The sequence below is a fragment of the Candidatus Burkholderia verschuerenii genome (assembly GCF_001189365.1).
GTDB classification, from domain to species: Bacteria; Pseudomonadota; Gammaproteobacteria; order Burkholderiales; family Burkholderiaceae; genus Caballeronia; species Caballeronia verschuerenii.
The window spans coordinates 1-53,934 of record NZ_LFJJ01000010.1; the positions used below are offsets into that span (position 1 = coordinate 1).

At 63.1% G+C, this 53,934-nt stretch carries 57 protein-coding genes, 2 tRNA genes and 10 pseudogenes; 33 read left to right on the plus strand and 36 right to left on the minus strand.

What is annotated here, in order from left to right; all coding sequences use genetic code 11:
* Positions 1-131: 131 nt before the first annotated feature.
* The 4 genes and pseudogenes from BVER_RS03865 to BVER_RS03880 all read right to left on the minus strand — a co-directional run.
* Positions 132-395 (minus strand): annotated as a pseudogene (locus tag BVER_RS03865) (FAD-dependent oxidoreductase); the annotation flags it as partial.
* A gap of 52 nt (positions 396-447) precedes the next feature.
* A complete protein-coding gene (locus tag BVER_RS03870) occupies positions 448-1,179 on the minus strand; it encodes an amino acid ABC transporter ATP-binding protein (protein ID WP_050452165.1) in 732 nt (243 codons plus the stop codon).
* Positions 1,176-1,835 (minus strand): amino acid ABC transporter permease, encoded by a 660-nt coding sequence (locus BVER_RS03875; protein WP_050452166.1) that lies wholly within the window; start codon positions 1,833-1,835, stop codon positions 1,176-1,178. Before BVER_RS03875 ends, BVER_RS03870 begins: the two co-directional genes overlap by 4 nt.
* Positions 1,836-1,929: 94 nt before the next feature.
* On the minus strand, positions 1,930-2,682 hold the full coding sequence (locus BVER_RS03880) for an ABC transporter substrate-binding protein (protein WP_050452167.1): 753 nt from the start codon (positions 2,680-2,682) through the stop codon (positions 1,930-1,932).
* Positions 2,683-2,895: 213 nt separating this feature from the next.
* Here BVER_RS03880 and BVER_RS03885 point away from each other — a divergent pair, with 213 nt between their 5' ends.
* The 3 genes from BVER_RS03885 (at position 2,896) to BVER_RS03895 (ending at position 4,989) form a co-directional block, all read left to right on the plus strand.
* Entirely contained in the window at positions 2,896-3,573 is a 678-nt protein-coding gene (locus BVER_RS03885) for a GntR family transcriptional regulator (protein WP_050452168.1), read from the plus strand.
* A gap of 63 nt (positions 3,574-3,636) precedes the next feature.
* Positions 3,637-4,548, plus strand: coding sequence for an NHL repeat-containing protein (locus BVER_RS03890; RefSeq protein ID WP_050452169.1), 912 nt, complete (start codon positions 3,637-3,639; stop codon positions 4,546-4,548).
* Positions 4,549-4,614: 66 nt separating this feature from the next.
* On the plus strand, positions 4,615-4,989 hold the full coding sequence (locus BVER_RS03895; protein ID WP_050452170.1) for a nuclear transport factor 2 family protein: 375 nt from the start codon (positions 4,615-4,617) through the stop codon (positions 4,987-4,989).
* 19 nt (positions 4,990-5,008) lie between these two features.
* Here BVER_RS03895 and BVER_RS03900 read toward each other — a convergent pair whose 3' ends face one another.
* The 5 genes and pseudogenes from BVER_RS03900 to BVER_RS03915 form a co-directional block, all read right to left on the minus strand.
* Positions 5,009-5,902: an ABC transporter substrate-binding protein gene (locus tag BVER_RS03900; RefSeq protein WP_370444181.1), complete on the minus strand. Its 894-nt coding sequence runs from the start codon at positions 5,900-5,902 to the stop codon at positions 5,009-5,011.
* 153 nt (positions 5,903-6,055) lie between these two features.
* Positions 6,056-6,160, minus strand: a pseudogene (locus BVER_RS36430) (ribose ABC transporter permease); the annotation flags it as partial.
* A gap of 22 nt (positions 6,161-6,182) precedes the next feature.
* Entirely contained in the window at positions 6,183-7,214 is a 1,032-nt protein-coding gene (locus tag BVER_RS03905; RefSeq protein WP_050452172.1) for an ABC transporter permease subunit, read from the minus strand.
* 23 nt (positions 7,215-7,237) lie between these two features.
* Positions 7,238-8,776, minus strand: coding sequence for a sugar ABC transporter ATP-binding protein (locus tag BVER_RS03910; RefSeq protein WP_050452173.1), 1,539 nt, complete (start codon positions 8,774-8,776; stop codon positions 7,238-7,240).
* Complete coding sequence (locus BVER_RS03915) at positions 8,766-10,007, minus strand: ROK family transcriptional regulator (RefSeq protein ID WP_370444179.1); 1,242 nt, start codon at positions 10,005-10,007, stop codon at positions 8,766-8,768. The genes BVER_RS03910 and BVER_RS03915 overlap by 11 nt, the downstream gene beginning before the upstream one ends.
* A gap of 284 nt (positions 10,008-10,291) precedes the next feature.
* Here BVER_RS03915 and msrC point away from each other — a divergent pair, with 284 nt between their 5' ends.
* The 3 genes and pseudogenes from msrC (at position 10,292) to BVER_RS03930 (ending at position 12,261) form a co-directional block, all read left to right on the plus strand.
* Positions 10,292-10,795: a free L-methionine (R)-S-oxide reductase MsrC gene (msrC, locus tag BVER_RS03920; RefSeq protein ID WP_050452175.1), complete on the plus strand. Its 504-nt coding sequence runs from the start codon at positions 10,292-10,294 to the stop codon at positions 10,793-10,795.
* A 31-nt stretch (positions 10,796-10,826) separates the two neighbouring features.
* A pseudogene (locus BVER_RS03925) lies at positions 10,827-11,819 on the plus strand (substrate-binding domain-containing protein).
* 118 nt (positions 11,820-11,937) lie between these two features.
* Positions 11,938-12,261 carry a helix-turn-helix domain-containing protein gene (locus BVER_RS03930; RefSeq protein ID WP_050452211.1) on the plus strand — a complete coding sequence of 108 codons (324 nt, stop codon included), beginning with the start codon at positions 11,938-11,940 and terminating at the stop codon, positions 12,259-12,261.
* Positions 12,262-12,274: 13 nt separating this feature from the next.
* Here BVER_RS03930 and BVER_RS03935 read toward each other — a convergent pair whose 3' ends face one another.
* Positions 12,275-13,447 carry a fumarylacetoacetate hydrolase family protein gene (locus BVER_RS03935; protein WP_050452176.1) on the minus strand — a complete coding sequence of 391 codons (1,173 nt, stop codon included), beginning with the start codon at positions 13,445-13,447 and terminating at the stop codon, positions 12,275-12,277.
* Between the two features lie 133 nt (positions 13,448-13,580).
* Between BVER_RS03935 and BVER_RS03940 the strand changes: the two genes are divergently transcribed.
* From BVER_RS03940 to BVER_RS33340, 5 genes and pseudogenes are all read left to right on the plus strand, one after another.
* Positions 13,581-14,327, plus strand: a complete 747-nt coding sequence (locus BVER_RS03940) for an IclR family transcriptional regulator (RefSeq protein ID WP_050452177.1) — start codon at positions 13,581-13,583, stop codon at positions 14,325-14,327.
* A gap of 457 nt (positions 14,328-14,784) precedes the next feature.
* Positions 14,785-15,825: pseudogene (locus tag BVER_RS03945) on the plus strand (HlyD family secretion protein); the annotation flags it as partial.
* Between the two features lie 4 nt (positions 15,826-15,829).
* Positions 15,830-17,409 (plus strand): annotated as a pseudogene (locus BVER_RS03950) (DHA2 family efflux MFS transporter permease subunit).
* Between the two features lie 145 nt (positions 17,410-17,554).
* Positions 17,555-17,848, plus strand: a pseudogene (locus BVER_RS33335) (efflux transporter outer membrane subunit); the annotation flags it as partial.
* An 83-nt stretch (positions 17,849-17,931) separates the two neighbouring features.
* Entirely contained in the window at positions 17,932-18,840 is a 909-nt protein-coding gene (locus BVER_RS33340; RefSeq protein WP_232316372.1) for a TolC family protein, read from the plus strand.
* Here BVER_RS33340 and BVER_RS03960 read toward each other — a convergent pair.
* Positions 18,837-19,076 carry a hypothetical protein gene (locus tag BVER_RS03960; protein WP_050452178.1) on the minus strand — a complete coding sequence of 80 codons (240 nt, stop codon included), beginning with the start codon at positions 19,074-19,076 and terminating at the stop codon, positions 18,837-18,839. The two genes, BVER_RS33340 and BVER_RS03960, sit on opposite strands and share 4 nt — an antisense overlap.
* A 239-nt stretch (positions 19,077-19,315) precedes the next feature.
* Here BVER_RS03960 and BVER_RS03965 point away from each other — a divergent pair, with 239 nt between their 5' ends.
* The gene (locus BVER_RS03965) at positions 19,316-19,732 is read left to right on the plus strand and encodes a response regulator (RefSeq protein WP_232316370.1); all 417 of its coding nucleotides are present in this window, start codon (positions 19,316-19,318) and stop codon (positions 19,730-19,732) included.
* Between the two features lie 57 nt (positions 19,733-19,789).
* Here BVER_RS03965 and BVER_RS03970 read toward each other — a convergent pair whose 3' ends face one another.
* Together BVER_RS03970 and BVER_RS03975 are read right to left on the minus strand one after the other, a co-directional pair.
* On the minus strand, positions 19,790-20,284 hold the full coding sequence (locus tag BVER_RS03970) for a hypothetical protein (protein ID WP_050452179.1): 495 nt from the start codon (positions 20,282-20,284) through the stop codon (positions 19,790-19,792).
* A gap of 96 nt (positions 20,285-20,380) precedes the next feature.
* The gene (locus BVER_RS03975) at positions 20,381-20,791 is read right to left on the minus strand and encodes a hypothetical protein (protein ID WP_232316371.1); all 411 of its coding nucleotides are present in this window, start codon (positions 20,789-20,791) and stop codon (positions 20,381-20,383) included.
* A gap of 76 nt (positions 20,792-20,867) precedes the next feature.
* Between BVER_RS03975 and gcl the strand changes: the two are divergent.
* The 3 genes and pseudogenes from gcl (at position 20,868) to BVER_RS03990 (ending at position 24,419) form a co-directional block, all read left to right on the plus strand.
* Positions 20,868-22,643, plus strand: a pseudogene (gcl, locus tag BVER_RS03980) (glyoxylate carboligase).
* Between the two features lie 39 nt (positions 22,644-22,682).
* Positions 22,683-23,483 (plus strand): hydroxypyruvate isomerase, encoded by an 801-nt coding sequence (hyi, locus tag BVER_RS03985; protein ID WP_050452180.1) that lies wholly within the window; start codon positions 22,683-22,685, stop codon positions 23,481-23,483.
* Between the two features lie 27 nt (positions 23,484-23,510).
* Positions 23,511-24,419, plus strand: a complete 909-nt coding sequence (locus BVER_RS03990) for a 2-hydroxy-3-oxopropionate reductase (RefSeq protein WP_050452181.1) — start codon at positions 23,511-23,513, stop codon at positions 24,417-24,419.
* A 207-nt stretch (positions 24,420-24,626) separates the two neighbouring features.
* On the opposite strand, the gene BVER_RS03995 is transcribed toward BVER_RS03990, so the two are convergent.
* The 6 genes and pseudogenes from BVER_RS03995 to BVER_RS04020 all read right to left on the minus strand — a co-directional run bounded on the left by BVER_RS03995 (position 24,627) and on the right by BVER_RS04020 (position 30,616).
* Positions 24,627-25,622 (minus strand): asparaginase, encoded by a 996-nt coding sequence (locus BVER_RS03995; protein ID WP_083452033.1) that lies wholly within the window; start codon positions 25,620-25,622, stop codon positions 24,627-24,629.
* A 30-nt stretch (positions 25,623-25,652) separates the two neighbouring features.
* Positions 25,653-26,579, minus strand: a complete 927-nt coding sequence (locus BVER_RS04000; RefSeq protein WP_050452183.1) for a CysB family HTH-type transcriptional regulator — start codon at positions 26,577-26,579, stop codon at positions 25,653-25,655.
* Between the two features lie 30 nt (positions 26,580-26,609).
* Positions 26,610-27,718: pseudogene (locus BVER_RS35115) on the minus strand (sulfate/molybdate ABC transporter ATP-binding protein).
* Positions 27,719-27,731: 13 nt separating this feature from the next.
* Positions 27,732-28,634: a sulfate ABC transporter permease subunit CysW gene (gene cysW / locus BVER_RS04010; protein ID WP_050452184.1), complete on the minus strand. Its 903-nt coding sequence runs from the start codon at positions 28,632-28,634 to the stop codon at positions 27,732-27,734.
* Positions 28,631-29,496 (minus strand): annotated as a pseudogene (gene cysT / locus BVER_RS04015) (sulfate ABC transporter permease subunit CysT). The gene cysW and the pseudogene cysT overlap by 4 nt, the downstream one beginning before the upstream one ends.
* A 97-nt stretch (positions 29,497-29,593) precedes the next feature.
* A complete protein-coding gene (locus BVER_RS04020; protein ID WP_050452185.1) occupies positions 29,594-30,616 on the minus strand; it encodes a sulfate ABC transporter substrate-binding protein in 1,023 nt (340 codons plus the stop codon).
* Between the two features lie 268 nt (positions 30,617-30,884).
* On the opposite strand from BVER_RS04020, the gene lexA reads away from it, so the two are divergent.
* The 3 genes from lexA to BVER_RS04035 all read left to right on the plus strand — a co-directional run bounded on the left by lexA (position 30,885) and on the right by BVER_RS04035 (position 32,855).
* Positions 30,885-31,562 (plus strand): transcriptional repressor LexA, encoded by a 678-nt coding sequence (gene lexA / locus BVER_RS04025; RefSeq protein WP_050452186.1) that lies wholly within the window; start codon positions 30,885-30,887, stop codon positions 31,560-31,562.
* Positions 31,563-31,776: 214 nt separating this feature from the next.
* The gene (locus BVER_RS04030; protein ID WP_050452187.1) at positions 31,777-32,103 is read left to right on the plus strand and encodes a hypothetical protein; all 327 of its coding nucleotides are present in this window, start codon (positions 31,777-31,779) and stop codon (positions 32,101-32,103) included.
* Between the two features lie 134 nt (positions 32,104-32,237).
* Entirely contained in the window at positions 32,238-32,855 is a 618-nt protein-coding gene (locus BVER_RS04035; RefSeq protein WP_050452188.1) for a DUF2939 domain-containing protein, read from the plus strand.
* Here BVER_RS04035 and BVER_RS04040 read toward each other — a convergent pair whose 3' ends face one another.
* Positions 32,856-33,365: a universal stress protein gene (locus tag BVER_RS04040; protein ID WP_050452189.1), complete on the minus strand. Its 510-nt coding sequence runs from the start codon at positions 33,363-33,365 to the stop codon at positions 32,856-32,858.
* Between the two features lie 347 nt (positions 33,366-33,712).
* Here BVER_RS04040 and nodI point away from each other — a divergent pair, with 347 nt between their 5' ends.
* Both nodI and BVER_RS04050 read left to right on the plus strand, forming a co-directional pair.
* Entirely contained in the window at positions 33,713-34,675 is a 963-nt protein-coding gene (gene nodI / locus BVER_RS04045) for a nodulation factor ABC transporter ATP-binding protein NodI (protein ID WP_050452190.1), read from the plus strand.
* Positions 34,676-34,765: 90 nt separating this feature from the next.
* A complete protein-coding gene (locus tag BVER_RS04050; protein ID WP_050452214.1) occupies positions 34,766-35,545 on the plus strand; it encodes an ABC transporter permease in 780 nt (259 codons plus the stop codon).
* A 52-nt stretch (positions 35,546-35,597) separates the two neighbouring features.
* On the opposite strand, the gene gnd is transcribed toward BVER_RS04050, so the two are convergent.
* The 3 genes and pseudogenes from gnd to BVER_RS04065 form a co-directional block, all read right to left on the minus strand.
* Positions 35,598-36,578: a phosphogluconate dehydrogenase (NAD(+)-dependent, decarboxylating) gene (gnd, locus tag BVER_RS04055; protein ID WP_050452191.1), complete on the minus strand. Its 981-nt coding sequence runs from the start codon at positions 36,576-36,578 to the stop codon at positions 35,598-35,600.
* Between the two features lie 7 nt (positions 36,579-36,585).
* Positions 36,586-38,676: a transketolase gene (gene tkt, locus BVER_RS04060; protein ID WP_050452192.1), complete on the minus strand. Its 2,091-nt coding sequence runs from the start codon at positions 38,674-38,676 to the stop codon at positions 36,586-36,588.
* 334 nt (positions 38,677-39,010) lie between these two features.
* Positions 39,011-40,064 (minus strand): annotated as a pseudogene (locus BVER_RS04065) (NADP(H)-dependent aldo-keto reductase).
* Positions 40,065-40,228: 164 nt separating this feature from the next.
* On the opposite strand from BVER_RS04065, the gene BVER_RS04070 reads away from it, so the two are divergent.
* Positions 40,229-41,668 carry an MFS transporter gene (locus BVER_RS04070; protein WP_050452193.1) on the plus strand — a complete coding sequence of 480 codons (1,440 nt, stop codon included), beginning with the start codon at positions 40,229-40,231 and terminating at the stop codon, positions 41,666-41,668.
* Between the two features lie 52 nt (positions 41,669-41,720).
* Positions 41,721-41,918, plus strand: coding sequence for a hypothetical protein (locus tag BVER_RS04075; RefSeq protein WP_050452194.1), 198 nt, complete (start codon positions 41,721-41,723; stop codon positions 41,916-41,918).
* Positions 41,919-41,955: 37 nt separating this feature from the next.
* On the opposite strand, the gene BVER_RS31160 is transcribed toward BVER_RS04075, so the two are convergent.
* Positions 41,956-42,195: a hypothetical protein gene (locus BVER_RS31160; RefSeq protein WP_157055921.1), complete on the minus strand. Its 240-nt coding sequence runs from the start codon at positions 42,193-42,195 to the stop codon at positions 41,956-41,958.
* Here BVER_RS31160 and BVER_RS04080 point away from each other — a divergent pair.
* Genes BVER_RS04080 through BVER_RS04090 form a run of 3 tightly spaced genes read left to right on the plus strand, consistent with a single transcriptional unit; the run spans position 42,176 to position 43,377 of the window.
* Positions 42,176-42,547, plus strand: coding sequence for a hypothetical protein (locus tag BVER_RS04080; RefSeq protein ID WP_050452195.1), 372 nt, complete (start codon positions 42,176-42,178; stop codon positions 42,545-42,547). The two genes, BVER_RS31160 and BVER_RS04080, sit on opposite strands and share 20 nt — an antisense overlap.
* A gap of 4 nt (positions 42,548-42,551) precedes the next feature.
* Positions 42,552-42,893 carry an early set domain-containing protein gene (locus BVER_RS04085; RefSeq protein ID WP_050452196.1) on the plus strand — a complete coding sequence of 114 codons (342 nt, stop codon included), beginning with the start codon at positions 42,552-42,554 and terminating at the stop codon, positions 42,891-42,893.
* Positions 42,894-42,918: 25 nt separating this feature from the next.
* Complete coding sequence (locus BVER_RS04090) at positions 42,919-43,377, plus strand: lytic transglycosylase domain-containing protein (protein ID WP_050452197.1); 459 nt, start codon at positions 42,919-42,921, stop codon at positions 43,375-43,377.
* A 19-nt stretch (positions 43,378-43,396) separates the two neighbouring features.
* On the opposite strand, the gene BVER_RS04095 is transcribed toward BVER_RS04090, so the two are convergent.
* The 4 genes from BVER_RS04095 to BVER_RS04110 all read right to left on the minus strand — a co-directional run bounded on the left by BVER_RS04095 (position 43,397) and on the right by BVER_RS04110 (position 45,227).
* The gene (locus tag BVER_RS04095) at positions 43,397-44,134 is read right to left on the minus strand and encodes an SDR family oxidoreductase (RefSeq protein WP_050452198.1); all 738 of its coding nucleotides are present in this window, start codon (positions 44,132-44,134) and stop codon (positions 43,397-43,399) included.
* Between the two features lie 110 nt (positions 44,135-44,244).
* Positions 44,245-44,448, minus strand: coding sequence for a hypothetical protein (locus BVER_RS04100; protein WP_050452199.1), 204 nt, complete (start codon positions 44,446-44,448; stop codon positions 44,245-44,247).
* A gap of 47 nt (positions 44,449-44,495) precedes the next feature.
* Positions 44,496-44,885 (minus strand): DUF5594 family protein, encoded by a 390-nt coding sequence (locus tag BVER_RS04105; RefSeq protein ID WP_157055922.1) that lies wholly within the window; start codon positions 44,883-44,885, stop codon positions 44,496-44,498.
* Between the two features lie 39 nt (positions 44,886-44,924).
* Positions 44,925-45,227 carry a hypothetical protein gene (locus BVER_RS04110; protein WP_050452200.1) on the minus strand — a complete coding sequence of 101 codons (303 nt, stop codon included), beginning with the start codon at positions 45,225-45,227 and terminating at the stop codon, positions 44,925-44,927.
* A gap of 201 nt (positions 45,228-45,428) precedes the next feature.
* Here BVER_RS04110 and dusA point away from each other — a divergent pair, with 201 nt between their 5' ends.
* The 4 genes from dusA to BVER_RS04130 all read left to right on the plus strand — a co-directional run bounded on the left by dusA (position 45,429) and on the right by BVER_RS04130 (position 47,603).
* The gene (gene dusA, locus BVER_RS04115) at positions 45,429-46,445 is read left to right on the plus strand and encodes a tRNA dihydrouridine(20/20a) synthase DusA (RefSeq protein ID WP_050452201.1); all 1,017 of its coding nucleotides are present in this window, start codon (positions 45,429-45,431) and stop codon (positions 46,443-46,445) included.
* 132 nt (positions 46,446-46,577) lie between these two features.
* Positions 46,578-46,653 (plus strand) — tRNA-His (locus BVER_RS04120).
* 154 nt (positions 46,654-46,807) lie between these two features.
* Positions 46,808-47,050, plus strand: a complete 243-nt coding sequence (locus tag BVER_RS04125; protein ID WP_050452202.1) for a hypothetical protein — start codon at positions 46,808-46,810, stop codon at positions 47,048-47,050.
* A gap of 127 nt (positions 47,051-47,177) precedes the next feature.
* Positions 47,178-47,603 (plus strand): hypothetical protein, encoded by a 426-nt coding sequence (locus BVER_RS04130; protein WP_050452216.1) that lies wholly within the window; start codon positions 47,178-47,180, stop codon positions 47,601-47,603.
* Positions 47,604-47,640: 37 nt separating this feature from the next.
* Here the strand turns inward: BVER_RS04130 and BVER_RS04135 are convergent, their stop codons facing one another.
* From BVER_RS04135 to BVER_RS04155, 5 genes are all read right to left on the minus strand, one after another.
* Complete coding sequence (locus BVER_RS04135; RefSeq protein WP_050452203.1) at positions 47,641-48,741, minus strand: enoyl-CoA hydratase/isomerase family protein; 1,101 nt, start codon at positions 48,739-48,741, stop codon at positions 47,641-47,643.
* Between the two features lie 213 nt (positions 48,742-48,954).
* A complete protein-coding gene (locus BVER_RS04140; RefSeq protein WP_050452204.1) occupies positions 48,955-49,137 on the minus strand; it encodes a hypothetical protein in 183 nt (60 codons plus the stop codon).
* 259 nt (positions 49,138-49,396) lie between these two features.
* Positions 49,397-49,681: a DUF1488 family protein gene (locus BVER_RS04145; RefSeq protein WP_050452205.1), complete on the minus strand. Its 285-nt coding sequence runs from the start codon at positions 49,679-49,681 to the stop codon at positions 49,397-49,399.
* 150 nt (positions 49,682-49,831) lie between these two features.
* The gene (locus BVER_RS04150; protein ID WP_050452206.1) at positions 49,832-50,188 is read right to left on the minus strand and encodes a hypothetical protein; all 357 of its coding nucleotides are present in this window, start codon (positions 50,186-50,188) and stop codon (positions 49,832-49,834) included.
* A gap of 2 nt (positions 50,189-50,190) precedes the next feature.
* A complete protein-coding gene (locus tag BVER_RS04155) occupies positions 50,191-50,451 on the minus strand; it encodes a hypothetical protein (RefSeq protein ID WP_050452217.1) in 261 nt (86 codons plus the stop codon).
* A 278-nt stretch (positions 50,452-50,729) separates the two neighbouring features.
* Between BVER_RS04155 and BVER_RS04160 the strand changes: the two genes are divergently transcribed.
* Positions 50,730-51,083 (plus strand): hypothetical protein, encoded by a 354-nt coding sequence (locus BVER_RS04160; RefSeq protein WP_050452218.1) that lies wholly within the window; start codon positions 50,730-50,732, stop codon positions 51,081-51,083.
* A 17-nt stretch (positions 51,084-51,100) separates the two neighbouring features.
* On the opposite strand, the gene BVER_RS04165 is transcribed toward BVER_RS04160, so the two are convergent.
* Entirely contained in the window at positions 51,101-51,439 is a 339-nt protein-coding gene (locus tag BVER_RS04165; protein WP_050452207.1) for a DMT family transporter, read from the minus strand.
* Between the two features lie 44 nt (positions 51,440-51,483).
* Positions 51,484-51,981 carry a heme-degrading domain-containing protein gene (locus BVER_RS04170; protein ID WP_050452208.1) on the minus strand — a complete coding sequence of 166 codons (498 nt, stop codon included), beginning with the start codon at positions 51,979-51,981 and terminating at the stop codon, positions 51,484-51,486.
* On the opposite strand from BVER_RS04170, the gene BVER_RS04175 reads away from it, so the two are divergent.
* Positions 51,967-52,212: a hypothetical protein gene (locus BVER_RS04175; RefSeq protein ID WP_157055923.1), complete on the plus strand. Its 246-nt coding sequence runs from the start codon at positions 51,967-51,969 to the stop codon at positions 52,210-52,212. The genes BVER_RS04170 and BVER_RS04175 overlap by 15 nt on opposite strands.
* A gap of 8 nt (positions 52,213-52,220) precedes the next feature.
* Here BVER_RS04175 and BVER_RS04180 read toward each other — a convergent pair.
* Positions 52,221-52,297, minus strand: a tRNA-Met gene (locus tag BVER_RS04180).
* Between the two features lie 190 nt (positions 52,298-52,487).
* On the opposite strand from BVER_RS04180, the gene BVER_RS36180 reads away from it, so the two are divergent.
* Positions 52,488-53,336 carry a copper resistance protein CopC gene (locus tag BVER_RS36180; protein WP_370444180.1) on the plus strand — a complete coding sequence of 283 codons (849 nt, stop codon included), beginning with the start codon at positions 52,488-52,490 and terminating at the stop codon, positions 53,334-53,336.
* A 7-nt stretch (positions 53,337-53,343) separates the two neighbouring features.
* On the plus strand, positions 53,344-53,784 hold the full coding sequence (locus BVER_RS04190) for a copper chaperone PCu(A)C (RefSeq protein WP_050452210.1): 441 nt from the start codon (positions 53,344-53,346) through the stop codon (positions 53,782-53,784).
* Positions 53,785-53,934 lie beyond the last annotated feature (150 nt).

The following is a 53,934-nucleotide window of genomic DNA, read 5'->3' on the forward strand; positions in this document are numbered from 1 at the left end:
CTCAACGTCATGCCTCAACCTCTACTCGTGCGCTGCAGACCTGGCTGAGATGTGCGTTTACGTCTGCACCAGACTGCGTCGTTGGGTCCATTCCGGCAAATTCAATTTTGCAGGCCCGACTACTTCGATTCCAGTTCGTCGGGATCGTATTTGAGGCCGGGGATGATCTGCCCGCCGTTGCGTCCCGAGCCGCCCCAGCCGGGTTCGCGCGCTTCTAGCACGACGACGTTCACGCCTTGTCTGGCGAGATGGTAGGCGGTCGTCAGGCCGGCATAGCCCGCGCCGACGATCGCGATATCCGCCGTGCGGCTTTCGCCGAGCGCGGGCGTGGGCACGGCGGGCACAGCCGTGCTGGCCCACAGGGAAGGGGCCAAGGGAAAGAGTTCGCTGGACATGGAAGATCGGGAAAGCGGTGCGGACTGCGCGGGCGTGAGGGTTATCGTGGAATCAGACATGCTCGATGACTCGTTTCAGAAAGTCCTGCGTGCGCGGATGCTGAGGATTGCCGAGCACGTCCTTCGCCGGTCCCTGCTCGACGATCGTGCCGCGATCCAGAAACAGCACACGATCCGCGACATCGCGCGCGAAGCCCATTTCGTGCGTGACGACGATCATCGTCATCTGCTCGTCGGCGAGACGGCGCATCACCGCGAGCACTTCGCCGACGAGTTCGGGATCGAGCGCGGAGGTCGGTTCGTCGAACAGAATCGCCTTGGGCTGCCTCGCGAGCGCCCGCGCGATGGCCACGCGCTGCTGCTGGCCGCCCGACAGTTGCGCCGGATACGCGTTTTTCTTCGCCGACAAGCCGACGCGCTCCAGCAAGCCGCGCCCGCGTTCGATGGCCTGCTTCTTCGGCTCGCGCTTGACGAAAATCGGCCCTTCGATCACGTTCTCCAGCACCGTCCGATGCGGAAACAGGTTGAAGCGCTGAAACACCATCGACACATTGGTGCGTATATCGGAGATCGACTTGTGCGCCGCGTCCACCTTGCGCCCTTCGATCAGAATGTTGCCCGCCTGATACGTCTCCAGCCCATTGATACAGCGAAGAATCGTCGACTTGCCCGAGCCCGACGGCCCGATCAGACAGACCACTTCGCCCTTCGATACCGTCGCCGAGACGCCCTTGATGACTTCGAGCGAGCCGTAGCTCTTGTGAATGTCGTGCAGTTCGATCATTTGCGTCCGCTCCCGAGTTTCTTTTCCAGCTGGCCGACGAGCAGGAACAGCGGAATGCACATCACCAGATAAAGCGCCGCCACCAGCGCGAAGACGGTCGTGTTCTGAAAGGTCGACGAGGCGATCAGCTTGCCTTGCAGCGCGAGTTCCGCGACGGTGATCGTGGACGCCTGCGAGCTGTCCTTGAGCAGCATGATCATCGTGTTGCCGTACGGCGGCAGCGCAATGCGAAACGCTTGCGGCAGGATCACGCGACGCATCGTCATCACGCCGCGCATACCGATGGAATGGGCCGCCTCGATCTGGCCTTTATCGATTGCCTTGATGCCCGCGCGGAAGTTTTCCGCCTGATACGCCGAATACGCGAAGCCGAGACCGATGATCGCCGCCTGCAGCGCCGTGATCGAAATGCCGAAATCCGGCAGCACGAAATAGATCACGAACAACTGGACGATGATCGGCACGCCGCGAATGAAGTTGATGATGCAGCGGGCGGTCAGATCGAGCGCGCGCACGCCGGAGACGCGCATCAGCGCCCACACCATGCCGAGCACGGTCGAGAGCACCAGCGAGCCGAGCGTGACGAGGATCGTCAGCTTCACGCCGCGCAGGAGAATCGGAAGATATTCCGCGGAATGCTGGAAAAATTCATGCATGAGTCAGGGTCTCCTGGCCGTCGCCGGCAAGAGATGGTTTGCTTGAAAACTGGCGATGCGCCGGAGCGAGACCCGCTCCGGCAGGACTTGAGTCTTAGAGACCCCACTTCTTCACGATGGCGTCGATCCGGCCATCGGCCTTGACCTTGGCGATAGCGGCATTGAGCTTGGCGACGCGATCGGGATGACCCTTCTGCACGGCGATGCCGACCTGTCCCGGCATCACGGCCTTGTAGCTGGTCAAGAGCCGCGTGTTGGTGAAGCCGCCGTGCGAGACCTGATACGCGAGGATCGGATAGTCGGCGACGCCTGCATCGAGACGGCCGGTGTTGATGTCGCGCAACAGATCCTGCAGCGTTTCATAGACCTTGACCTCGGCGAACAGCCCGGAATCCTGCAACGCCTTCAGAAACGGCGTGCCGATCTGCGCGCCGACCACCTTGCCCTTCAGATCGGCGAAGCTCACGTAGTTCTTGCCGTCGGACTTCGGCACGATCAGGCCTTCGCCGTACTGATAAACGGTGTCGGTGAAATCGACCACTTTCTGGCGCTCCGGTGTGACGAACATCGCGGCGGACACCGCATCGATCTTGCCGGTCGTGAGCGACGGAATCAGCGCGGACCAGGCGAGCGGCACGGTCGTGACGTCGTAGCCCGCTTCCTTGCCGACCTCGTTCATGATGTCGACCATCAAGCCGGTGATCTTGTCGGACTTGGTATCGAGAAAGGTGAAGGGCACGCCGGTCGGCGTCGAGCCCACTTTCAGCGTTTCGGCATGGGCCGCGCCGCCGAGAACCACACCCGCTACCATCGCGATGCCCGCGAAAAACGTGTTCAACTTCTTCATTGCGAGATTTCTCTTTGTCAAAGTGTCGTGGCCGGATCAGCAGCACGGTAAGCACGCTGTCATCGCCTCGTTCGGTATATATTAGACACGCCAAAAACCGAAACAAGGCAAATTTGACGATTTTTAGATGAGTGTTTGTACTAATTTTAATTTTCAGTATGCTAGAACGTGCGATGCCGTCACCGAGAGGGCGTGCCGACAGTGAGAGATACGATGTTCGAAGACGATGCGGTTCCCGAGGGCGCGAGCACCAACGGGCCGTTGCGCGGCAGTGTGTACGGCAGCATCAAGGCCGAGATTCTGGAGATGCGGCTGCTGGCGGGCGCGCCGCTGCAGGAAGTGGAACTGGCCTCGCACTACGGCGTGAGCCGCACGCCCGTGCGCGAGGCCTTGCGGCAATTGCTCGACGAGGGTTTCGTCGAGCGCAAGGGGCGCTTCTATCAGGTGAAGGAGCTGACGCACAACGATATCCGCGATCTGTACGAAGTGCGCGAAAGCCTCGAAACCACGGCGGTGCGGCTGTGCGTGGAACGCGCCGACGATTCGATCATCGACCGGCTGCGCGAGTTGATCGACGAACAGGTGGCCGCTTTGGCCGCGAACGACCGGCAACGCTTTTCGGTGTACGACACCGCCTTCCACCTGATGCTCGCCGAAGGCGCGGGCAACGGCTTGCTATTGCAGCAACTAACGGTCATTCACGAGAAAATCCGCCTGACACGCGGGCGCGAGTACGAGGTGCCGAACTGGCTGAAATATTCGATCGACGAACATTCGCACGTGCTGAGCGCGCTGGAACGGCGCGACGCGACCATCGGCATCGCGGAGATGACGTATCACATCCGTAGCGTCGTCGATCTGCACTTCGGCACGCGGCGGCGCAAGGACTGACTTCTCTCCCGCGATATCATCGGTTCCGGGATAACCAGCCGTTCTCGGGAAAAGGAGAAGCTTATGAGCCGTCGCGTGGCCTGGATCGCGGTGATGAGTCTGTTGCTGGGCGCGTGCGCGTCGGGCGGAAACAACGTCACCGCGCCGATTGCGGTCGCCGTGCCCGGTACGCCGAACGGCATCGCCATCCGCGAAACCGATGGCGCGGTGTTCGTCACCGACGACAAGAGCAACGGCATTCTGCTGAGCCTGGATATCGCGGATTCGCAGGCGGCGTTCGCGCCGTTCGCGCGCATTCCGGCGGCGGGCGATCGCGGCAGCCTGTCGCAGATCGTCTTCGGGCCGAACGCGCATCTGCTGGTCGCGCGCTTCGGCTTCGGCAAGTCGAGCGCCGTGTTTGATGTCGGCACCAACGGACAAGTCGCGCTGGCATCGGACACGAATCCGGAGCGGCGGCGGCTCGGTCTCGTCGTGCTCGACGGCGGCACGTTTCTGTCGAGCTGGTTCGCGAAGGAAGGCGACGCGCCGGCCGCCGGCGGCGTCAGCATGATCCCGCGTGGCGAGCCGCCCGGCAGCGTGAAGGAGCGCGATATCGTCACGGGTCTGGGCAAGCCGGTCGGGCTCGCGGTGCTCGACGACACGCTGTTCATCAGCGATCAGGCGGCCAATCGCATCGTCAAGGTGGATTTGCTGGAAGCGCGCACGGCGAGCGCGCCGATCGAAGCGGGCGACGTGTTCGCCAACGTCGACGCGCCCGATCTGCTGGCCGCCGCCCCCGACGGCACGCTCTACACGAAGTGCGGCGCGCACGCGCTCTGCAAGTTCTCGAAGCGCGGCCGCGCGACGGTGATCGCCGGCGACTTCGACCAGCCGCGCGGCGTCGCGGTCGATGCGGCCCGCAAGCGGCTCGTCGCGGTGGATCGCGCGAGCTCGCGCGATCAGGCGAGTCGCGTGCGGGTGTGGCCGATCAGGTGAATCGACCGGATCGATTCGCAATCCGAAGGTATAATGCCGCTTCGATCAACGACATCGCCATCGATCATGGAATACCGGAACCGCCCAGAAACCGTCGTGCAACGACAACTCGACGCTTACAACGCGCGCGATCTCGACGCGTGGATTGCCACCTACGCGCCTGACGCGAAGCAATATCTGTTTCCCGGCACGCTGCTGGCGGAAGGTGTCGAGCAGATTCGCGCGCGATCCGTCGCGCGCTTTCAGGAACCGAATCTCCACGCGGCCTTGCTGAAGCGCACGGTCATCGGCGATATCGTGATCGACCATGAACGCGTCACGCGTACCTTTTCGGAAGGCACCGGAACGCTCGAGATGATGGCGACGTACCGCGTGGTGTCCGGGGCGATCGCTGAAGCGTCGTTCGTCTTCGGACCGCCCGTGCTGGACACTACGCTATAAAAGCGCGGATAAACACGGATCAACGCGGCGACGACCATCCCTTATAGCTGCCGACGTTGCCCCGCGTCACCAGCGTCGACGGCAGCAGAATCGTCGGGTTCGCGGGTTTCTTGCCGTTCATCAGGTCGTAGCCGACCGCGACCGCCTGTTGCGCCATCGACCACGGATCCTGACTGGCGGACGCCTGCACCATCGTGTCGGTCTTGAGCGCGCTTTCGATATCCGGCGCGCCGTCCACCGACGTGATCACGATATTGTTCCGATGCAGCTGCTTCGCCGCCAGATCGGTGCCGATGGCTTGCGGATCGTTAATCGCGAACACGCCGTCGAGCTTCGGAAAGCGCGTGAGATAGCCTTGCATCGCGTTCATGCCGCCTTCGCGCGAGCCTTTCGCGTCCTGATCGTCGGACAGCACCTTGATGCCGGGATTCTTCGCCAGCACGCTCTTGCAGCCGTTCACGCGGTCGATCACCGCCGACACTTGCGGCCCGTTCTCGATCACCACGTTGCCCTTGCCGTTGAGCTTCTTGGCGAGAAACTCGCAGGAGATTTCGCCGGCCTGCACGTTGTTGGTCTGCACGGTGGCGTCCGCGCCCGCCGCCGCGACGTCCACTGCGACCACGACAATCCCCGCCTTCTGCGCTTTCTTCACCGCCGGCTCGATCGCCTTCGGATCGACCGCGTTCAGCAGGATCATGTCGGCGTGCGCGGAAATGAAGTTGTCGATCTGCGTGAACTGCTTGTTCATGTCGTAATCGGACGATGTCGACACGACCTTGACGTTCGGATTGATCTGCTTGGCTTTCGCTTCCGCGCCCTTCGCGATGGTCACGAAGTACGGATTGCCGAGCGATCCGACCGTGATGCCGATCGACTTCAATTCTTTGCCCGCGGCGTGCGCCGAAAGCGACATCGTGCAACCGATAGCGAGTGCGACGCTGGCGAAAAGCTTATTGTGCTTGCGCATGTTGTTGTCTCCGTTTTCCTTTTTCGGTCCTTTTTTCAGGGCGGGCGCACGCGGACCGAATGCGCCCGTACAAGCAAGTTCTAGCAAGTTCAAGCGAATTCAGGTGCGGGCCGAGCCGCGCTGGCGATAACGGTCGAGCGCCACCGCGCCGATGATCACGAGACCCTTGATGATGTATTGCCAGATATCCGACACGCCGAGCAAGTTCTAGCAAGTTCAAGCGAATTCAGGTGCGGGCCGAGCCGCGCTGGCGATAACGGTCGAGCGCCACCGCGCCGATGATCACGAGACCCTTGATGATGTATTGCCAGATATCCGACACGCCGAGCAGCACGAGACCGTTCGACAACACCGCGATGATCAGCGCGCCGACCAGCGTCCCGACGATCGACCCCACGCCGCCGACGAAACTCGTGCCGCCGAGAATCACCGCCGCGATCGCATCGAGTTCATACGACTGGCCGAGTTGCAGGCCGTTGGCGGCGTAGAGACGCGCGGCGGACATCACCGCGCCGAGACCCGCGAGCAGGCCGGACATCGCGTAGACGAAGAGCTGGATGCCCCACACCTTGATACCCGACAGACGCGCCGCTTCCGGATTGCCGCCGACGCTGTAAATGCGCAGCCCGAGCACGGTACGGCGCAGGATGAACCACGACACGATCACCACCGCAATCGCGATAATCACGAGCCACGGCACGCCGAACAGCGAATCGTTGCCGATAAACGCGAACGACAGTTGCGGATTGAAGATCGTCGTATCGTGGCCGATGAGACGCGCGATACCGCGCACCGCTGTCAGCGAACCGAGCGTGACGATGAACGGCGGCAGCTTGAGCATCGCGATCAGCAGGCCGTTGACGACGCCGAAGCCCAGGCCCACTGCCAGCGCCGCCGGAATGCCGAGCCATCCCATGCCCGGAATGTTCGATGCCAGCAGCGCCGTAACCGCCGCCGCCGACAGCACCGATCCCACCGACAAGTCGATGCCGCCCGTCAGAATCACGAAGGTCATGCCCGCCGCGAGCACGATGTTGATCGACGCCTGCTGCGTGACGATCGACAGATTCTGGAAGCTGAAGAATCCGTCCGTGACGATGCCGAAGCCGATGCACAGCAGAATCAGCACCGGCAGCATGCCGGCGGTGCGCATCAGAACCTGCATGCGCTCGCGATGTTCGATGCGCTTTTGCCGTTGCGCCGTATTTTCCGTCCGGGCGACGGGCGCGCTGTCGTGGTGTTTCGTCGTGTTAGCCATGTCTCTCTCCAGTCCAGATAAGCTCAAGCCGCCAGCGCGACTTTCGAGCCGGTCGCCAGTTCGATGATTCCTTCCTGTGAAATCGGCTTGCCGGAATGGCCGCCGAGTTCGCCTGCAATGACGCCTTCGCGCATCACGATGACGCGATCCGCGACGCCGATCACTTCCGGCAATTCGCTCGATATCACGATGATTCCGACGCCCGTCTTCGCGAGGTCGTTGATGATCCGGTAAATCTCCGACTTCGCGCCGATGTCCACGCCGCGCGTCGGTTCGTCGAGAATCAGCACGTCGGGCTTGGTTTCAAGCAAGCGCGAGAGAAGCACTTTCTGCTGATTGCCGCCCGACAGCGCGCCCACGTTCACGCGCATGTTCGGCACACGGATCGTCAGCGCGGCGATGGCGTCCTTCGCGCGCACGTTGCCGCGCGGCAGGTCCATCACGCCGGCTTTGGCATCGCGCCCGGCGATGGTGATGTTGATGTTGTCGCGCACGCTCATGTCGAGGAACAAGCCTTGTCCCTTGCGGTCTTCGGTGAGATAGACGAGACCGGCGTCGATCGCGTCGCGCGGCGTGCGCAGTTTCAACGGCTTGCCGTGCATCGACACTTCGCCGCGCGTGCGTTCTTCCGCGCCGAAGATCAGCCGCGCGAGTTCGGTGCGGCCCGCGCCGACCAGACCCGCGACGCCGAGCACTTCGCCCGCGTGCAGATCGAGACTGCAGCCGCGCACGCGTTTGTCGTCGGCCATGTCGCGCACGGACAGCACGACGTTGCCGGGATCGTAGGGCGCGTGTTCCTTCTTGTAGAAGCCGGAGATATCGCGGCCGACCATCATCTTCACGAGGCTCTCGGCGGAGAGTTCGTCGCGCATCAAAGTGCCGACGTAAGTGCTGTCGCGCAGCACGGACACGCGGTCGCTCAGTTCGTAAATCTCCGCCATCCGATGGCTGATATAGATGATCGCGATGCCTTCCGCGCGCAGTTGCCGCACGAGTTCGAACAGGCGATCGGTTTCGCGCGAGGACAGCGGCGTGGTCGGCTCATCCATCATGAGGATGCGCGCCTTCGCATGCACGGCGCGCGCGATTTCGACCAGTTGCCGTTCCGCAATCGACAGATCGCCGACCAGCGTATGCGGCTTGAACGCCGCGCCGAGTCGCGTCAGCACTTCCTCGCAACCATACTCCATGCCCCGGCGATCGACCAGCCGGCCGCGTCGCAATTCGCGTCCGGCGTAGATGTTTTCGGCGACGGACAGATTCGGCGCGAGACTCAGTTCCTGATAGATCACGGCGACGCCCAGCGAACGCGCCGCGAGCGGACCGTCGATGGTCACGATCTGGCCGTCGATCAGAATCTGTCCGCCAGCATCGGCCTGATAGGCGCCGGACAGAATCTTCATCAGCGTGGATTTGCCCGCGCCGTTTTCGCCCATCAGCGAATGGACTTCGCCGGGAAAGACCGACAAACGCACGTCGTTCAGCGCGCGCACGCCGGGAAAGGTCTTGCTGATGCCGCGCATCTCGAGCAGCGGCGTTCGGGTCGAAGGATCATGCGGCATGATTCGCCTCCTGCGGTTTGATGCCCGCGTGGCGAACGCCCGCGCGCGGTGAGAAATTGAAGAACATCGGCAGCGTGGCCGCGCCGATCGCGCCCGCGTCCGGGCCGAAGGTGCCGCGCACGAAGGCCGGCGTGCCGCGCGCTTCGGGCGCGCTTGCCGCCATCGTCACGGCGAGACGTTCGACGAGCGCATCGAGCAGACCGCCGTCGATATCGGAATCGATCACGACCATCGGCACGTCGAGCACGCAAAGCGTGGCGCGCAACGCGGGGGCGAGCGCTTCCACGCAGTCGTCGATCCATTCGCCGACGGCAGGCAGTCGCCGCTCGATGCACGCCTGCAGGTCGACGCGGTTGTCTGCCGACGCGCCGCGATAATGCAGATGCCGCACCAGCGCATTCAGCGACGCGCGCGACAGCAGAATGTCCCACTGGCCGTTCGGCTGCGGCGCGGACGGCAGGCGGCTCGGCGGCACCGGGATCACGCCGATATCGCCCGCATTGCCCGATGCGCCGCGCAGACAGTCGCCGTCGATCGCGATGCCGCCGCCGATCGCCGAGCCGAGAAACAGGTAGATGAAATCGTCGCAGCCGCGTCCGTGGCCGTAGAACAGTTCGGCGGTCGCGGCGGCGTTGCCGTCGTTTTCGGAGAAGACCGGCAGCGCGAGCGCGCGGCCCAATGCATCGGCGAAATCGGTGTTGTCCCACGCGCGGAAGGTGTCGGCGGGCAGGCCGAGTTCGCGCAGCCACGAACCGAGATTGAACGGCTGCGCGATGCCGATGCCCGCCAGCCGGTCGCGTTCCGCCGCGCTCAGCAGATCGAGCATCTTGCCGATATCGCGCGTGACGATTTTCAGCGCGACGTCGGGATGCGGCAGCACGCTGTCGAGCGCGCTGCGCGCCAGCACGTCGCCCGCGAAATTGACCAGCACCGTCTCGATGCCCGTGCGATCCAGCCGCACGCCGATGCCGAACGCGCCGCGCGGATCGAGCTTGATCAGCGACGCGGGCTGGCCGCGCTGACCGTCGAGCCGGCGTCCCGAATATTCGATCAATCCCGCCTTGCCGAGTGATTCGACGATGCTGCCGACCGCCGTGCTCGTCAGATTCGCGTGACGCGCGAGATCCGCCTTCGATGCCGGCTCGGTGCGCCTGAGCGCCTGCAAGAGCAGCCGCTCGTTATACCGGCGCACGTTCGCGGAGTTGCTTCCTCTGCCGCTGGACGTCTTCACGCTGTCTCCGATTTCGATGGTTCTCGACGGCGGAACCATTAATTAAATCAAGTTGATTTAATTAAGAACGTCGGCGTGTCGAAGTAAAGCAGGGAAATCCCGAAGACATCGAAATCGTGCGATTTGACAGAAGTAAGCGTCTTTTGAATACTGCGGCGCGTTTCGACACTAGGCGATGCGCCCGCACAGGCCAAGACGCGCCGCAGCGAACGTAGGCTGTCTGAAAGCCGCGCGCCAGTTTGGCTGTGCTATCGTCGGTCGCTTAATCTCATAATTTGGCGCGCATGTTTTCCATCTCTCAGACTTCGCACGCGAACAAGGCCGCTCATTACGACGATCTGCTTCAGCAGGCGCGCTCGCTGATCGGCGACGAAAGCGACTTCATTGCGAACGCGGCGAATTTTTCGTCGCTCGTCTATCACTCGCTGCCGGAGCTGAACTGGGCCGGTTTCTATTTCTTCGATGGCCGCGAACTTGTCGTCGGGCCGTTTCAGGGCAAACCGGCGTGCGTGCGCATCGCGCTCGGACGCGGCGTGTGCGGCACGGCCGCGCAGACGCGCCGCACGCAGGTCGTGCCGGATGTCGAGGCGTTTCCCGGTCATATCGCCTGCGATTCGGCGTCGCGCTCGGAGATCGTGGTGCCGCTCGTCGCGAGCGATGGCACGCTGATCGGCGTGTGGGACGTCGACAGTCCCGTGCCCAACCGCTTCGACGACGAAGACGCGCTCGGCATGGAGGCGCTGTGCACGGCGTTCGTCGCGCTGGCGTGGAGCAAGCGCGCGTCCTGAGCGCGCATCCATCGTCGCGAACAAAACAACCATGACCAGCCTCGTCCGCCGCCGCCTGCTGACTGCCTGCGCCCTTGGCGCGTGCGGCATTGCGCGCGTGCGCGAGGTCGAGGCGGCGACGCCGAACGCGAACGACAACAAGGCCGTGGTCGCGCTGGTGCTGAAGTCGCTCGCCGATCCCTTCGTGACCACCATGATCGATGGCGCGAAAAATTATCAGCGGCATTTCGCATCGCAACTCGATCTGGAGACGTACGGCACGTAGACCGACAACGACGTCGCCGGGCAGATTCGCATCGTGCAGACGCTGCTGGAGGCGAAGGTCGGCGCCATCGTGATCGCGCCGACGGATTCGCGCGCGCTGTTCGTGCCGGTGGCGAAGGCGATCGCGGCGGGCACCATCGTCGTGGCGATCGATACGGCCTTCGACGAAGCCGTGCAGGATGCCGCCAACGTGACGGTGCCCTTCGTCGGACCGGACAACCGGCGCGGCGCGCGCATGGTCGGCGCGTATCTCGCGACGCAGCTCAAACCGGGCAGCGAGATCGGCATCATCGCGGGACCGGCGAACGATCGCAACGCGCAGCAACGCACGCTCGGCTTCAAGCAGGCGATGGAATCGGCAGGCATGCACGTCGCCGTGGTCGAGGCGGGCGACTGGAGCGTGACGAGCGGCAAGGCGATCGGCCTGCAGATGCTCTACGAACATCCGACGCTCGCGGGGCTGATGTGCGCGAACGACAACATCGCGATCGGCGCGACCGATGCGGTGCGTATCGCGGGTAAGCGCGGCCGCGTGCTGGTGACGGGCTACAACAATATCGAGGCCGTCCAGCCGATGCTGCGCGACGGCAGTCTGCTCGCGACGGTCGAACAATTCGGCGCGCGTCAGGCCGTGTTCGGCGTGGATGTCGCGGTGAAGGCGCTGCTGGAACGCCGCCGCCAGCGGGATTTGTCGCCGTTTATGGAGACGCCGGTGCAGGTGGTGACGAAGGCGGGGGGGGTGGGGGGAAGTAAGGGGTAGCGTTTCGACTAAGTTTTTTGGTGCCGAATAAAGTTAGGATTGCTTGTCTTCAAATTGGCGCGGCGCACAGGTAATTTGAGTGTCCCGCGCACGAATGTCGAGGCACGCCATGCCGATCCTGATTGAACTCGAAAAAAGCACCGGCAATGTCTACGCCGACCTCGATTTTCCCGACGCGGAAGAAATGCGCGTGAAGGCTCAGTTGGCGAGCAAGATCGGGGAGATCATCCGGGCGCGGCGCTGGACGCAGCAGCGCGCCGCCGAAGTATTGGGCATCAGCCAGCCGAAGCTTTCGCAACTCATGCGCGGTCACTTTCGCGGCATCAGCGAAGCGAAAATGCTCGAACTGCTGGCGCGGCTCGGCCGTGATATTCAGATCGTCGTTGGGCCGCCGCGCCGCTCGACGAAGGTCGGTCGCGTCGAAGTCGTCTTCGCGACCTGAACGCTGACGCCGCTCAAATCACCCCGCGCTTCGCCAGATTCCCATACAGCGCCCGCACTCCGAACTTCCACGGCTCGATCTCCGTCGACAGCTTCACCGTATTGACCAGCGCGCCCAGGCTCGGCGTCGAGATCGTCACGACATCGCCGAGATGATGCGTGAAGCCGCCGCCCGCCGTGTCGCGGTCCTTGATCGGCGAGAACATTGTGCCGAGGAACAGCATGAAGCCGTCCGGATACTGGTGATGCTTGCCGTGTGTCTGACTGACGAGATCGGCCGGATCGCGGCTGATTTCGCTCATATGGCTCACGCCTTCCAGCACGAAGCCGTCGTCCGCGCCGTCGATGCGCAGCGACAAACTCGCGCTTCGCACCGTGTCGAGCGTGAAGCGCTCGTCGAACAGGCGCACGAACGGGCCGATCGAACACGAACTGTTGTTGTCCTTCGCCTTGCCGAGCAGCAGCGCGCTGCGGCCTTCGATATCGCGCAGATTCACGTCGTTGCCGAGCGTCGCGCCGACGATCTCGCCGAGCGCGTTCACCGCCAGCACGATCTCCGGCTCCGGATTGTTCCACTTCGAGGTCGGATACAGGCCGACATCCGCGCCGAAGCCGACCGACGACATCGGCTGCGACTTCGAAAACACTTCTGCGTCCGGCCCGATGTCGACTTCCATATATTGTGACCACGCGTCGCGCCGCTCGAGTTCGGCCTTGAGCTTCGCCGCGCTTTCGGATCCGAGCTGAATCTTCGACAGATCCGCGCCGATCAGCTTGTTGATGGTGTCGCGGACTTCCTGCGCGCGGCTGGCGTCGCCGCCGGCCTGCTCTTCGATCACGCGCTCCAGCAGGCTCACAGCGAAGGTGACGCCGCATGCCTTCACCGCCTGCACATCGCACGGAGCGAGCAGACGCAGCGCGCCGGGTTTGCCGTCGAGCGTCGCTTGCAGCAGGTCCTGCACGGTGCCGAGGCGCTCGCCTTCCGCGTTGCGCGCGATGCTGAGTGCATCGTCGCGATCGAACAGATCGGCGGTGGTCGGCGCGGCGCGCGTGATATCGAACACCTCGCCGTTGCGCACGGCGACGACGGCCGGGCCATCGACGGGAGCGGGACGCCAGACGCGGCCGATCAACACCGCGTCGGACACGTCTTCGGGCAGGCAAGCGGAAACGGAAAGGGTCGGCATGACGGATTTGCAAGCGGTCGAAAGGGAAGCCGATCGTAGCCCGCGTGCCGTGCGGGTGTCCATCGGGTTGATAATCTATCCAACCTGTTGGAACATAGCGGGATTCGACCGTCGTCGCTCAGTTGTTGCTCATATGGACAAGTCTTACGAAGTGCCCGCGCTGCGTCGCACGAACGATATTCTCGACCTGCTCGCCACTGCCGCGAAGCCGGTGCGCGCCGCCACGCTCGCGGAACGGACCGGTCTGTCGCGCAGCACGCTTTATCTGCTGCTCGATACGCTCACGCGTCTGCAATGGATCGACAAGCGCGACGATGGCTACATGATCGGCGTCGGCTTGTTCGAACTGGGCAATGCCTACAAGCGTCACGATCAGTTGCAGGCGGCGTTTCGCAAGGGCGCGGGCGAGTTCATCGCCAAGCATAACGAGGTCGTGCAACTGGCCGTGCTCGATGGCGTGCATGTCGTGTACGTCGCGCGCGAGGATCCGCATCGGCCGGTGCGGCTGGTGTCGGATCTCGGCTCGCGTTTGCCCGCACATTGTTGCGCGCTCGGCAAGGCACTGCTCGCGGGCCTGTCCGACGATGCCGTCATCGAACGATTGCCCGAGCGGCTCGAAGCGGTGACGCCGCATACCGTCACGCGGCGCGCGGCCTTGCTGCGCGAACTCGCGGTGATCCGCACGAGCGGCCTGGCGATCGAGCGCGAGGAAGTGGCGGCGGGCATCGCGTGCTTCGCGGCTTACGTCGGGATGACGCCGGCGGGCAAGCGCGTCGCGGTATCGGCGAGCGTGCCGGTCGGACGGCTCGACGCCAAACGCGAGAAGCTCATCTGCATCGGCGTAGTGCAGCTTGCGGGACAACTGCGCGGTGCGCTTTGATTCCCACATATTGATGCGTAGAAGTTTTACCTTCCGGATTAAAACTCCCTTCCGCCCTACTGTCCGATAAACCGCCGTTTCCGTGCTAACCCGCACGCACGTTCGGCTCGCACGATTCGCACGATCCACACGCGACGAGGAACGTCGATTGCTTGGCGTCTCCGCTCGAATGCACGCGAATGACCAACGCCTTACGCGCACCATTCATGTGATTGTACGCGCAAAGTTCAGCCCGCGGTTCCGCCCGGTGATCGACGCATCGACCGGGATTCAACGCCGAGTCAAGACACGAGTGAGCGGCAATGTCCGACCTAAACGACACCCAAGACGCATCACGTCCGGGCGCCGCCGCGAGCGGCGCGTCAGGCGAGCGCAACGATGACCGAGTCAACCGAAGGTCAAAGGCAAGGCCGGCGGCAACGGCAATGGCAATGACGGCAGCGAGGAAAATGGCAACGGCCGCAAGAAGCCCGGCAAGAAGCCGCTGGTGATTCTCGCCATCGTGGTCGTGATTCTGGCGATCGGCGCAATCATCTGGTGGTTCATGACGCGCGATCAGGAAAGCACCGACGACGCCTACACCGACGGCGACGTCGTGACCATCGCGCCGAAAGTATCGGGCTATGTCGTGGCGATGAATATCGACGACAACCGCTTCGTGCACAAGGGCGATCTGATGATCAAGATCGATCCGCGCGATTTCCAGGCGCAGGTCGATCAGGCGAACGCGCAACTCGGGCTGGCGCAGGCGCAACTGTAATCGGCGCAGCGGCAACTCGATGTCGCGCGCGTGCAGTATCCCGCGCAACTCGCCGAAGCCGAAGCGCAGGAACAGACCGCGCGCGCCAATCTGGCGCAGGCGAGCACGGCGTATCAGCGGCAGAAGAGCGTCGATATTCGCGCGACCTCGCAGCAGAACATCGATACCGCGACCGCTCAGCAAAAGAGCGCGCAGGCGAGCGTCGCGCAGGCGCATGCGCAGGTGCGCACGGCCAGTCTCGTGCCGCAGCAGATCGCGACCGTCGTCGCCAATGTCGAGGAAAAGCGTCAGCAGGTGCGGCAGGCGCAACTCGAAACCGCCAATCTCAATCTCGGGTACACCGAACTGCGCGCGCCCGCCGATGGCTGGATCACCAAGCGCAACGTGCAATATGGCACCTTTCTGCAAGCGGGCACGTCGATTCTGACGCTGGTCACGCGGCGTCTGTGGGTGACGGCCAACTTCAAGGAAACGCAGCTCGACCGCATGCATCCCGGCGATAAGGTCGATATCGACGTGGACGCGTATCCGAACATGAAGCTGCACGGTCATGTCGATAGCATCCAGCTCGGCAGCGGCTCGCGCTTCTCGGCTTTCCCCGCAGAAAACGCGACCGGCAACTTCGTGAAGATCGTGCAGCGCGTGCTGGTGAAGATCATCATCGACGATGGTCTGAAACCGGAGACGTCCTTGCCGCTCGGCTTGTCCGTCGTGCCTACTGTTTTGCTGAGGCACTGACGCCATGAGCGATACGCAAGTTGAACACGATCACAGCGGCTGGAAGCCACGCTCGAACCTGTGGCTGATCGCCGTCGTCGTCACGCTCGCGGCGTTCATGGAAGTGCTCGACACGACTATCGTCAACGTCGCGCTGCCGCATATCGCCGGCACCATGTCCGCCAGCTACGACGAAGCGACGTGGACGCTCACGTCGTATCTCGTCGCTAACGGCATCGTGCTGCCGATCTCCGCGTATTTCTCGAAGATCCTCGGGCGCAAACGCTATTTTCTGATCTGCATCGGCGCATTTACCGTGTGCTCTTTCATGTGCGGCATCGCGAGCAATCTCGGCGAACTGATCGTGTTTCGCTTGCTGCAAGGCTTCTTCGGCGGCGGTCTGCAACCGAGCCAGCAATCGATCATATCTTCCCGCCCGAACAGCGCGGCCGTGCGTTCTCCATTTCGGCGGTGGCGATCGTCGTCGCGCCCGTGTTCGGTCCGACGCTCGGCGGCTGGATCACCGATAACTTCACCTGGCGCTGGGTGTTTCTGATCAACGTGCCGGTGGGCGTGCTGACGACCATCGCGGTGACGCAGTTCGTCGAAGATCCGCCGTGGCAGCAGAAGCAGGACCGCAAGAAGATCGGCTTCGACGGCATCGGCATCGGGCTGATCGCGATCGGGCTCGGCTGCCTGCAAGTGTTTCTCGATCGCGGCGAGGACGACGACTGGTTCCATTCGACCTTCATCACGACCTTCGCGGTGTTGTCGGCGCACTGGCTCGTGGGCGCGGTGTTCTGGCTGCTCTACGCGAAGAAGCCCGTCGTCGATCTGCGCGTGATGAAGGATCGCAACTTCGCGCTTGGGTCGGCGGCTATTGTCGGCTTCGCGTCGGTGCTTTATGGGAGCGCGGTGCTGATTCCACAGCTTGCGCAGCAGCAGCTTGGTTATACGGCGACGCTCGCTGGCCTTGTGCTCTCGCCGGGCGCGGTGTGCATCGTGTTCCTGATACCGATCGTCAGCAAACTGATGAACGTGATCCAGACGCGCTTTCTGGTCGCGTTCGGCTTCTTCCTGATGGGCTGCGCGTTGCTGTATTCGCATCATCTCGTGCCGAACATCGACTATGTGACGTTGACGAAAATGCGCAGCGCGCAATCCATCGGCATCGGCTTTCTGTTCGTGCCGGTGACGACGCTCGCCTATTTGTCCTTGCCGAAATCGTTGAACGACGATGCCTCCGCGCTCTTCACGATGTTCCGCAATGTCGCCGGTTCCATCGGCATTTCGCTCGCGACGGCGGCGATCCGCGAGCGCACGCAGGCGAACATGGCGCATATGGTCGAGCATATGACGCCGCTGAATCAGCCGTACACGGATTCGGTGAATCGCATCGCGCGCACGCTGATGGATACGGGCCAGTCGATGTCGTCGGCGATGACCGCCGCGACCGGTCGCATGTACCAGACTTTCGTCGAACAGGCGACGATCCTCGCGTATCTCGACGTGTTTCTCGCGTGCGCGATCTTCTCGTTCCTGTTCATACCGCTTTCGCTGTTTTTCTCGCCGGTGAAAGCGGCCGGTCAGGCGGGAGGGCATTGAGATGACACCGCGTCTTTCCGTACTCGCATTGAGCGCGCTGCTCGCCGCATGCGCGGTCGGCCCCGATTTCAAATCGCCGGATGTCAAGGCGCCCGACGACTGGAGCGACACGCAGCGCGTGCAAAACGCATCGGCCGATGCGCGCATGCCGTACGCGGAAAATCCGTCCGTCGTGCAGACCACCGCCGATCCCGATCCGCGCTGGTGGAAGCAGTTCAACGATCCGACGCTCGATTCGCTGATCGATCGCGCGGTCGCGGGCAATCTCGATTTGCAGGCGGCGGTGTTGCGTATCGAGGAAGCGCGTCAGCAATCGATCGCGGCGGGCGCGGCCGGTTTGCCGCAAATCAGCGCGAATGCCAAGGTTACGCGCGAGCAGCTCGGCGCGAAGGGCATCCTCGAATCACAGGGCGTCTACGATCAGGTGAACAATATCGGCGGCAACAACGGCACGCAGATTCGCCAGGGACTCGATTCGATCACGCAGCCGACGACGCTGTACCAATACGGCTTCGATGCATCGTGGGAACTCGATCTGTTCGGGCGCGTGCGGCGTTCGGTCGAATCCGCGAATGCGCAAGAGCAGGCGCAGATCGAAAGCCGCAACGATGCGCTGGTCTCGCTCGAATCGGAAGTCGCACGGACGTACGCCCAGTTGCGCGGCGCGCAGGCCATCAAGCAGATCACGCTCGCGGAAATCGACGCCGAGCAGCAGATTCTCGATCTCACGCGCGAACAGGCGCGCGTCGGGCTGACGAGCCAGCAGGACGTGCAGAGCGCGAGCGCGCAAGTCGGCACCTTGCAGGCGAATTTGCCGTCGCTCGATGCGCAGATCGCGCAGGCGATGAACGGCTTGTCGGTGCTGACCGGCAGTCCGCCCGGCACGCTCGATGCCGAACTCGCCGATGCCAACAACAGCGCCGTCGTGCCGCCCGTGCCGCCGACGGTGCCGGTCGGTTTGCCATCGACGCTTGCGCGCCGACGCCCGAATATCCGGCGCGCTGGTCGAGCCTGTTCTGGTCGGTCGGCCCGAGCATTTCGCTGCCGATTTTCGAAGGCGGGCAGCTCAGAGCGAACGTTCGGGTGGCGAAGGCGGAAGCGGGCGCGGCGGCGTTGCAGTATCGGCAGACGGTGCTTGGCGCGTTGCAGGACGTCGATAACGCGCTGGTCAACTATCGCACGGAGCAGGATCGCCGCGCGGCGCTGGTGCGGACCGTGGAGGCGAACCGCATCAGCCTGCAACTGGCGACGGACAGTTATCGCAAGGGCATTACGCCGTTCGTCACCGTGCTCGATGCCGAGCGACAACTGGCGCAAACGCGCGAGCAACTCGCGCAATCGACCGTCAACGTGACGACGAATCTCATCGCCGTGTACAAGTCGCTCGGCGGCGGATGGCAGGGCGACGGGCAAGCTACCGCACAGAATTAACGGCGGCGTTTCTTCCAGTCATAATCGGCGGCCGGATCGGCCGCGCCCGGCTTGCCCACCGATTGCGGATTCTCGCTGCACAAGGTCACGAAACCGATGTCCTCGCCCAGCGCCTGACGTTTGCGCAGGCTTTCGGCGAACTGCAAGGCGTCGGCGAGCGCGTCGGCGTCGAAGCGCTGGAAGTGCGCTTCGCTTGCGTCGCCGTTGCATGGCGCGAGCCAATAGACCACGAACATCGTTTTGCCTTTTATCGACGATAGGTTGATGAGGTTCCCGCACCGGCGTGTTTCATCGCGTGTGCAAAAGCTGCGCACGATGCGCGAAAGCGGCGCATGCACGACGACACCGATGGCACCGGGTATTCCCGAAGTGTAACTTCGCGAGCCGCGCGCAGACTGAACCTCCCGCGCGGTCCCGACCGGACGCGCGCAAGGGAACGAACGTTGCTGGAATTAGCGCTCATTCCGAGGCCGCCATGATGCAATTATCCGACCGCTCAGCCGATCCCACCATGTGGCAGATTCCGGTACGCGCGATGCGTCCGGAGGAACCGCGCGTGCTGATCGCCGATGACGATATCGACGCGACGCGCGCCATCTGCCTCGCGCTCGAGGACGCCGATTTCACGGTGCGCGCGGTGCATACCGGCCTCGATGCGGTGGCGCTCGCGCGCAAGTGGCGGCCGGGCGTCGTGCTGCTCGATCTGATGATGCCGCTCGGCGACGGCTGGGAAGCCGCCGAAGCGATCCGCGCGATCGATCTCGACATGCTGCTGATCGCGCATACGAGCTGCACGAATCACGAAGACCGGACGCGCGCGCAACGCACCGGCTTCAACGGCTATTTCGTCAAGCCGACCGAGCTCGACAATATGATCGCGCTGATGCGCTGATACTTTTTTGAATGCGCGTCCGCGCGGGAAACGCGCTGATCGGAAAACACCAAGCTGTCAATGCTCGGTTTTGTGCTCCGTCCACGCGCCATGCTGAAACGCGCTCGACAGACCGGCCGAGGTGCGGATCACGGGCTCGTTGATATCGACTTCGCCGCGCACCGACGACGTGCGCTGAAGTCCCGCGCTGTATCCCGATCGGAACGCGCGACGAAACGCGTCCTCGCGCTCGCTCGGACTCGCATGCTGCTCCATCGCCTGCGTCAGCGCCGCCTGTTCGTGGGTCAGCGCGCGCAGCAGCGTGAAGACGTCGGCCTGACTCGACTCCGGACAATTCGACAGATGCTGCAGACCGCCCGGCAGCGTTAGCACTTCCGTCAACGCACGAATGGAGCGGGCGAGGTCCGCGCATTGTTTTTCGATAGCCACGTCGCGCGAGACGACCGTCTGCCCGTCCGCGCCGATCGTGATCTTCATATCGCTCATCTGGTGTTCCTCGGTGATGCCCGGCGCGACGCACCGATGCTCGATGACGGGCCGCATCTTTTTCAAGATTCGTTATCCTAAACAAGTGAAAACAAAACCCGCCGACGCGAAAGTTTGCCTCACTTGACCGAGCGTCGCAAGCCGATGAACAGATGCCGCATGTCAGGCGTTGACATGTCGTAACGGATGTTGGTCAGCGATACTCGACGCGCCGTTCGTATCCGCATCGACAGGCGTCTTCAGCATGCGGTTCCAATACTCGCAGTAGCCCGCCCAGAACGGCATCTGCTCCAGCGACGATGCTTCGTCGGGCAACGGCCGCGGCAGCATCTGCGACAGCCGGGCGATTTCATGACGTTTCCAGCGCAGCAAGTTCCGGCCGACGCTGCGCGTGGGCGGACACGATTCGTTCATCGCCGATACGGCCTGCCAGAAGCCCTCGGCGGGACGCGACGCCATCGTGGTGAGAATCGACGTGTCGGAGCGCGGGCCGCGCTCGTGGCACAGGATCGCGCCGATCTGGCCGAGTAGGTACATCGTCCGGGCGAAGTGGTGTTCGACTGCCTGCTGCATGATGCTTCTCACTCTCTCGTTATTGATACGTTGTTGCGACAGCGATTTCGAATAGAGACCCCCGAAGGAGACAACGATGCCCAAGATGAGAGCCGTCGACGCAGCCGTCCTCGTGCTGGAGAAAGAAGGAATCGACACCGCGTTCGGCGTGCCGGGCGCGGCCATCAACCCGTTCTACTCGGCGATGAAAAAGTCCGGCGGCATCAGCCATGTGCTGGCGCGCCACGTCGAAGGCGCATCGCATATGGCCGAAGGTTATACGCGCGCCGAGCCGGGCAATATCGGCGTTTGTATCGGCACGTCGGGTCCGGCGGGCACCGACATGATCACCGGCCTGTATTCCGCTCAAGCCGATTCGATCCCCATTCTCGCCATCACCGGTCAGGCGCCGCGCGCGCGTCTGTACAAGGAAGATTTCCAGGCCGTCGATATCGAATCGATCGCCAAGCCCGTGACCAAGTGGGCTGTCACCGTGCGCGAACCGGCGCTGGTGCCGCGCGTGTTCCAGCAGGCGTTCCATCTGATGCGCTCGGGCCGTCCGGGTCCGGTGCTGGTCGACCTGCCGATCGACGTGCAGCTCGCCGAAATCGAATTCGATATCGACACCTACGAGCCGCTGCCGGTCTACAAGCCGAAAGCGACGCGCGTGCAGATCGAAAAAGCGCTGACCATGCTCAACGACGCGGAGAAGCCGCTGATCGTCTCGGGCGGCGGCGTGCTCAACGCGGCGGCCGAAGACCTGCTCGTGCAGTTCGCGGAAACGCTCGGCGTGCCGGTGATTCCGACGCTGATGTCGTGGGGCGCGATTCCCGACGATCACCCGCTGATGGCCGGCATGTGCGGTCTGCAGACGTCGCACCGCTACGGCAACGCGACGATGCTCGCCTCGGACTTCGTGCTGGGCATCGGCAACCGTTGGGCGAATCGCCATACCGGCAGCGTCGAGGTTTATACCAAGGGCCGTAAGTTCGTGCACGTGGACATCGAGCCGACGCAGATCGGCCGCGTGTTCGGGCCGGACTTGGGCATCGTGTCGGACGCGAAGGCCGCGCTCGAACTGTTCGTCGAAGTGGCCAAGGAATGGAAGGCGGCGGGCAAGCTGAAGGACCGCAGCGCTTGGGTCACGGATTGCCAGCAACGCAAGCGCACGATGCAGCGCAAGACGCACTTCGACAACGTGCCGATGAAGCCGCAACGCGTCTACGAAGAGATGAACCAGGCGTTCGATCGCGATACGTGTTTCGTGACGACGATCGGTCTCTCGCAGATCGCGGGCGCGTAGTTCCTGCATGTGTTCAAGGCGCGCAACTGGATCAACTGCGGCCAGGCCGGCCCGATCGGCTGGACAATTCCGGCGGCGCTCGGCGTGCGCGCGGCGGACCAGCAACGCAAAATCGTCGCGCTGTCGGGTGATTACGACTTCCAGTTCATGATCGAAGAGCTCGCCGTCGGCGCGCAATTCAAGCTGCCGTATGTGCATGTGGTCGTGAACAACTCGTATCTCGGTCTGATCCGTCAGGCGCAGCGCGGCTTCGACATGGATTACTGAGTGCAACTCGCGTTCGACAACATCAACGCGCCTGAACTCGAAGGCTACGGCGTCGATCACGTCGCGGTGGCCGAAGGTCTCGGCTGCAAGGCGCTGCGCGTGTTCAAGCCGGAAGAGATCGCGCCCGCATTGAAGAAGGCGCAGGCGCTCGCCGCCGAACATCAGGTGCCGGTCGTCGTCGAGATGATTCTCGAGCGCGTGACCAACATCGCGATGGGCACGGAAATCGACGCGATCAACGAGTTCGAGGAACTCGCGGAAACGAAGGCGGATGCACCGACCGCCGTGACGCCGCTCGACTGAATCGCGAGCGCTCCACTGACCGACCAACAGGAAAGAACAATGCCGAAATTTGCTGCGAACCTGACCATGCTGTTCAACGAAGTCCCGTTCCTCGACCGCTTCGCGGCGGCGTCGAACGCGGGGTTCAAGGCGGTCGAGTTCCTGTTCCCGTACGCGTTTTCGATCGGCGACATTCAGCAGCGCCTGAAGGACAACGATCTGCAGATCGTGCTGCACAACCTGCCCGCCGGTAACTGGGATGCGGGCGAGCGCGGCATCGCGTGTCTGCCGGATCGCGTCGCGGAGTTTCGCGAAGGCGTGCCGCGCGCGATCGAGTATGCGAAGGCGCTGAACGTGCCGCAACTGAACTGCCTCGTCGGGATTCCGACGGCGGGCGTATCGGCGGAACAGGCGCGCACGACGATCGTCGAGAACCTGCGTTTTGCGGCCGACGCGCTGAAGAAGGAAGGCATTCGCCTGCTCGTCGAGCCGTGCAATTCATACGACATTCCGGGCTTCGCGCTGAACCGTTCGAAGGAAGGTCTCGACGTGATTCAGGCGGTCGGTTCCGACAATCTGTTCCTGCAGTACGACATCTATCACATGCAGCGCATGGAAGGCGAACTGGCCGCGACGATCAGGAAGAATCTGCCGAAGATCGCGCATATCCAACTCGCCGACAACCCCGGCCGCAACGAACCGGGCACGGGCGAAATCAACTATCCGTTCCTGTTCGGGCTGCTCGACGAGATCGGCTATCAAGGCTGGATCGGCTGCGAATACAAGCCGCTCAAGGGCACCGATGCGGGTCTGGGCTGGCTGCAGAGCATCGGCGGTGTGAAAGCTGCCGCCACCGCGTAACGAAAGACACAAGGAGGAGCATCAGGTATGGCAACGATCGGTTTTATCGGACTCGGCATCATGGGCGCGCACATGGCGCGCAATCTCCTGAAGGGCGGCCACAAGCTCGTCGTGAACGGCAAGTTCCCGGTGCCCGACGATATCCGCTCGCAGACGCAAGTCGTCGACGATTCGACGGCCGTCGCGCAAGCCAGCGAGATCGTCATCACGATGGTCCCCGACACGCCCGATGTCGCAGCCGTGCTGTTCGCCGATGACGGCGTCGCCAACGGCCTCACGAAGGGCAAGCTCGTGATCGACATGAGCTCGATCAACCCGCTCGACACCCAGGAGTTCGCCAAGAAGATCAACGCGCTCGGCTGCGATTATCTCGATGCGCCGGTCTTCGGCGGCGAAGTCGGCGCACGCGAGGCGACGCTGACGATCATGGTCGGCGGCCCGGAAAAGTCGTTCAATCTCGCCAAGCCGCTGTTCGATCTGATGGGCAAGAACATCTCGCACATCGGCGATAACGGCGCGGGACAGACCTGCAAGGTCGCGAACCAGATCATCGTCGCGCTGAATATCGAAGCCGTCGCCGAAGCGCTGTTGTTCGCGGCACGCTCGGGTGCCGATCCGGAGCGCGTGCGTAAGGCACTGATGGGCGGCTTCGCGGCATCGCGCATTCTGGAACTGCATGGCGAGCGCATGACCAAGCGCACGTTCAACCCGGGCTTCCGGATCGAACTGCATCAGAAGGACTTGAATCTCGCGCTCGACGGCGCGCGCAAGATGGGCCTCGCCCTGCCCCACACCGCCAGCGCGCAGCAGTTGTTCAGCGTGTGCGCGGCGAACGGCGGAAAGGCGTGGGATCACTCGGCGATGGTGCGTGCGCTCGAGATCATGTCGAACTTCCAGGTGGCCGACGAGCCGCAGCAGGCGAAAGCCGCTGCGTAACGACGAACACCTGAACCGTGGGGCGTCCCGCGTATGGGCACGCGGGACAAATGCCGCTCTGGGCTGAAGGCGGCAAGTGGGGTCCGAGAAGCGGCACCCGGCGGTGCGCCGGGGAAGCCTTGGTCGGTCAGACGGTTTGTCGTCGGGTGTCCGCGTCGGATTTTCCCGTATTTCGAGAACGCGAACGTCATGTTCGCGTTTTTGCTTTTAGTACTTGTCGAAAACGCGTTGCATGTCCGGCGCGTTGGCGGCCAGCGCCAGCATCAGCAGCACGCGCGCCTTGTAGGGATTCAGCGTGCCCGCGCTGACCGTGCCGAGCGCTTCGTCCGATGCTGCGCCGTTGCGCATCACATGACCCGAACCCACACGCGACGAACGCACGACCGCGACGCCCTGCTTCACCGCATCGGCGAGTGCGTCGGTGAGGCTCGCGTGCATCGAGCCGTTGCCCGTGCCCGCGACCACGATGCCCTTCACGCCCGCCTGCACCATCGCATCGATGCCGACTCGCGACGCGCCCGCATAGCTCGCGACGATCTCGACCATCGGCCATTGATCGCCGATCGCGAATTCGCTCGATGTCGTATGCGCGCGCGTGACGCCGCGCTGAAACTCGACGCGGCCGTCCTGCACGAAGCCGAGCACGCCCGTTTCCGGCGAGCGGAATGCATCGACAGCATAGGTGCTGGTTTTGGTGACGTCGCGCGCGCTGTGAATCTGGTTGTTGAACGCGACCATCACGCCTTGCGCCTGCGCGCTTGCGGACGCCGCGACCGTCACCGCGTTGAGCAGATTGAGCGGACCATCGGCGGATAGCGCAGTCGACGGACGCATCGCCGCCGTCAGCACGACGGGCTTCGCGCTCTTCACCGTCAGATGCAGCAGATACGCGGTTTCTTCGAGCGTATCGGTGCCATGCGTGACGACTACGCCGTCGATATCGTCCTGCGCGAGCAGTTCGTTGATGCGCGTCGCGAGCTTCGTCCACAGCGCCGAACTCATGTCCTTGCTGTCGATGCTCGCAATTTGCTCGGCATGGATTCGTGCGACGGATGCGAGCGCGGGCACGGCGTCGAGCAGCTTGTCGACGCCGACGACGCCCGCTTTATAACCCGTCGTGTTCGATGCATCGCCCGCCTGGCCCGCGATGGTGCCGCCGGTCGCCAGCACCGCGATGCGTGGGAGAGAGTGAGGTGTGTTCATGCCGGCGATTGTAAATCAGCCGGCATGCTTTCAAGCGGCTTCGCGCAGGTGCGAGGCGATCTGCGCTTCGCTCAGTTGCGGCGCGAACATTTCGATCATCCGATACGCATATGCGCGCAAAATCGCGCCCTTGCGCAGGCCGACGCGCGTCGTGCTCGCTTCGAACAGATGCTGCGTATCGAGCGCGACGAGTTCGGAATCGCGCTTCGCGTCGTAGGCCATCGCCGCGACGATGCCCACGCCCATGCCGAGCTCGACGTACGTCTTGATCACGTCGGCGTCGATGGCGGTCAGCACGATATCGGGAATCGCGCCGGCGCTGGCGAAGGCCTGGTCGATATGCGAACGGCCGGTGAAGTCGTTGTCGTACGTGACGATCGGATACTCCGCGATCTGTTCGAGCGTGATGTTCTCGCGCCCGACGAGCGGATGATCCTTCGGCACCACGACCGTGTGATGCCACGAATAGCACGAGAACGTGACGATATCCGGATAACGGTCGAGCGCCTCGGTCGAGATGCCGATATCCGCTTCGCCGTTGATGATCATCTGCGCGATCTGTTGCGGACTGCCCTGACGCAAGGCCAGATGCACCTTCGGAAATACTTCGGTAAACTGTCGAATCACCTTCGGCAACGCGTAACGCGCCTGCGTATGCGTGGTCGCGACGACCAGATGCCCGTTGTCCTGATCCGCGAACTGGCGCGCGACGCGGCGCAGATTCTCCGCGTCCAGCAGCATCCGCTCGATCAGTTGATGCACTTCCTTGCCGGGCTCGGTGAGACCCGTCAGGCGCTTGCCGCGCCGGATGAAAATATCGACGCCGAGTTCGTCCTCGAGATCCTTGATCTGCTTCGACACGCCCGATTGCGACGTGTACAGCACGTTCGCGACTTCGGTCAGATTCATGTTCTGACGCACGGCCTCGCGCACGAAGCGCAATTGCTGGAAATTCATGTTTGCCTCTCCCTTGATGCTCTTTTTATGTCATTGCGCTGGAAAAACACGCAGCGCGCGCGGCACGGCGGTGACACCATCGCCGATATCGAGCTTCAACGCGCGCCATGCTTCCCGGTCCAGTTCCGCTTCGAGCACGCCGCCCGCGTTGCCCGCGAGTTCGACGCGCACCGAGCCGCCCAGCGTCACCACGCGCCGCACGTCCACGACGATGCCATCGCGATGCGCGCCATCCGCCGGATACAGCGCGAGGTCGTGCGGCCGCACATACGCGAGCGCGCGTCCCGCGAACGACGCCGGAGTCGCGATGGCACGCGTCGCGCCATCGGCGACGAAACCGTTCGCATCGACCTGACCTTGCAGCTGGTTCGCCGCACCGAGGAATTCGTACACGAAGGACGTCTGCGGATGATCGTACACGTCTTGCGGGCTGCCGACCTGCTCCACGTGACCATGATTCATCACGACGATGCGATCCGCCACTTCCAGCGCTTCTTCCTGATCGTGCGTGACGAACAGCGTCGAGATATGCAGATCGTCGTGCAGGCGGCGCAGCCAGCTTCGCAGCTCCTTGCGGACCTTTGCATCGAGCGCGCCGAAGGGTTCGTCGAGCAGCAGCACTTTCGGCTCGACGGCCAGCGCCCGCGCCAGCGCGATCCGCTGCCGCTGCCCGCCCGACAGTTCCGACGGAAAGCGTTGCGCGAGCCAATCGAGTTGCAACGAGCTTCAGCAGTTCATGCACTTTCTCGCGGATCTTCGCCTCCGACGGACGCTCGCGACGCGGCTTTACGCGCAGATCGAACGCGACGTTTTCGAACACCGTCATATCGCGGCTTTACGCGCAGACCGAACGCGACGTTTTCGAACACCGTCATATGGCGGAACAGCGCGTAATGCTGGAACACGAAGCCCACTTGCCGCTCGCGCGCGCCGACTTGCGCGACGTCCTCGCCGTGCAGCACGACCTGACCCGCATCGGCGAATTCGAGGCCGGCGATCACGCGCAACAGCGTGGTCTTGCCGCAGCCCGACGGCCCGAGCAGCGCCACCAGTTCGCCCGCCGGAAAATCGAGCGTGACGTTATCGAGCGCGGTGAAATCGCCGAAGCGCTTTTGCAGATTGCGTACGTTGATGCTCATGATGTGCCTGCCTTCAGTTCTGTGCCGTGGCTACGGCTTTCGTTTCGTCGGCGGCTTGCGTCATGCGCCGCTCCGCAATCAGCTTGAGTCCCAGCGTGACGAGCGCCAGCAAGGCAAGCAGCGATGCCACAGCGAACGCCGCCGAGAAGTTGTATTCGTTGTAGAGGATTTCGACATGCAGCGGCATGGTGTCGGTCTGTCCGCGAATGTGGCCCGATACGACCGACACCGCGCCGAATTCGCCCATTGTGCGCGCGTTGCAGAGGATCACGCCGTACAGCAGGCCCCATCGCACGTTCGGCAAGGTCACGCGCCGGAAAATCTGCCAGCCCGATGCACCGAGCACATGCGCCGCCTCTTCCTCTTCGTTGCCCTGCGATTGCATCAGCGGAATCAGCTCGCGCGCGACGAACGGGAACGTGACGAAGATCGTCGCCAGCACGATGCCCGGCACCGCGAAAATGATCTGCACGTCGTGATCGGCGAGCCACGGGCCGAACCATCCTTGCGCGCCGAACATAAGCACATAGATGAGACCCGAGATGACCGGCGACACCGAAAACGGCAAGTCGATCAGCGTCGTCAGCAGCGCCTTGCCGCGAAACTCGAACTTAGCGATCGCACACGACGCCGCCAATCCGAAGGCGACATTCAGCGGCACGGCGATAGCCGCCGTCATCAGCGTGAGCTTGATCGCGGCCCACGCGTCGGGATCCTTCAACGACTCGAAGTAATAGTCGAAGCCCTTCGCGAACGCCTGCACGAACACCGCGACCAGCGGCACGAGGAGAAACAGCGCGAGAAACGCCAGCGCGATGCCCGTCAACAGCCAGCGCACCAGACGCGGCTCGGTGACAGGATTGAGCGTGTGCGCATCGCGGCGCACCGGCGCGTTCAAAGGCAGCACGCGGCTCATGCGAGTTCTCCCGCGATCTGCGTCACCGGCGCCGCGCCCGTCTTGCTGGTGCGGCGTTGCAGGAACCATTGCAGCGTGTTGATCAGCAGCAGCATCAGGAACGACACGCACAGCATGACGACCGCAAGCGCCGTCGCGCCGGCATAGTCGTACTGTTCGAGCTTGGTGATGATCAGCAGCGACGTGATCTCCGACTTCATCGGCACATTGCCCGCGATGAAAATCACCGAGCCGTACTCGCCGAGCGCGCGCGCGAACGCCAGCGCGAAGCCCGTCAGCAAGGCCGGGAGCAGCGAAGGCAGCACGACGCGCCGAAACGTCAGCCAGCGCGATGCGCCGAGACACGCGGCCGCTTCTTCCTGCTCGCGCTCGAAGTCTTCGAGCACCGGCTGCACGGTCCGCACGACGAATGGCAAGCCGATAAACGTCAGCGCGACCAGCACGCCCAGCGGCGTAAATGCGACTTTCAACCCGAGCGGTTCGAGATACTGTCCGATCCAGCCGTTGTTCGCATAGACCGCCGCGAGCGAGATACCGGCGACGGACGTCGGCAACGCGAACGGCAGATCGACGATGGCATCGACCACGCGCTTGAACGGAAACGTATAGCGCACCAGCACCCACGCGACCAGAAAGCCATGCACGCGCCACCGAGCGCCGCGCCGAAGGTCAGCCGATACGACGCCAGCACGCGCGGCGATGTCACCGCGCGCACGAACTGCGGCCAGTGCAGCGTCGCGGTCTTGGCGAAGGTAGCGGCCAGCGGAATCAGCACCACGAGGCTCAGATAAGCCAGCGTGATGCCGAGCGTCAGACCGAAGCCGGGTAACGCGCTCGGCTTCCTGAAAGTGAAGGTGCTCATCCTTGAATCTTCCTTTGCGCCGGGGAAGCGCCTGCGACACGAGCGACGCGCGGCGTCATGGTCGCGCCGCGTCGTCGTAGAACCGAAATTGCGGCTCTTATTGCGGTTGATAGATCGAATCGAACACACCGCCATCCGCGAAATGCGTCTTTTGCGCCTTGGCCCAGCCGCCGAAAGTGTCGTCGACGGTATAGAGCTTGAGCTTCGGAAACTGCTTAGTCAGCGACGCCGGCACCTTGTCCGAACGCGGCCGATAGAAATTGCGCGCCGCGATCTCCTGCCCTTCCTCGCTATACAGATACTTGAGATACGCCTCGGCCAGCTTGCGCGTGCCGTGCTTGTCGACGACCTTGTCCACCACCGCGACCGGCGGCTCCGCCAGAATGCTCACCGACGGCACGACGATCTCGAACTTGTCCGGGCCGAATTCCTTCAGCGACAGAAACGCCTCGTTTTCCCAGGCGATCAGCACATCGCCCTGACCGCGCTGCACGAAGCTGGTGGTCGCGCCGCGCGCGCCGGAATCGAGCACACCGGCATTCTTGTAGAGCTTGGTCACGAAGTCCTTGGCGGTCTGCTCGTTGCCGCCCGGCTGATGCAGCGCATACGCCCACGCCGCCAGATAGTTCCAGCGCGCGCCGCCCGAGGTCTTCGGATTCGGCGTGACGATCGACACGCCTGGCTTGGTCAGATCGTTCCAGTCCTTGAGATGCTTCGGATTGCCCTTGCGCACCAGAAACACGATCGTCGACGTGTACGGCGATGCGTTGTCCGGCAGACGCTTCTGCCAGTCTGCGCCGACGATGCCCTTCGACGCCAGCGCGTCGATGTCATAGGCCAGCGCGAGCGTGACGACATCGGCCTGCAAGCCGTCGAGTACCGCGCGCGCCTGACCGCCCGAGCCGCCGTGCGACTGCTTGAAGGTGACGGTCTCGCCCGTTTCCGCCTTCCACTTCTTCGCGAACGCCTGATTGAAGTCCTGATACAGCTCGCGCGTGGGATCGTAGGACACGTTCAGAAACGACGTGTCGGCGTGCGCCGGTGCGACTGCGCCGATGCTCGCGGCCGCGAGTGCCGCCACTGCGAACGCGCGTCGCAATCCGCTTTTGATGCTTTGCATTCCCCGTTCTCCGTCTTATCGAATTGACGGAATCAGTCTATCGAGCGGTCTATATGATTAGAAATAGTCGTTTTTCAGTCTTTTATACGAAAAACTGCTAAGAAGCTTATTCCTCGCTGGAAAAAGCCCGCGCCGACGAAAACGCCCGTCCGGGACGCGCGCCGTCCCGAACTTAAAGTAAAGCTTGAAATGCGCTCGATACTGTATAAAAATACAGTCACCTGTCCATCCATACAGTGCATCTCCACGTTAGCGGGGGCTCGAGCCAGTGACCACCAAGACCAACAAACTCACCGCGCGGCAACAGCAGGTGTTCGAACTCATCCAGCGCGCGATCGACCGCACGGGCTTTCCGCCCACGCGCGCCGAGATCGCGGCGGAACTCGGCTTCAGTTCGGCCAACTCCGCCGAGGAACATCTGCGGGCGCTGGCGCGTAAAGGCGTCATCGAACTGGCGGCGGGTTCGTCGCGCGGCATCCGGCTGCTGAATCCGCAGGCGGACGATTCGCTGCGCGACGAGCCGCATCAGTTCACCTTGCCGCATCCGAGCATCATGCAGTTGTCGTTGCCGCTGGTCGGGCGTGTCGCGGCAGGTAGCCCGATTCTCGCGCAAGAGCATATTTCGCAGCACTACGCTTGCGACCCGGCGCTGTTTTCGAGCCGGCCGGACTATCTGCTGAAGGTGCGCGGTCTGTCCATGCGCGACGCGGGTATTCTCAACGGCGATCTGCTCGCGGTGCAGAAGCGCAATGAAGCGAAGGACGGGCAAATCGTCATCGCGCGTCTGGGCGACGATGTCACCGTCAAGCGCTGGAAACGTCATCGCGACGGTGTCGAACTGATCGCGGAGAACCCAGACTACGAGAATATTTTCGTGCGTTCCGGCAGCGCGGATTTCGCGCTGGAAGGCATTGCAGTGGGTCTGATTCGTTCAGGCGAATTCTGACGGCACGAACAGTTGCGCGTTGTCCACATTCGCGTCTCATCCTCGCGAATTTGCTGAAAAACGCCCGCACGGCGAGACATGAAGTGTCCCGGTCGTAGCGCACTATAAGTCTCAGCATCTCAACGTCAGCAACTGCTTCGTAGTTCAACACATATCAAGGACGACGGTCGCCTCGCGGCGCGCCGCAGTGCGTTCTATCGCCTGGAGAGTCATCATGGAACGCTTTGCCCGCCTGTTGCCCTTTCGCCAATTCGGTCGTCTGCGCCATCTGCGCACGCTGATTTCCTGCGGCGTCGCGCGTCCGAAAGCCACGCCCGATCTCTTCGACGACATGCCCGCGCTGCCGTCGCGTCAGCCGGCTTTTGCGCGCGTGTCGCTTAATAGCGGCGTGCATGCCGAACCCGAGCGGCGCGCGCCCGTGCGCGTGTATCGTGGCGAATCGCGCGTGATTCTGGTCGGCAAGATCGATGAAGTGTCGCGCATGCTGGATCGTTGCATCGACGAGGAACGGGCCGGTATTCGCGGCGGCATTCTGGCCTGACTCTGGACTGACTTTCGGCGGTCAATGTGGGCTTCGGCACGTATGGCGACGAATCCGGAGGCGACGTCGGGATTTATCCGGCGCGAGGACGGTCAATTTCTGACCGTCCTTACGTCAAGAGGCTTCGCTTTCGCATGTCCCGCACTACCCGATCCGTCGTTATCGCGCTGGTCGTCGTTCTCGTCGTCGCGGCGTTCGGTTTCGTTTATGCATCGCCGTATATCGCGCTGGATCGCGTGAAACGCGCCGCCGACGCGCGCGATGCACAGACCGTCAACGAATACGTCGATTTTCCCGCGCTGCGGGCGAGTCTCAAGGAACAGGTCGCGGCGCTGCTGACGCGGCGCGTCGATATTCAAAGGACCGGCAATCCGCTCGCCATCATCGGTGCAATGATCGGCGCGGCCGTCGTCGGTCCTTTGGTGGATTCCTACGCGACACCGGAAGGCGTCGCCGCGATCCTGAACGGCATTCCGCCGCGCGGCAATCCGGGCGAGCGTCCGCCCGAACCTCGAACGGACGCTGCGGTCGTCGCCAGCGCACCGCCCGCCGCAGCGGTTTCCGGCGCGACGGCGCAGCAAACCGCACCGACATCCGCACCGAAGCCGCCGCAAACCACCGCCGGATATCGTGACGTCAACACGTTTATCGTCACCTATCAGCACGGCGCGGGCGATGCGCGCTATTCCGCGATCTTCCATCGCAGCGAGTTGATCGACTGGAAGTTGGTCGGCGTGGATCTGAACGGTTGATCAGGCGTTTGCCTCGGCCTTGACCGGCTTGGCGGCGTATGCGGCTTCGTCTTCCTCTTCGGCCGATTCGCCCGCCTGACACACGGCCACCAGAATGCTGCATTTGACGCGATCGAGCAGCGGTGTGTTGCCCGCGCCCATCCACCAGCGCGACAAACCGCTGCGGCATCGGTGGCCTACGACGACCAGATCCACCTTCAGGCTTTCCGCCAGATTCGCGATTTCATCGATCGGATGGCCGAACGCAAAATGTCCCTGCGCGTGCAGGCCGCGCTCCGTGAGCCAGTCGACGCCTTCCTGAAGGATGTCGCGCGCGGCGTCCTCGAAACGGCCGCACGCCATATCGGTTAGCAGTCCCGCGCTCTGCGCGATGCTCGAACGCATATCCACGACCGCGAGCACGTGCGCTTCAGCGTTCAAATCCAGCGCCAGATTCGCGCCCTGACGCAGCGCCTTGCGGCCTTCCCATGAGCCGTCGTAACACAGCAGGATCTTTCTATAGCTTGTCATTTCAACCTCCCTGCCGCTGGCTTGCGCGTGGCGCGGCTAAACATGTGCTTACGTCGTTCGAATGAATGAGACGTGACTTCATCATCCGGTGTCGATTCGTGCGTGGCAACGCTGGAAAACGCTAACTAAAGTTGACCTCACAAGGACTATTGGGCAATTGCCAAGCGGACACCGTGCCAGCTTGCGGAAAGCCTTGCCGCACAGGCTTGCGGCACCACGCAGCGACGCGCGCACGCCACCGCCCGCACAGCTTTGACACCCGCGCGCCGCGCCCGGTTGCACGCGAGCGCCGCGATGGTGCATTGGATTACACTAGCCGGCTGGATTTCCCGACGCGGAACGAGTGCATGACCGATCAAACATTGCAGACGCAAGCGCCGATGCCGCCCGACGATGACCAGGCGCCGGCCATCGAATTCAGCGACGTGAGGAAGCATTACGGCGCCAAACGCGTCGTCGACGGCCTGTCCTTCGACGTGCGGCCCGGCGAATGCTTCGGCCTGCTCGGACCGAACGGCGCGGGCAAGACGACGACGCTCAAAATGCTGCTCGGCATGACGTCGCCCGATAGCGGCGTGATCAGCCTCGTCGGCGAGCCGGTGCCTGCGCGCGCCCGTTTCGCGCGGCAACGCGTGGGCGTCGTGCCGCAATTCGACAATCTCGATCCCGATTTCACCGTCCGCGAAAACCTGCTCGTATTCGGCCGATACTTCGGGCTGGCCGGCGCGCGCATGGAAGCGCTGGTGCCGTCGCTGCTCGAATTCGCGCGTCTGGAAAGCAAGGCCGATGCGCGCGTCGGCGAGTTGTCGGGCGGCATGCGGCGCAGGCTCACGCTGGCGCGCGCGCTCGTCAACGATCCCGATGTGCTGGTGATGGACGAACCGACCACCGGACTCGATCCGCAGGCGCGTCATCTGATCTGGGAGCGGCTGCGTTCGCTGCTGGCGCGCAGCAAGACCATCCTGCTGACCACGCATTTTATGGAAGAAGCCGAGCGCCTGTGCGACCGGCTTTGCGTAATCGAGGAAGGCCGCAAGATCGCCGAGGGCCGTCCGCGCGAACTGATCGCATCGGTGATCGGCTCGGACGTGATCGAGATTTTCGGGCCAGATCCGCAGGCGCTCGCCGCCGAACTCGAGCCGTTCGCGGAGCGCATCGAAATCAGCGGCGAGACGCTGTTCTGCTACGTCGACGATCCGCAGGCCGTGCATGCGCGCGTGAAGGGCCGCGCCGATGTGCGCTATCTGCATCGTCCGGCGAATCTGGAAGATGTGTTTCTGCGTCTGACGGGCCGCGAGATGGTGGACTGACCGAACCACGATATGAATACCTTCGATTCCTCCCGCACTGCTGCCAAGCGCGCGCGCAAACAGCCGGCCAATGCGCCGAGTCTCTCGCCGATGTCCAGCGCCCTGCCCGCCAACGCCACGCACTGGATGTCGGTATGGCGGCGCAACTACCTCGTGTGGAAGAAGCTCGCCATCGCGTCGATGATCGGCAATCTCGCCGATCCGATGATCTATCTCTTCGGCTTGGGCCTCGGTCTCGGGCTGATGGTCGGCCACGTGGACGGCGTGTCGTATATCGCCTTCCTCGCGGCGGGCACGACGGCATCGAGCGTGATGATGTCGTCGTCGTTCGAGGCGATGTATTCGGGCTTTTCGCGCATGCATGTCCAGCGCACGTGGGAGGCGATCATGCATACGCCGCTCACGCTCGGCGATATCGTCGTGCTCGGCGAGATCATCTGGGTCGCGAGCAAGTCGGTGCTGTCGGGTATTGCGATCATGATCGTCGCGGGCGCGCTGGGTTATGCGAGCTTTCCGTCGATGCTGATCGCGGTGCCGGTGATCGTGCTGACCGGCCTCGCCTTCGCCAGCACGGCGATGGTGATCACCGCGCTCGCGCCGAGCTACGACTTCTTCATGTTCTATCAGACGCTCGCCCTCACGCCGATGCTGCTGCTTTCCGGCGTGTTCTTCCCCGTGACGCAGTTGCCCGATATCGCGCGGCATGTGACGCAGGTGTTGCCGCTCTATCACGCGGTCGAGCTGATTCGTCCCGCGATGCTCGCGCGTCCGATGGACGCGGTGGCGCTGCACGTCGGCGTGTTGATCGCGTATTCGGTCGTGCCGTTTCTGCTGTGCGCGTGGCTGTTTCGTCGGCGCATGATGAAATAAAAAAGCGGCGATGGATTCATCGCCGCTTCGCATCGCTCCGTTTCAACGCGCCTTACTTCACCGGATACTCCTTGTGCCCGCCGAAGCCGAAGCGCATCGCCGACAACATGCGTTCGGGGAACGACTCGGCATCGCGCGAGCGGAATCGCGTGTAAAGCGCCGCCGATAGCACCTGTGCGGGCACCGCTTCCTCGATCGCCGCTTCGATGGTCCAGCGCCCTTCGCCGCTATCCGCGACTTCCGCCGAATACTTGTCGAGCGAGCCATCGCCCGCGAGCGCACCGGCCGTCAGATCGAGCAGCCACGACGACACGACGCTGCCGCGCCGCCAGACTTCGGCGATATCGGCGAGATCGAGGTCGTAACGCTCGTTCTCCGTGAGCTCTTTCGAATCCTTGTGCTTGAGGATATGAAAGCCCTCGGCATACGCCTGCATCAGCCCGTACTCGATGCCGTTGTGCACCATCTTCACGAAGTGTCCCGAGCCGACCGGGCCGCAATGCATGTAGCCGTTTTCCACGCGCGCATCGCGTCCTTCGCGTCCCGGCGTTTCGGGGATATCGCCGCGTCCGGGTGCTAGCGTCGCGAGAATCGGATCGATGCGGCGCACCACGTCATCCTCGCCGCCGATCATCATGCAATAGCCGCGCGTCAGGCCCGACACGCCGCCCGACGTGCCGACATCGACGTAGTGGATGCCCTGCTCCTTGAACTGCGCGGCGCGGCGGATATCGTCCTTGTAGAAGCTGTTGCCGCCGTCGATCACGACATCGTCGCGGCCGAGCAGCTTGCTCAGATCGCCGAGCGTGTCTTCGGTGATCTTGCCCGCGGGCAGCATCAGCCACACGACGCGCGGCGCTTCCAGTTTCGCGACCAGTTCGCCGAGATCCTTCGCGCCCGCCGCGCCTTCCTTGACGAGCGCGTCGGTTGCATCCGGCGAGTGGTCGTACACCACGCACTGATGCCCGCCCCGCATGAGCCTGCGTCCGATGTTGCCGCCCATGCGCCCCAGTCCTACGATGCCGATCTGCATGATGGAATCACTCCTTGCCGTTGTTTTTCACGCGTTCGATCTGTTTCTTCGCGGCCTCGTAGACCTTTTCCGGCGTAAAGCCGAACTTGGTCTTGAGCGCCTTCAGCGGCGCGGACGCGCCGAACGTATGCATGACGATCTGCGAACCGAGACGCCCCGTGTAACGGTCCCAGCCGAGCGTCGCGGCCTGCTCGACGGACACGCGCGCGTGCACGCCGGACGGCAGCACCGATTCCTTGTACGCCTCGTCTTGCTTCTCGAAGATATCCCACGACGGCATCGACACGACGCGCGCCGCGATGCCTTCGCTCTTCAACTTTTCGTACACCTCGATACACAGCGACACTTCGCTGCCCGTCGCCATCAGGATGACTTCGGGCTTCTTGCCGCCGTCGGCATCGGCGAGCACGTAGGCGCCGCGACGCGTGCCTTCCGCCGATGCGTACTTCTTGCGATCGAAGGTCGGCAGCGGCTGACGCGTCAGCACGATGCACGACGGCTCCTTGTTATACGACAGCGCGACGCGCCACGATTCGCCGACTTCGTTGGCATCGGCGGGACGCAGCAGCGTGAGGCCCGGCACCGCGCGCAATGCGGCGAGCTGTTCGATAGGCTGATGCGTCGGACCATCTTCGCCCACGCCGATGGAATCGTGCGTGAAGACGTAGACGACGGGCACTTCCATGATCGCCGAGAGCCGAATCGGCGGCTTCATATAGTCGCTGAAAATCAGGAACGTCGATGCATACGCGCGCATGTTCGAGAGCGCCATGCCATTCGCGACCGAACCCATGCCGTGCTCGCGAATGCCAAAGTGCAGATTGCGGCCGGCGTAGTTGTCGGCTTCGAAACTGCCCGCGCCGTCGAACTTCAGATTCGTTTTCGTCGACGGCGACAAGTCCGCCGCGCCGCCGATCAGCCAGGGAATGCGCTGCGCGAGCGCGTTGAGCACCTTGCCCGACGAATCGCGCGTGGCGAGGCCTTTCTCGTCGGCTTCGAAAGTGGGAATCGCGCTTTCCCAGCCTTCGGGCAGCTTCGTGGCGAACATTTCCGATGCTTGCTTCGCGAGATCGGGATTCGACTTTTCGTAAGCCTTGAAGCGCTCGACCCATTCGGCGTGCAGCTTTTTGCCGCGCGCGCCGAAGCCATCGGCAAAGTGCTGCATCACGCCGTCGGGCACGTAGAACTGCTTGTCTTCCGGCCAGCCGTAGAACTTCTTCGCGGCCTTGACTTCGTCTTCGCCGAGCGCTTTGCCGTGCGCGCTCGCGGTGTCCTGCTTGTTCGGCGCGCCCCAGCCGATGATGCTCTTCACCACGATCAGCGTCGGCTTGTCGTTGAACGACTTGGCCTTGTTGATGGCGGCTTCGAGTTCGTCGGCGTTGTTGACGTCGTTCACATGCAGCGTGTTCCAGTTGTAGCCGTGGAAACGCGCCTCGACGTCGTCGCTATAAGCCAAGTCCGTGTGGCCTTCGATCGTCACGCGATTGCTGTCGTAAATCCAGATCAGATTCGACAGCTTCAGATGCCCCGCCAGCGACGCCGCTTCGTGCGATACGCCTTCCATCATGCAGCCGTCGCCGCATAGCGCGTAGACGCGGTAGTCGAACAGCGTGTCGCCGCCCTGGTTGAAGTGCGCTTCCTTCCAGCGCGCCGCCATCGCCATGCCGACGCTGTTGCCGAGACCTTGCCCGAGCGGTCCGGTCGTCGTTTCGACGCCGGTCGTCATGCGATATTCCGGATGCCCCGGCGTCTTGCTGTCGAGCTGGCGAAAGCTCTTGATATCGTCGAGCGATACGGCGGCCTTGCCGGTCGGCTTGCCGTGTTCGTCGACTTCCTTGACGCCGGTGAGGAACAGCGTCGAATACAGCAGCATCGACGCATGCCCGACCGACAGCACGAAGCAGTCGCGATTCGGCCACAAGGGCGCGTCGGGATCGTAGCGGAGATGGTTCTGGAACAGATGGAACGCGACCGGCGCGAGCGCCATCGGCGTGCCGGGGTGGCCGGAGTTGGCCTTCTGCACGGCGTCCATCGAAAGCGTGCGGATGGTGTCGATCGTCAGGCGATCGAGATCTTTTGCTTGTGTTGCTTCAGACATGAGCGACGACTCCTTTGCGAAGAGCGCGCTGGGTACGGGAGGCGCCGCAGCGGGCAACCAGGACCATCGAGCAAATGCGGTGCCTCGTGCAGGCTGGCGCCGCATTCGCGTGTGATGCAGAGACGGTGTGCGCGTCGCGGGCCTCGAACGAGGGCCACGGCGGCGTAAAGAAGCTTCGGTTGGGCACGACCGTGCCAGGATAGTTCAAACCTCGGGCCGTCCGTCCGCGCGAGCATCCATGCTGACACAAACGCGGCGCTTGCGCCCCGCACGCGCCCAAATCCCTGTCGCGGCAGGCATTTTTTCGCAGCGCGCGCAGATTCCTTCGGCCAGCTTACGGCGCGGGATTCGGCTGGAGTTCGTGCAGCGCGTCGATCTCGGCGAGGATTTCATCGGACAGTTCGATGTCTACGCTGTCAATGTTTTCCTTCAGTTGCGGCATCGTCGTCGCGCCGATCAGGTTGCTGGTCGTAAACGGCCGGCTGTTGACGAAGGCGAGCGCGAATTGCGCCGGCGTCAGGCCATGCCGTTTGGCGAGTTCGACGTAACGCGTGATCGCGGCGACCGAGTGCGGCTTGCTGTAGCGCGCGAAGCGTTCGAACAGCGTGATGCGCGCGCCCGCCGGACGCGCGCCGCCTTCGTACTTGCCCGACAGCCAGCCGAAGGCGAGCGGCGAATACGCGAGTAGCCCGACGCCTTCCTTGTGCGTGAATTCCGACAGCCCCGTCTCGAACGTGCGATTCACGAGGCTATACGGATTCTGAATGCTGACGATTTTCGGCAACCCCGCTTTCTCCGCCGCGCGCAGAAACTGCGCGACGCCCCAGGGCGTTTCGTTCGATACGCCGATGTGACGAATCTTGCCCGCCTTCACCAGTTCGCCGAGCGCGGCCAGCGTTTCCTCGATGGGCACCGTGTATTCGTCGTCAATATACGGATAACCGGGGCGGCACGAATGTCATCGTGCTGCGATCGGGCCAGTGCAATTGATACAGATCGACGTAATCCGTCTGCAGGCGCTGCAGGCTGGTATCGATCGCCGAAAAGAGGTTCTTGCGATCGAACTGGTTCTCCGCGCCGCGAATATGCCGCGGATTGTGCGGCTGTCGCGCCAGCCCGGCGATCTTCGTCGCCAGCACGATCTCCGCGCGCTTGCCCGGATTCTTCGCGAGCCAGGTGCCGATGTACTGCTCCGTGAGGCCCTGTGTTTCCGGACGCGGCGGCACCGGATACATCTCGGCGGCATCGATCAGATTGACGCCTTGCGCGAGCGCATAGGTAATCTGCTCGTGCGCCTCGGCTTCGGTGTTCTGCTCGCCCCAGGTCATGGTGCCCAGCCCGATTAGGCTGACGTCGACACCCGAATCTCCGAGTTTGCGAAACTTCATCGTAGGTTCCCTCTTGTTGGCGTTGTGTGTGTTGCTTGTCGGCGCTTTGTACGGCGAGCGCGTGCAAAGCGCGCGGGCAGTCGCAAAACCTACCATAGCGGCGCGAGACCTGCTCTCGCGGCTAGAATGACGCCCTGCCCACCAGCGTTCCGGAGTTCCCGCCGATGCTGTCCGCCGCCGGTTCCAACGACACTTCCCGCGAACAGAAAGGCGCGTCGCTGATCATCACGCTGGTCGCGGCGACCTTCTTCATGGAGAACCTCGACGGCACCATCATCGCGACCGCGCTGCCGCAGATGGCGCATTCCTTCGGCGTGCATCCCGCCGACATGAGCCTCGGCATCACCGTGTATCTGCTGACGCTCGCCGTGTTCATCCCGATTTCCGGATGGGCCGCCGACCGCTTCGGCCTGCGCACGGTGTTCGGCAGCGCGATCGCCGTGTTCACGGCCGCCTCCGTGCTGTGCGCGACCACCACGACGCTGCCCGCCTTCGCCGCCGCGCGCGTGCTGCAAGGCATCGGCGGCGCGATGATGGTGCCGGTCGGCCGCCTCGCCGTGCTGCGCGCGACGAAAAAGGACGACCTGATGCGGGCGATTGCGATCATCACCTGGCCCGGGCTGGTCGCGCCGGTGATCGGGCCGCCGCTGGGCGGATTCATCACGACCTATTCGTCGTGGCGATGGATTTTCTATCTCAACGTGCCGCTCGGCATCGTCGGGCTGCTGCTGACGCTGCGCTATATCGACAACGTGCGCGAAGATACGCAACGCCGCTTCGATCTGCCCGGTTTCGCGCTGTGCGGCATCGCCTGCACGACGCTGCTCTACGCGATGGAACTGGTCGGCCGCACCGACGCCGATTGGCCAATGATCGGCGCGCTGGTGGCAGTGGGCGCGGTGGCAAGCGTCGCGTCGTACTGGCATTTGCGGCGCGCGGCGCAGCCGGTGGTCGATCTGTCGGCGCTGAAGGTGAAAACCTTCGCCGTCGCGATGGGCGGCGGCTCGCTGTTTCGCATCGCGATCAGCGCCGCGCCGTTCCTGCTGCCGCTGATGTTCCAGGTCGGCTTCGGCATGAACGCGTTCGAATCCGGGCTGCTGACGCTCGCGGTCTTCGCCGGCAATCTGTCGATGAAACTGATCACCACACAGGTGATGCGGCGTTTCGGCTTCCGGCCAGTGCTGATCGTCAACGGCGTGCTGGCGGCGTTATCGCTCGCCGCGATGAGTCTCCTCACGCCATCGACGCCAAAATTCGCGATCGCCGTCGTGCTGTTCGCGAGCGGCCTGTCGCGCTCGCTGCAATTCACCGCGCTCAACACGCTGAGCTTCGCCGATGTCCCGAAGACGCAGATGAGCGGCGCGTCCGCGCTCTCCAGCACGCTCTTTCAAATGACGATGGGCGTGGGCGTCGCGGTCGGCGCGATCGCGTTGCGGTTCGGCGAATGGCTGCACGGGCACGACGCGCATTCCATCGGCCCGGAGGATTTCAGCGTCGCGTTCCTGATCGTGGCGCTGGTCGGGCTGCTCGGCGTGGCCAACCTGTTCGGGCTCGCGCGCGACGCGGGCGCGCTGGTCTCGGAGCATCGCAAGGAAAAGGCGTAGTTTTTTGCGGCGGCAATTTAAGTTTTGCGCGCGTTCGGCCGTTAACGCTGGTATGAACACGCACAGCCTCGATTCGATCGCCGCCCTCAGCGAGGCGATCGCCGCCATCCGCCACGCGCGCGGCCTGAAGAACCCGGACGATCTGCCGCAAGGATCGCCCGAGTGGAAAGCCGCCAGCGACGCGTTCGCCGAAGACTTCATCCGCGGTCTCGACGGCGAGCCGTCGGTGCGCGCCTGGTGGTCGCTCTGAACCTTCCCCGCCTGTAAGTCATCGGAAAGGGCGTGCTTCAGCGCGCCCTTTTTGCATTCGCCGCACTTTCGGCGAATCTCCCGGCATCGGTAAATTCGGGACGGACGAGCGAACGCTCCTTCCCCGAAACATCGCCCGCGCGAGTCAACTTTTGCTTTTTCGGTGAACGTTTGCGCGCCTCTATCAAGTCGCCCGCCGTCGTGCCGAAATCTGACATATCGCCAAAATCAATCCGGGAGTTGCCAGTGAAGTGGGCAATGTCTTTACTCGCGTCCATCGCGATCGTCGCCGTGACGGGCTGTGCGCAAATGCCTGCGCAACCTGCCGCGTCGGCCGACAAGCCGCCGGTCGCGGCCAGCATCATCAGCTTCGAAATTCCCGCTGACGTGCTCGGCGCGCGCGATCCGCAACTCGCCGCCGTGCTCGCCAAGGCCGGCGCGCTCGCCGCCGCGCAAAAAACGCCGACCACGATTCTCGTGACCGCGCTCGCGCAAGACCTGCCGTACATCAATCAGGCGATCTGGAAAGGCGTGCCCGCGCGCCATGCCGTCAAGCTGAGCCTGGAAAACCTGACCGCCGGCGCGCTTCAGCCGTACAGCGTGTCGATCAAACCGACGCAGGGAGGCTGACCGCATGCGCGCCCTCATCCTCTGCACGATGCTGTTCCTCTCGACGCACGCCTTCGCGGGCGCGCTCGACGTCACCGCGCCTGCGACCACGCAAGTGTTCGCCGCGACGATGCCCGCTTCCGCCAAGGTCTATCCGCCGCTGCCGACGCTCGCGATGCTGCCGCCCTCCACCAGCGAAGACGACGATGCGCCGCTCGCAAAAACGTCGTCGAAGAAGTCGAAGAAAGTGCGCCGCGTTGTCGATTGCCGATGCAGCGCGCCCGAGCCGCGCCTCGTCGTATCGGACGAATCGCGCACTTATCTGAAGGATGTCGATTCGCGGCTCGACGCCGCGCTCGCCCGCTGACCGCTTTCGCACAAGGAGTCCGCTGATGCTTCACCCGACACGCCGATCGTTCGTGGCCGCCGTGGCGCTGAGCCTGTCGCTCGCGTCGATTGCCGCGCACGCCGACGATTGCTTCGAGCAGGCCGGCGCTTATCAGGGCGTCAATCCGCTGGTGCTGCGCGCCGTGGCGTGGCGCGAATCGAAAGGCGATGCCGCCGCGATCAATCACAACGCCAACGGCTCGATCGATATCGGTCAGTTGCAGATCAACTCGATCCACTTTTCCGATCTGAAGCGCGAAGGCATACCGCATCGCGCGCTGATGGATCCGTGCGTGAACGTGTTCGTCGCCGCGTGGCTGATGAAGCAGAAGATGGTGAAGTACGGCAATACGTGGCGCGCGATCGGCGCGTATCACTCGGAATCGCCCAAGCAGCGCGATGCTTACGCGCGCAGCATCCAGCAGATTCTGGTCAGCTGGGGCGAGCCGCGTCCCGCGATGTAAGCGCGGGACGCGGCTCGCCTTAAAGCTGCATCATGCCGCCGTCGATCACGATTTCCGTGCCGACGATAAACCCCGATTCCGGCGATGCCAGATGCAGCACCGTCGCCGCAACTTCATCGGCCCGGCCGAAGCGGCCGATCGGAATTTGCGCGAGCAGTTGCGCGGCGGTTTCATCGTCGAGACCGAGCTTGTCGTGCAGTGGCGTCGTGACCGGGCCGGGACTGACCACATTCACGCGCACGCCGCGCGGCAGCAATTCCGCCGACAAGGTTTTCGCGAACGACACGAACGCCGCCTTGCTCGCCGCGTAGATCGACGACATCGGCATGCCGATATGCGCGTTGATCGACCCGTTCAGCACGATCGACGCGCCCTTGTTCAGCAGCGGCAACAGCGACTGAATCTGGAAGTACGGCCCCTTCACGTTGATCGCGAACGTCTCGTCCCACGCGTTTTCGGTGATGTCGGCGAACGGCCCGAACGTGGCGATGCCCGCGTTGACGAACACCGCATCGAGCGTGATGTGCTCGTTGCTCAGACGTTGCGCCAGTTCGCGCGCCGCCGCCACGGTGCCGGCGACATTGCGAATCGCCAGCGCCTTCGCGCCCAGCGTGGCGCGCGCCTTTTCGAGCGATGCCTCGTCGCGGCCCGTGATGACGACGCGCGCGCCATCGTTTGCAAACGCCTGCGCCGTTGCGAGACCGATGCCGCTATTGCTGCCGGTGACCAGAACTGTCTTGCCTTCGAAGCGATTCATGACGTTCTCCTTGTGAACGTTGATCAGTGTGAAGGCAGTATGGATCGGCGTTCGCGCCTTGCCGTACGAGGTTTTCGATCGAAACGTGCGAAATCGTCGAACGTGTTGCGTCAGCGATCGTTGGCCATGCCTTTCAGACGATCGTTGCCGGCATCGCGGGCGGCATCGGCGGTGGCGAAGTTTTCCTCGGAGACCATTGCGCGTCGGACCTCGCGCGATTCGAAATCGACCAGCGCCATCACCCAGACGAACCCGCCGGATTGCTCCGCGGTCGTGACGAAAGCCTTCAGATTGCCCTCATTCGACGATGCCATGCTGACCTCCTCGCTCGTTGATATGCGCCATGCGGCGCGAACTAATGCTAAGCCTCGAAATCGAGCCCGCCGACGAGTACCGTCGCCTCGGCCTGCGAACGCGAGATGAGATCGATCTCGCGCACGCCTTCCCAGGCCCTGAGCTTCGCGCCGATCGATTCGAGATATCGCAGAAAACGCGCCTCCCCGTCGGGACGCAACAAACGGACGATTTCGTCGTCGTCCCAGGTCAGGAAGACGTTCAGATCGAAGGGATAACGGCTGCCGCGCTCGCCGATGCCATGACGCGCCGCGCTCGCATGCAGCCGCGTCGGCAGCAGCAGATTTTCAAACGGCACGAACTCGACGCGAACGCCGCGATCCAGCACGCGCGCGACTTCCGCGACGATGCGCGGCATGAATTCGGTCTCGAAGCGCAGCGCCTGTTCGCGATTCAATGCGTCCTCCGTGACACGTGACCGGACGAGCCGGATGCGTCAGACAGGCGGCAAATCTTCCAGCGATTTCTCGATCTGCCCGTCCTGCACGCGCGCCTCGATGCCGACATGCCCGTTCGCATACGGCAGCGCGGTGACTTTCGGCCCGAGAAAAGTTCGTCCGCCCAGCGTGAAGAGCGTGCGGACTTCTTCGCCGCGCTTGATGACATCGACGACCTGATGCACGTCCACGATGGTCGTGGGCGCGGTCCAGTCGTTGGTGGATTGATCGAAGCTGCCCCAGCGCACACTGGTCACACGATCGTTGACCCAGCGCACGCCGTCGATCGCCAAAGTAGCCATGACTGCCTCCGTTTGCGTCGGACGGGGTGAGAAATTAATGCTAGCACGGTGCGGATGAGGCGACGTGGGGTCGTATCGGGGCAGTTTCGGGCACGCCGCTAGGCCGTTCATGGATGAGGATGTGGCTTGGCCTGCTACGGTAAAATCGCGAATTGGCTGTATTACGATGCCCGTCCCTTTTCTTATCGCCGCCGTTCGCCTATGTCCGCCGTCTCTCCCGCCGTTTCGACCATCAGCCCGCGCCGCGTGTCCGTTGCACCGATGATGGACTGGACCGATCGCCATTGCCGTTCGTTGCATCGGCTGGTGTCGCGTCATACGTGGCTGTACACCGAAATGGTCACCACCGGCGCGTTGCTGTACGGCGATGTCGCGCGGCATCTGGCGTTCACGCCCGCCGAAGCGCCGGTCGCGCTGCAACTAGGCGGCAGCGAACCGGCCGATCTCGCCAAGAGCGCGAAGCTCGGCGAGCAATGGGGCTATGACGAGATCAACCTGAATTGCGGATGCCCGTCCGAGCGCGTGCAGCGCGGCGCATTCGGCGCGTGCCTGATGAAAGAGCCGGCGCTCGTCGCCGATTGCGTGAAGGCGATGCGCGACGCAGTGTCGATTCCGGTGACGGTGAAGCATCGCATCGGCGTGGATGCCGTGGAAGAGTACGAGTTCGTGCGCGATTTCGTCGGCACGGTGGCGGACGCGGGCTGCGACGTGTTTATCGTGCACGCGCGCAACGCGATTCTCAAAGGTCTGAGCCCGAAGGAAAATCGCGAAATTCCGCCGCTCAAGTACGAATATGCGTATCGGCTGAAGCAGGATTTTCCGCATCTCGAGATTTCGATCAACGGCGGCATCAAGACGCTGGACGAAGTGGAAGAACATCTGAAGCACGTCGATGGCGTGATGCTCGGACGCGAGGCGTATCACAACCCTTACGTGCTCGCGGGCGTGGATGCGCGTTTCTACGGCGCAGCCACGCCGATGCCCATGCACGAGGAAATCGAAACCGGCCTCATCGACTATGCGCGTGCCGAACTGGCGCGCGGCACCTACCTCGGCGCGGTTACGCGGCATGCGCTCGGGCTGTATCGCGGTGTGGCGGGTGCGCGGGGCTGGCGGCGCGTGCTGTCGGACAACAAGCGGCTGTCGACCGGCGATCTGTCCGCTTTCGACGAAGCGCGCACTTATCTGCGCGACGCGCTCGAAACGGTGGAATCGTAAGCGCGCGATTTATGTCCGCGAAAAAGGATGCTCGAAAGGACTAGGCAAGCGCAATTTTAGTTCGTATAATTTCAATTTTTCGTTGAACAAGCTTTCCGAAGCGAGTTCAGGCAGAAGCAAGTTGTTCCAGTGGTGGCTGTAGCTCAGTTGGTAGAGTCCAGGATTGTGATTCCTGTCGTCGTGGGTTCGAGTCCCATCAGCCACCCCAGCAGAATTTCGAACGGCACTGTGCAAAACGCAGTGCCGTTTTTGCTTTGAAGCATCATTTTCGCTTCGGCATTCACGAATCTTGCGCCGCGTAATAAGTCATTCTTTGAGACCGCGTGCCATCGACTGGCGCGCCTCATACGCGGAGACGAATCATGTCGAAGAAACTCATCGCGGCCTGCGCGCTTTTTTGCGCCACGCTCGCCGCTCACGCACAAACCGGCAAGCCCGACGACGGCGCATCGATGGTCAAGCCGCCGCCATCGTCCGGCGCGCCGTCCGCGAATGGCGCCCGTCCGAGCAGCCCCGACGACATGCCCGTGAAGCGTCCCACCGCGCCGCCCGGCAGCGATCGCATGCTGCATAACAATCCTGCGAGCGACGCCATCGCGAAGTAGCAGCACGCACGGCTCACGCCACCCGAAACCCGCGCAAATCGCGCCCGAATGCCCGGGCGCGGCCACTATAATGGCGCACGTTTCGATCTTCGGAGAAAACCGCGCGTCACGCCAAGCGGTTCAGCCAATGCAAAAAGTCATTCTGCCGTCCGTCTCAGGTTTTCTCGCTGCACTGTTTTTCAGGGAATCCGCCCTCGCCTTGCTCCACGCGGCAGGCGTCATCGATCCGGCGGGATTTTCCACCGTTCCGTTTCTTCCGCTGGGCATTCCGGAATTCATCGCCAACGCGCTGTGGAGCGCGATCTTCGGCATTCTGATGGCGTGGCTGCTGCGCGTGTCGCCGGAGCATCGCGCGCCGTGGATCGGCTCGCTCGTGTTCGGCGGCATCGTGCTGACGGCGGTCGGCGCGTTCGTGATCGATCCGGCGCGCGGCATCTGGCCGAACGGCAATATGCTGCCGCGTCTCGCGCCGAACTTCATCGCCAATGCAATCTGGGGCTGGGGCGCGCTCGTGTTCATGCGCGCCTTCATGGCGGGCAGCGACGCAGAGTAAACGAAAAGACGAAGCGAAGCGCTTCGTCTCCGCGCTGTCAGTCCTTCAGCAACCGCAGCGGATGCGTCGCCAGCGTCCACGCGCTTTCGAACATGCGCTCGACATCGGCCGAACCGACTTCCTCGGCCCGCGCGATCTTCCACGCCGGCTGATTGTCCTTGTCGACGATGCGCGCGCGAATCCCCTCCACCACGTCGCCGCGACCGAACGTCGTGCGCGTCAGATCGAGATCGCGGCGCAGCGTTTCGGCCATCGTCGAGAACTTGGCGCGGTCGACTTGCTGCAGCGACACATCGACCGATAACGGCGAGCGCTCGCGCAATTCCAGCGCCGTGCGCTCGGCCCACTCGCTGGTGTCGCGATCGAGCGAAGCCAGAATCGCCGCGCCGTTGCCGACCGCGAAGTGCTTGTCGATGGGCGTGCGCGCCAGCGCGAACTCGCAGCGATCCAGCGTCGGCTGGACCTTGAACTTCTGCGTTTCGCGCTCGATGAAGCGCACGATATCCACGCCGTCCATGAAGCGCTGATGCCGCAAGTCCTCGATCAGGCCCGGCAGCGCGCCATCGTCGAGATAGGCGTCGGCCATGCGCGCGTAGAGCGCGTCGGCGGCGCTCATGATCGAACCGGTCGCCGCCAGATAACGGCCAATCGCGCCCGGCGCGCGCGCCAGGAACCAGCTCACGCCAACGTCCGGAAACAGCCCGATGCGCGTCTCCGGCATTGCCATCTTGGTCGTCTGCGTGACGATCCGCAGGCCGCCCGTATGATGCGCGCCCTGCGAAATGCCCATGCCGCCGCCCATCGTCACGCCGTTCATCACCGCGATATACGGCTTCGGGAACGTGAAAATGGTGTGATTGAGCTTGTATTCGTCGGTGAAGAACGAGTCGATCGCGTCGCGGTCGCCGGCCTTCGCCGATTCGTACAGAAAACGGATGTCGCCGCCCGCGCAGAACGCATGCGCGTGCGGGCTGTACACCACGACCGCGCGGATCGCGTGATCATGGCGCCAGGCGCGCAGGGCCTCGCTGATCGAGCGCAGCATCGGCGGGGTCAAGGCATTGAGCGCCTTCGGACGATCGAGAGCAATGAAGCCGATGCCGTTGGCGGTGTCGATACGGATATCTTCGGTGGTCATCGTGTCTGGTTGAGGGTCGGTTCGCGGTTTCGCCCGTTTCTCATCGAATGCTCGCTTCATGCCGATGGACACGTCCTGCCTGCCCTACGCGCACTTGCGCACTTGCCTACGCTGCTGCGAAACCCTGCAAGGCATTGTCGGCACCGGCGATTTTGAAGTCAAACGCGAATTCGCGAATTCGATAGCGCGCATATCCGCGCCCCGACACCGAACTCAGACGATCAACTTGCTGTCGTCGTCCTGCTGCTGCGTTGCGCCGTAGAGCGGGTCATCCGACTCGCGCAGCACGACCGAAGCAAACACGATGCACAACGCCAACACCATCAGGCCGAGCGCGGCCCAGATGAGCCATAGCGCATTGGATTCGACGAGTGTATGCAGAAAGGAATGAAACATTGGCGACCCCGCGCGATTTTTATAATGGATGCCCGATAGAGCGAATGCCATCGAGCAAGGAGCGTGCCGTGCGAATCGCGTCGCAAGCGGCCGAGTAAACCTGAAGTGAGTCGATGGTACTCCGACTCGCCCCGATGCGTAAGGATATGTAACGCACAAGGAAAAAATAACGGCTCATGCGCGACCTTGCCGCTAGGTGGCTGCGTATCGCGTACAAGGAAGCTCTTACATCAGCGCGTGTAAGAGCGGTGAATGGCGTTCACGCCAGCACGCGGCCCGGCGGAAAATGGCCGCTTTTAAGCAGCACCGGCGAACCCTTGGTCACGCGCAAATGTTCGCGCGCCACGGCTTCGATTCGCGTGCGTCCCGCATCGAACGCGTTGATCCAGCCGGCGCGATCATAGGTCTCGGCGCCGAAATGATCCTCCAGCGCTTCGACGGAAATCGCGCACGGCACGCGCTGGCCATCGACGAGCGCGGCGAATTCCACGGTGAGATTGACGTCCCGATAAGCGGGCGCGTCCGGAAGAAAATCGATGTTCATGATGGCCTCATTGCACGGGCGCGTGGCCCGAATCCCGAAGCGCGTTCGACGCGGCGCGTGGACATTCGTTCGAGGGCGCGCGGCTTCGTCCGCGTGAATCGATGAGGCGGATATGGTACTCGCGCTGCCGTCCCGCGGTCCAGAACGCGATCAAACGGTCAGCACGTCTTCGGTGACGTCCACGACGAGCAGCGAACTCGCCAGCGGATCGGCGTAGTTGAAATCCAGATGCCGGCTCATTTCCCGCACGCGTTCGCAGATTCGGTCGCGCGCGGCTTCCGGCAATCCGGGATAGGCGCGCAGCACGCGCGCATCGAAACGATAATGCACGCCCCACGCGATATTGCCGGGATGATTCGCCACCCCGCCCGTGCGCCAGCTGACGAACAGCGCGGGCGTCGCTTCGTGGCCGATTTCCGCGACATCCGCGCCGCTGGGAAACAGGTCGATGAGACAGTTCGCGACGTCGTACAGCACGGCATGACGGAGTTGTGCGGGACGCATCATGGTCAGCCCGTCGCCCGCAGCAGGCGGTTATATTCGCGCGCGGATTCCTCGACGTAGCCGAGCGCTTCGCGTTCGGTCTGAAAGCGCCGCTCCGGACCGAGATCGACGAGCGCCTCGAAGCGATGCACGTCGTCCGGACCGCCCGGCGCGAGAATGACCGAGCCGACGTAGATCGGCGCGCCATCGCCCTCTTGCGACTGCACGAGCCGCGCCGACGTGCTGATGTAATACCCGCGATACGGTCCCGAGACTCTTTCTGCCATGCTCTCACCCTCCGTCTTGTTGGAACGCCCGCCGCGTTGCAAACGGTCGTTCATATTTATAAGGTGCGCTTTTCGGAAATTGGTTCAGCCTGCGCGAGCGTCCCCGCTACGGCGGCGACACGATTCCGTTCGCAAGGCGCGCGCCTGAATCGGCACGGTCACGAACGCTTACGTGTGGCGTAAGGCGCCTGTGGGACAATGCCCATCTCGAAAAAGTCGCGGCGTGCGATTCGAACCAGGCGTGCGCCTACCATCCGTATCCAGAGGTGAAGTTGAAGATGATGCAAGACGTTCGGCCCACGCGCCGATTTTCCATTCGTGCCGGGTTGCGCGTCGCGAGCTGCGGCGCGGCGGCGCTGGCGATTACGAGTCTGGGCGCGTGCGCGTCGTCGAACGATGCGTCGCTCATCAATCTGCCCGATGGCCAGACCGGATACGCCGTCAATTGCAGCGGCGCGGACGCAGGCTCCAGTTGGGCGAGTTGCTACGTGCTCGCCGGCAAGAAGTGCGGCGCGACGGGTTACGACATCGTCTCCAAGGACAACGAGGAAGGCGGTCCGACCGGCGGCGGCATCACCAACGTGATTTCGGCGAACGTGAAAAATCGCTCGATGATCGTGCGCTGCAAATAAGCCAAGCCAAGAGCGCGTCAGTGCGCGCTCATTTTCGAGAACGCGTTCAGCACCACGACGCCCGATACGATCAGTCCCATGCCGATGACAGCCGCAAGATCCGGCGTCTGCTTGAAGAAGAGCGTGATCAGCACGATGCCCGCGCCCGACCACACCGCATACACGATGCCCACCGGCAGCGTGCGCAGCGACAGCGACAGCGAGAGCGACAGCAGATAAAACGACACGCCATAGCCGACGACGACGACGGCCGCGGGAATCGCGCGCGTGAAGCCATCGAAGGCGCGCAGCGCGGAAGTCGCGATCACTTCCGCGACGATCGCAATGGCGAGTAGCACATAAGCTTGCGAACGCATCGGTTTGAATCCTCTTGTTGTCGTCCGGTTCGATTTTGCTGTGTCTAGCCGCGCGCCAGCGAAAGCGCGCCGAAGTCCTCGCCGCGCACGGCGCACAACGCTTCCACGACGAACTGATGATCGTCGCGCTGACGCAGGCCCGACACCGTCACCGAGCCGATCACGCCCGCGTTCGCCACGCGCAGCGGAAACGCGCCGCCGTGCGATGCGAACGCCGATGCATCGAGCCCGTACTTCTCCGCGAGCGTCGCGCCCGCCTGTTGCAGCGCCAATCCGATCGCATACGAGCTGCGATGGAAATGCGCGACCGTGTTCGCCTTGCGCTCGGCCCAGCGCGCGTTGTCGGGCGTGGTGGCATCGAGCGCGACGTGAAACAGCACGCGCCCGAATACGCGAATGTCGATCACGATGGCCGCATCGCGAGCGAGCGCCATTTCACGCAGTTGCGTGCCGAGTTGCCACGCTTCGTCGGCGTGGAATTGCGGGAACGTCAGCACCCGTTCCTGATGCGCGATGGTTTGCAGATCGTGAGCGATATCCATGAGTGCGTCTCCCTGAATGTCTCGATGCACATGCGTCGTCGCCGTTTGATTCTGACATGCGCGTGTGAAGGCGAAATGCCTGGCGCGGTCACGAACCGGATCAAAAGCGACGTGGTGACGAGTTGCGCTCGCGATGCGCACGACGCGCAAATGCAGCGGCAAGAAAGCAAAAAGCCCGGCTCGTTGTTGTGCGTGCCGGGCTTTTTGATTGAATACTTGACGGAAGACTGAACCGTTAATGGTTGCGGGGGTAGGATTTGAACCTACGACCTTCGGGTTATGAGCCCGACGAGCTGCCAGACTGCTCCACCCCGCGTCCGTCGAAGAAAAAATTATAAGTCATCGCTTACCCGGACGCAATGCCTGCTTTGGTTTTTTCCATGCACGCGTGCGAATCGTGCTGCGTCGAATGGTCTCTATAACCATGGGCATCGCGTAAAGCGACTTGGGCTGCGTGGCATAATCGGCCGTCTTCCAGGCACTTATTTTCAGGTATCGAACGCGGCATGTATTCCATGCGTCGAGGCATCGTGGGACGAGTCGGCGGGTTCGCGGCATTGTGCGCGATCCTGCTGCTTTCGCTCGCACCGCTCGCATCGCAACTGCTCGCGCATGCGCAAATCGATGCGCCGTTGTGCGCATCGAATGCGCGCGAGCATGGCGTGGTGTCGCACAAAGCGCACGATAAACACGACGCCATCGCGCAACTCGAAGCCTGCGGCTATTGCAATCTCGCCGCGCATGCATCGACGCCGTCTGTCATCGCGCACGCATCGGATCGTGCGGTTCACGCGCGCAATGCTTTCGTCGATATCGCGTTCATCGGTTCGCCGCGCATCGCGCCGCGCACGTACAGGCGCTCGCGGGCGCCGCCCTTCATCGTCGATCCGAAGCGTCTCACTCGCGCATCGACGCGCGATACGAAGAACACGCTCGCCGCGAGATCGATCGCGATATCGACCTCGCGCGAGCGAACCAGCACTCACGACATGAAAACAAGCACACTCGCCACGCGCGGCCTGCTCGCCGCCGTGCTTCTGGCCGCGGCGCAACTCGCCTCCGCTCACGCCATCCCGAAGGTCCAGCAACCCGGACCGGGCGCGAAAGTCAGCGCGCCGCACGAAGTCACCATCGAATTCACCGAAGCGCTCGAGCCCACGTTCAGCGCGATGTACGTGACGACCGAAAGCGGCACGCAGGTAACGACACACAAATCCACCATCGATCTCGACGACAAGAAGATGATGCGGGTGTCGCTGCCCGATCTTCAGCCGGGCGTCTACACGGTGCAATGGAAGGCCTTCGCCGCCGATGGCCATCGCACGCAAGGTCACTACAACTTCACGATCAAGTGAGACCACAATGAAAAAAATCGCTGTTCTGCTGGGCGTCGTCATCGGCGCGATGCTGCCGCCGGTCACTCACGCCGCCACGCTCGACGCACATGACTGCTGGGTCCGTGCGATGCCGCCGAGCCTGCTCTCGTCGGGTTACTTCGTCGTCTCGAATAACGGCGACAAGCCCGCGACGCTCACCGCCGCCAGTTCGCCCGCCTTCGGCATGACGATGATGCACAAGTCCGAAAACAAGGGTGGCACCGCGACGATGGAGATGGTTTCGTCCGTCGATGTCCCCGCGCACGGCGCGCTCGAATTCAAGCCGAAGAGCTACCACCTGATGATGGAACAGCCGCCGAAAGCGCTGCAGGTCGGCTCGACGATTCCGCTGCAACTCACCTTCGCCGATAAGTCCACGGTCGATCTGAAGTGCGCGGTGAAGTCGGCCGCGACGGTCGGCAACTAAGCGATTCGCATCACGCGACCGATAAAAAAGCCGCTCTTCGGAGCGGCCTTTTTGTGCGCCCAGCATGGGCGCACTCTTGCGGGTGCAAGTCGCGCGGCAAGTTGACCACAGCGAGCGAAGTGAAGCGCAACTGCGGAAGGGCGACCGACC

What these genes read in the sequence shown, in the direction of transcription:
- BVER_RS03870 (WP_050452165.1), bottom strand. Translation starts at nt 1,179, where the DNA reads ATGATCGAACTGCACGACATTCACAAGAGCTACGGCTCGCTCGAAGTC.
- BVER_RS03875 (WP_050452166.1), bottom strand. Translation starts at nt 1,835, where the DNA reads ATGCATGAATTTTTCCAGCATTCCGCGGAATATCTTCCGATTCTCCTG.
- BVER_RS03880 (WP_050452167.1), bottom strand. Translation starts at nt 2,682, where the DNA reads ATGAAGAAGTTGAACACGTTTTTCGCGGGCATCGCGATGGTAGCGGGT.
- BVER_RS03885 (WP_050452168.1), top strand. Translation starts at nt 2,896, where the DNA reads ATGTTCGAAGACGATGCGGTTCCCGAGGGCGCGAGCACCAACGGGCCG.
- BVER_RS03890 (WP_050452169.1), top strand. Translation starts at nt 3,637, where the DNA reads ATGAGCCGTCGCGTGGCCTGGATCGCGGTGATGAGTCTGTTGCTGGGC.
- BVER_RS03895 (WP_050452170.1), top strand. Translation starts at nt 4,615, where the DNA reads ATGGAATACCGGAACCGCCCAGAAACCGTCGTGCAACGACAACTCGAC.
- BVER_RS03900 (WP_370444181.1), bottom strand. Translation starts at nt 5,902, where the DNA reads ATGTCGCTTTCGGCGCACGCCGCGGGCAAAGAATTGAAGTCGATCGGC.
- BVER_RS03905 (WP_050452172.1), bottom strand. Translation starts at nt 7,214, where the DNA reads ATGGCTAACACGACGAAACACCACGACAGCGCGCCCGTCGCCCGGACG.
- BVER_RS03910 (WP_050452173.1), bottom strand. Translation starts at nt 8,776, where the DNA reads ATGCCGCATGATCCTTCGACCCGAACGCCGCTGCTCGAGATGCGCGGC.
- msrC (WP_050452175.1), top strand. Translation starts at nt 10,292, where the DNA reads ATGTTTTCCATCTCTCAGACTTCGCACGCGAACAAGGCCGCTCATTAC.
- BVER_RS03935 (WP_050452176.1), bottom strand. Translation starts at nt 13,447, where the DNA reads ATGCCGACCCTTTCCGTTTCCGCTTGCCTGCCCGAAGACGTGTCCGAC.
- BVER_RS03940 (WP_050452177.1), top strand. Translation starts at nt 13,581, where the DNA reads ATGGACAAGTCTTACGAAGTGCCCGCGCTGCGTCGCACGAACGATATT.
- BVER_RS03960 (WP_050452178.1), bottom strand. Translation starts at nt 19,076, where the DNA reads ATGTTCGTGGTCTATTGGCTCGCGCCATGCAACGGCGACGCAAGCGAA.
- BVER_RS03965 (WP_232316370.1), top strand. Translation starts at nt 19,316, where the DNA reads ATGATGCAATTATCCGACCGCTCAGCCGATCCCACCATGTGGCAGATT.
- BVER_RS03975 (WP_232316371.1), bottom strand. Translation starts at nt 20,791, where the DNA reads ATGCAGCAGGCAGTCGAACACCACTTCGCCCGGACGATGTACCTACTC.
- hyi (WP_050452180.1), top strand. Translation starts at nt 22,683, where the DNA reads ATGCCGAAATTTGCTGCGAACCTGACCATGCTGTTCAACGAAGTCCCG.
- BVER_RS03990 (WP_050452181.1), top strand. Translation starts at nt 23,511, where the DNA reads ATGGCAACGATCGGTTTTATCGGACTCGGCATCATGGGCGCGCACATG.
- BVER_RS03995 (WP_083452033.1), bottom strand. Translation starts at nt 25,622, where the DNA reads ATGAACACACCTCACTCTCTCCCACGCATCGCGGTGCTGGCGACCGGC.
- BVER_RS04000 (WP_050452183.1), bottom strand. Translation starts at nt 26,579, where the DNA reads ATGAATTTCCAGCAATTGCGCTTCGTGCGCGAGGCCGTGCGTCAGAAC.
- cysW (WP_050452184.1), bottom strand. Translation starts at nt 28,634, where the DNA reads ATGAGCCGCGTGCTGCCTTTGAACGCGCCGGTGCGCCGCGATGCGCAC.
- BVER_RS04020 (WP_050452185.1), bottom strand. Translation starts at nt 30,616, where the DNA reads ATGCAAAGCATCAAAAGCGGATTGCGACGCGCGTTCGCAGTGGCGGCA.
- BVER_RS04030 (WP_050452187.1), top strand. Translation starts at nt 31,777, where the DNA reads ATGGAACGCTTTGCCCGCCTGTTGCCCTTTCGCCAATTCGGTCGTCTG.
- BVER_RS04035 (WP_050452188.1), top strand. Translation starts at nt 32,238, where the DNA reads ATGTCCCGCACTACCCGATCCGTCGTTATCGCGCTGGTCGTCGTTCTC.
- BVER_RS04040 (WP_050452189.1), bottom strand. Translation starts at nt 33,365, where the DNA reads ATGACAAGCTATAGAAAGATCCTGCTGTGTTACGACGGCTCATGGGAA.
- nodI (WP_050452190.1), top strand. Translation starts at nt 33,713, where the DNA reads ATGACCGATCAAACATTGCAGACGCAAGCGCCGATGCCGCCCGACGAT.
- BVER_RS04050 (WP_050452214.1), top strand. Translation starts at nt 34,766, where the DNA reads ATGTCCAGCGCCCTGCCCGCCAACGCCACGCACTGGATGTCGGTATGG.
- gnd (WP_050452191.1), bottom strand. Translation starts at nt 36,578, where the DNA reads ATGCAGATCGGCATCGTAGGACTGGGGCGCATGGGCGGCAACATCGGA.
- tkt (WP_050452192.1), bottom strand. Translation starts at nt 38,676, where the DNA reads ATGTCTGAAGCAACACAAGCAAAAGATCTCGATCGCCTGACGATCGAC.
- BVER_RS04070 (WP_050452193.1), top strand. Translation starts at nt 40,229, where the DNA reads ATGCTGTCCGCCGCCGGTTCCAACGACACTTCCCGCGAACAGAAAGGC.
- BVER_RS04075 (WP_050452194.1), top strand. Translation starts at nt 41,721, where the DNA reads ATGAACACGCACAGCCTCGATTCGATCGCCGCCCTCAGCGAGGCGATC.
- BVER_RS04080 (WP_050452195.1), top strand. Translation starts at nt 42,176, where the DNA reads ATGTCTTTACTCGCGTCCATCGCGATCGTCGCCGTGACGGGCTGTGCG.
- BVER_RS31160 (WP_157055921.1), bottom strand. Translation starts at nt 42,195, where the DNA reads ATGGACGCGAGTAAAGACATTGCCCACTTCACTGGCAACTCCCGGATT.
- BVER_RS04085 (WP_050452196.1), top strand. Translation starts at nt 42,552, where the DNA reads ATGCGCGCCCTCATCCTCTGCACGATGCTGTTCCTCTCGACGCACGCC.
- BVER_RS04090 (WP_050452197.1), top strand. Translation starts at nt 42,919, where the DNA reads ATGCTTCACCCGACACGCCGATCGTTCGTGGCCGCCGTGGCGCTGAGC.
- BVER_RS04095 (WP_050452198.1), bottom strand. Translation starts at nt 44,134, where the DNA reads ATGAATCGCTTCGAAGGCAAGACAGTTCTGGTCACCGGCAGCAATAGC.
- BVER_RS04100 (WP_050452199.1), bottom strand. Translation starts at nt 44,448, where the DNA reads ATGGCATCGTCGAATGAGGGCAATCTGAAGGCTTTCGTCACGACCGCG.
- BVER_RS04110 (WP_050452200.1), bottom strand. Translation starts at nt 45,227, where the DNA reads ATGGCTACTTTGGCGATCGACGGCGTGCGCTGGGTCAACGATCGTGTG.
- dusA (WP_050452201.1), top strand. Translation starts at nt 45,429, where the DNA reads ATGTCCGCCGTCTCTCCCGCCGTTTCGACCATCAGCCCGCGCCGCGTG.
- BVER_RS04125 (WP_050452202.1), top strand. Translation starts at nt 46,808, where the DNA reads ATGTCGAAGAAACTCATCGCGGCCTGCGCGCTTTTTTGCGCCACGCTC.
- BVER_RS04130 (WP_050452216.1), top strand. Translation starts at nt 47,178, where the DNA reads ATGCAAAAAGTCATTCTGCCGTCCGTCTCAGGTTTTCTCGCTGCACTG.
- BVER_RS04135 (WP_050452203.1), bottom strand. Translation starts at nt 48,741, where the DNA reads ATGACCACCGAAGATATCCGTATCGACACCGCCAACGGCATCGGCTTC.
- BVER_RS04140 (WP_050452204.1), bottom strand. Translation starts at nt 49,137, where the DNA reads ATGTTTCATTCCTTTCTGCATACACTCGTCGAATCCAATGCGCTATGG.
- BVER_RS04145 (WP_050452205.1), bottom strand. Translation starts at nt 49,681, where the DNA reads ATGAACATCGATTTTCTTCCGGACGCGCCCGCTTATCGGGACGTCAAT.
- BVER_RS04150 (WP_050452206.1), bottom strand. Translation starts at nt 50,188, where the DNA reads ATGATGCGTCCCGCACAACTCCGTCATGCCGTGCTGTACGACGTCGCG.
- BVER_RS04155 (WP_050452217.1), bottom strand. Translation starts at nt 50,451, where the DNA reads ATGGCAGAAAGAGTCTCGGGACCGTATCGCGGGTATTACATCAGCACG.
- BVER_RS04160 (WP_050452218.1), top strand. Translation starts at nt 50,730, where the DNA reads ATGATGCAAGACGTTCGGCCCACGCGCCGATTTTCCATTCGTGCCGGG.
- BVER_RS04165 (WP_050452207.1), bottom strand. Translation starts at nt 51,439, where the DNA reads ATGCGTTCGCAAGCTTATGTGCTACTCGCCATTGCGATCGTCGCGGAA.
- BVER_RS04170 (WP_050452208.1), bottom strand. Translation starts at nt 51,981, where the DNA reads ATGGATATCGCTCACGATCTGCAAACCATCGCGCATCAGGAACGGGTG.
- BVER_RS36180 (WP_370444180.1), top strand. Translation starts at nt 52,488, where the DNA reads ATGTATTCCATGCGTCGAGGCATCGTGGGACGAGTCGGCGGGTTCGCG.
- BVER_RS04190 (WP_050452210.1), top strand. Translation starts at nt 53,344, where the DNA reads ATGAAAAAAATCGCTGTTCTGCTGGGCGTCGTCATCGGCGCGATGCTG.